The sequence below is a fragment of the Marinococcus sp. LNHM5E3-2.1 genome (assembly GCF_056034365.1).
In genome coordinates this window covers 1-56,405 of sequence record NZ_JBQLIB010000015.1, presented here as the reverse complement: position 1 = coordinate 56,405, position 56,405 = coordinate 1, and the positions used below count along the sequence as shown (strand labels likewise).

The following is a 56,405-nucleotide window of genomic DNA, read 5'->3' as shown; positions in this document are numbered from 1 at the left end:
TATAGAGATATAAAAAAGGAGGCCCAAGACTCTCTCTTTTTGCTGTTTTATAGATTTTATTAGTGCTTATTATCCTAACAATGTGTAGTAACACCTATTAAACATAATTGCTCTTATCAGAAGTCTAGTTCTAAACAAACGTAAAACAACTTTGGAAATCGCCGCTTATTTGGCACAGTCTTTTCGCTTAACATAATAACGACTATCTGTCATTTTCCATCTAAAAAGCTTCCTGGCTTTATTGATACAACAGATACAGAGCGATTCCGATCAGTCCGACCGCGATCAGCCGGGACGTATCTATGGGAATCTCCGGAGTCCCAAAAGCACCGAAATGATCAAGAAACAGTCCTAAAAGGAGTTGACCAGCAATACCGGCGGTTATGGCTGCCGAAGCGCCAATCCTTGGTACTGCCAGAATGATACAAACAATATAAAAAGCGCCCAGTCCTCCCACCATCCATTTCCATAAGGGCAGCGACGGAAACGCTGGCGGAAAGCCCTGAACCAATGTGCTCGCCAACAAAAACACTGTACCAACAGCATAGGCGACCAATGCGGCTGGCAAACTTCCCATTTTGGCTCCGATTTCTCCATTGACGCCCGCTTGAAAAGCCAGAGCAGCCCCTCCCGCAAAGCTTAAAATCATAAAAAACCACGCCATCCCTGAGTCATCTCCTTTAATATGTTAATGTCTGTTCTTCATTCATCTACGCTTGTCGAAACGTGGACTACATTCTATACTAAAGAACAACACCAACCATGAAAAATGAATGCTTATGAGATCTGCCCATCATTTTTACTAATAGGAGAAGGTAGCATGGAACTACGTGATTTGAAGATTTTTCTCTCCGTGGCTCAAAGCCGCAGCCTTTCCCGGGCGGCTCAAACGCTTGGATACGTTCAGTCCAACGTCAGTGCCCGCATTGGCCGCTTAGAGGAAGAATTGCAGACAACATTGCTGTATCGGCATGCCAAAGGGGTTCATCTCACCCCAGACGGAGACAAGCTGTGGACCTATGCCCGCCAATTTGTGCAGTTGGAGCAGGACATGCTGGAAGAGATGGCTGCACGGCCAACTATGGAAGGAAAATTACGTCTTGGGTCCATTGAATCAACTGCCTCCACACACATGCCTGCCGCTCTACAGCAGCTTATGACCGAGCACCCCCGTCTCCAAGTCTCACTAACCATTAGTGAAACCAAGAACCTGGCCCAACAGGTGTTAGCATATGACCTCGATGGCGCTTTTGTAGTGGGAAGCATCGATCACCCGGACGTGTCCAGCGTGCCGGTGCTTCAGGAATCATTAGTACTGATCACAACGCTGGGGCTTTCGGTGCCCATGATCCAAAAACCCGGGCACGCCCCGACGCTGTTAGTATTAAAAGAAGGATGCATCTATCGACAAACGCTGCTCGAATGGATGCACAACCACCAGTTCTCTGCTCCGAAAATCATGGAGTGTGCCAGCTTAGATACCATTATCGAACTCACGAAAGCTGGCATCGGTGTCTCCCTTCTTTCCCAATCGTACCTTCAACGCCGGAATCGAACCCAGGGCATCGCCACGCACACCCTCGAATCACCGTATCAGGCAGCAACGACATGGTTTATCTACCGAAACGATAATCTACAGCAACGTTCGCTCCGTGCCTTTCTTGACACCTTTGCCAGGCAACCCTAATCCAGTTTTTACTGGCAGACAGATAACCGTGACAGGAAGATCTCCATTTATATCTACGCCTTTTTCTTTTAAAGGATGTGTGAATAAAAAATGCCTGAAGACATATATCTCTTCAGGCATTCATGATTTTCTTAGCTTTCCATTATTGCGCTTATCTTTTTGTAGTCTAAATGCCGCCCAATTACTATTCACGCAGGCCTGTCACGACCCTTACCGATTAATCTTAACAAACGTTTAATATTCGCTGGCTGATGGAAGGATCTTCATAGCAGAAACAACCAGATACGGTTGTTCCCGCTTCTATACTGTACGGCATCCATTCCGTGGGCAGTTTTCTTAGGAAATGTTTGGCATCAGAAGCGCGGGCGGTTCCGTCTCCGAAACGCAAGCAGCACCTGGGCAACTCCTGCCAGGATCGGCAGCTCGATCAACGGACCAATCACCAGAGCCAGGGCTACCAGCGGCTGCTCAGGAAAAGCGGTGACTGCAATCGCCAGGGCCACCGGAGAATTCCGTGCCACTGTGGTTAATGTCAGGCTGACCGTTTCTTCGTAAGAAAACCGCAGGGCCCGGCCGGTCATTTGGGCGACCGTCACATTGATGCCAAAAAACAGGAGAATCGGCAGCACGAGAATGGTAATAACGCTCAAGTTATTTAAGAGCGCCGAACCCTGAGAGGCAAACATCGCGGCTACCGCCAGGGCCAGAAAGAAAATCTGGGCCCGTGAAAAGAATGGAAGCAGCCTGTGTGCCAGAAATTCGGGCTGCCGGCGCCAAAGGTACTTGGTTCCCTGAGCTAGCAGAAACGGCAGCAACAGCACGAGCAGGACACTTTCGATGATCGTCGGCAGCGCCACCGTTTCGATCGTTCCGGCGAACAAGAAGAGATATAACGGCAGCAGCAGGAACTGCAGGACAAGGTTCAGGGGAAGAATCGACGTCGATAATGCGAGATTGCCTTTAGCTATAGATGTAAAGACAAGATACCAATCAGTACAGGGCGTTACCATCAACATAATAAATCCGAGCCATAAGGCCGGATGATCAGTCAGAAACAAGGCGCCAAGACCCCAGGCAAGCAGCGGGGTCCAGATAAAATTGATCCCCAGGCTCACACCGAGAAAGACCCGATGCGTAAAGGCCCTATGCAGATCCTTTAACGGAATAGATAAAAACAAGCCATACAGCATCAGCAGCAAAAAAGGAACAATCAGTACCTCCGCGTGGGCACCGATCACTCTCACCTGGCCCAGAGCCAGGCCTGTGCCTACCGCCATGATAATTAGGAGCGTTTGATATTTTTCGATAATATTCACGGCTTCCTCCTTTCCATGGATGCCGGTAAGCCTGATAAGTTTCGTCCCTCTATCATACCAAACAGGCACCTCCCAGTCGTTGTCAGAATCCTGAATGTTCTTCTCATAAAAATTTTTCTTCGAAATATCAATTCAAATAACCGTATTTAGAAGAGACGGTAGATATTTTAATCGGTAACATGTGCTCTAAAAAAAGCCCCGCATCCCTTGTTAAAGAGATACGAGGCTGCTTCTTGCTTCCGCTTTTTTGTTGTTTAATTAGAACATAGGACCCGTAAAATAAATTGGGAGACGCGCATTTTTTCTGCTATTTAAAATCAGCTGCATACTCTTCGTATTCAGTGCCTTCCAGTTCATCGGCCGCAATAAAATCCATGGCTGCGGAATTCATGCAGTATCTAAGGCCTGTAGGCTCAGGTCCGTCCTGAAACACATGCCCTAAATGGGAGTCTGCATGCTTGCTGCGCACTTCCACACTCGTGCCTAGAATGCCACCGTCTTCTTCATACGTAATATTACCCAGCTCCAGAGGCTTCGTGAAGCTCGGCCAGCCTGTACCGGAGTCATACTGATCGCGCGTGCTGAATAGCGGCTCCCCGGAGACGATATCAACGTATATTCCCTCTTTCTCGTTATCATGGTAGGCATTATCGTAAGCAGGCTCTGTTCCGTCTTCCTGCGTCACCTCATACTGCATGCTGTTCAGTTCAGACACGGCCGCTTCTTTATCCTCTACGACAAACGGGGAATCTGTGCTTACTTCGTACTCTTTATCCTCTCCCCATACCTCATCTAAATAGGCATCACGCCCGGAGTTGCTGCGGTAATATTCGTACCTTCCCGGGTTTTTCTTATAATAATCCTGATGGTAGGCCTCTGCTTCGTAAAACGTATCGTATTCTTCAATGGACGTCACGATCTCTCCACCAAACCGTCCGGAGTTCTCCATCTCTATTAATGATGCTTCCGCTGCCTGCCGCTGGGCCTCGTCATGATAAAATACAGCCGACAAATACGGCTCTCCTTTATCCACGAACTGTCCTTCATCATCCGTCGGATCAATTTGGCGCCAGAAAATCTGCAGAAGGTCTTCGTAGCTGATTTTTTCAGGATCATACGTAATTTGAACCGCTTCCTGATGACCCGTTTCTTTGTTCGACACTTCATCATACGTAGGATTTTCTTCCTCGCCGCCCGTATAGCCGGAAATCACGCTGACGATGCCGGGCTGGGATTCAAACGGCGGCTCCATGCACCAGAAGCACCCCCCGGCAAATGTAGCCTGCTCCATTCCTTCTAAATCCCCCTGCAGCTCCGTTTGTTCCGTCGCGACCACTTCTTCATATTCCGAGGCCGTAAACGCCTGATACAAATACCAGCCGCCGGCCAGAAGAAGAACTGCCGTTATACTAAAAAACCACCGTTTTTTATTCATATAGCTCCCCTTTAGTTTCTTTCCTTTCATTATAAGGAAAAGAGAGCAGATTTAACATCATTACAACTTATCCGTATTCAGCAATACTTTAGAGCCTCTGGGTATAAACAAAATTTTAAAGGCCCGGACTTTTGAAAAAGACCGGGCCTTTAAATAGATGGTAAAATTAGGTATTAACAGCAAGGACATCATTAACACAAGCATAAGGGGGCGACAGATCATGACATTTATAGCGCAGTATGGATTCTTTTTTGCGATATTGATCGTTATTGGCGCCATCATATTTTTCAGCTATCTATTGTCGAAGACAGAGAGATTTGTGCATATTTTGACTGCTTTATTGGTATTTGGAGGAATAGGAATTATTATTTATAGTTTTCTCAGGCCAGATGATCCTTTTACAGGCATTGCTTATGCAGTTTTAACATTTTTTATCTGGTTAGGTACGGGGCTGGGATGGATAGGAATCGCTATTTATGAAATGATAAAGGAATGAAAGAAGGGATATTTTATTAATTAACGGCAATCCTTTAACTCTTATTTTCATTCGTTTTTTTGCCCCAGTCATAGAGAAATATTGCGGAAGCTATACTGCCCAGGACGTAAAAAATAGCCATATATGCTTCTCCTTTTTATCAACAAAATTGTCATTCAAGTCATAAGGATTTCCTTCTTAATTTACCAGCGAGAGTAATACCACTCCTACAATCATACCAAAAAGAAAATATACCAGAAATCGAACATACTTATTTTTCATGTTTAACTGCCTCCTCGAAAATGTCTAATACAGCCACACTATAAAAATGTCTCACGACTCAATGGTCGCTTTTTTTCTTTTTTTCTGGTCTATCCAAATAATAATTGTCGATATAAGTAATACAGCTACCAGTCCATTAAAAAGCCAGAAGGGTATAGTAATAACATCTATAAAATCCAATCCCACTAATACAAGAACTACAATGCAAAATATCTGATGGCATATTGTCATAATCTTCATTTCGTATCTCCTTTTTGCTGATATGAAATTTCTCATTTCATTTATCCGATTTTCAAGCTTATGTATTTTACATTCGATTGATACTTTTCGACGGCGATAATAAATAAAAGAATTGCTATTGTAATTGTATTCATGCTATCTCTTCGTATAGTCTCCTTTTTCCGTCTTATTTCATATTATAGATTAATGAAACATCACTGCACAGAAATCTCAACCTTCTTCTCCGATTTTTATCATCACACTACCTTTAGTGTATTGAAAAAATATAATTGTTTTTACTCCTGAAAAATGAGATTGGCGTTGCCGTCTATCTTTTTATTTATAATGGCTTGCCTATTATATTTTCACATCAAAGCTGGTCATAAACACTGCATGGCCGGAAATACTCACATCACTCTTATCCTGATGTTTTACGACCTGCACGTGAACCCTTCCATCTTTATTCATTTCCTGTCCCTGCTCTACGGTAAGCTGTAGAGGCGATTGAAAGTGCTCATCAATAAACGCCGCCCAATAAGCTCCCATAACTCCGGAGGCTGTTCCTGTGACAGGGTCTTCCACGGTTCCCGAGTACGGGGAGGAAAAGTGCCTAGCATGCATATCCGCCGCTTTATCATAAGTGTCCAGGCAAAACGGATGAATGGATGCTTTCGGCATTTCTGTGAGAACCGATGGAAATGCTGAATTATCAGGTCTCATTTTTTCAAAGCTTTTTAAATTAGCGATCGGCACCAGCAGCGTCCAAGTTCCGGTATTTCCATAGACGATAGGCATATCAGCTTGAATATCATTTTCCTGTAATCCTATCGAAGCGGCCAGAGAAGCCCGGGAACTATGAAACATTTCCAACTTTGGCGGCGCCTGGGTCATCGTCATTGTGCGCTGTTGATGGGCAGACGTTTGTGTTATGACGGTTACAATTCCAGCATTCGTCTCCACCGTGATACGTTCTTTATTACCAATCTGCCCTTTGCTTTTTAATGCATAAACCGAAGCCATCGTAGCGTGGCCGCACAAATTCATTTCGTGGCCCGGGGTAAAAAAACGCAGACGAATATCTGCTGATTTGGAAGATAATACAAAGGCCGTTTCGTTAAACCCAACCTGATACGCCACCGCCTGCATTTCTTTTTCTGTCACGTTATCTCCGTCAAAAACAACGCCTGCTGGATTCCCTTTATGCGGAATTTCACTGAAAGCTTCATAATGATACACACGGATGTTCTGCATTGTTCTCCACTCCCCCGATTAACTTTTCCAAGACTTCATGTATATTCCTCCCCGGGGAAAGATGTTTTCAGATGTTCATTTTACTTTATCTTCTCTCTATGATACTTTTTTACAATAAATAGGAAAAGAGAGAAAAACTTTTTCCTATTTTTCTTCAGATAAAAGGAGGATCTCAGATGAACGGGCACATTCATCATATTGAGCTTTATGTATCTGACCTCGAACAATCGAAGGCCTTTTGGCAATGGCTGCTGGAAGACCTTGGCTATCACGTCTTTCAGCAATGGCCGGATGGGATCAGTTTTAAATTGGATTTCTCCTACATCGTATTTGTTCAGACGGAAGATCGTTTTCTGGACATTTCTTATCACCGGCGCCGGACAGGATTGAACCATATTGCTTTCCATGCCCGGTCGAAATCGCATGTGGATCAAATGACCAGGCAGCTGCGAGCAGCGGATATCCCAATTCTTTATGAAGACCTGCATCCCTTTGCCGGGGGAAACGATCTCTACGCCCTCTATTTTGAAGACCCGGACCGTATTAAAGTAGAACTCGTGGCTCCAGCAGAAAGCTGAATCTCACCGACAATAAAGGATTTCGGACTTCACCTGTAAAATAGCTTCCCATAAAAAAAGAACTCCCAATTTTATCAGGAGTTCTCCAAACCAGTTCAGGAAGCTTTATCCGGTTTATCAGCATTTTTACTTTTACCCTTTGTTTCAATATCTTTTTCCTCCCGGAGTGCTTTAAACAGCGAGTACACCATCAGTATCATTACGAGAGAAAACGGGAGCGCCGATATAATCATGACGTTCTGCAGCGCATCGATCCCTCCGGAATACAGCAGAACGGCCGCTGTAGCAGAAAGCATGAGTCCCCAGATGAACTTCACTACAGCCGAAGGATTCATTGCTCCGTTGGAGGTCTGCATACCAAGCACAAAGGTGGCAGAATCTGCTGAAGTAATAAAGAATGAAACAATTAGCAGTAGTGCAATGACGGACATGACTGTGCTGAGCGGGTATTGATCAAACACGCCAAAAATCGCTTCTTCAGGAGCCAGCGAAGCAATGTCTGCCATGCCGGTGCTTTGTACGTTCAATGTGGCTCCGCCAAACAGCGAGAACCAGATAAAGCTGACAATTGACGGCACCAGAATGACGCCGATAGTGAATTCCTTCAGAGTGCGTCCTCTCGACACACGGGCAATAAATATTCCTATAAAAGGCGTCCATGAGATCCACCAGGCCCAGTAGAAGATGGTCCACGCATTAATCCACTCTCTTGTACTTTCAGATGTCGGCGCGATCCGAAAACTCATTTGCGGAAGCGTCTGTATATACGTACCAAGTGTATTCGTGAACAAATTCATGGAAAATAACGTTGGCCCGATAAAAAGCATTAAAATAAACAGAATGATTGTTAAATAGATGTTTGCATTACTTAAGGATTTAATTCCTTTATTTAAGCCGGTATACGCCGATACTAAAAACATTACAGTAATAACGACAATAACAATCAGTTGCATCGTGTAATTATTCGGTGTGCCAAACAAGTAGGACATACCGCCGGAAACCTGGGTCACGCCAAGCCCGAGGACGGTAGCAATCCCCGATACTGTAGTAATCAGGGCAATAATATCCACCACTTTTCCACCGATGCCTTTTTCGTTCATAATCGGGCTGAGCATGGCGCTTACCATGCCCGGTGCCCCCCGACGAAATGTAAAGTAGGCAAAACAGATGCCGGTAACACCGTAGATAGCCCACGGGTGTATTCCCCAGTGCAGGAACATGTAGCGCATAGAATCGACAAGGGCCTGGTCCGTTCCGACCTCTGCTTCCGGGGCGTTCGTTGCGTAGTGGGATACTGTCTCCGCCCCGCTCCAAAACACTAGTCCTACTCCCATCCCCGAGCTGAACAGCATCGCAAACCAGGTCGGATAGCTGTATTCCGGCCGGTCCTCCGGCCTCCCAAGACGAATGTTTCCATACCTGCTGAAAATAAAGTAAACACATAATAGTACAAATGCTGACACAAGTAAAAGATAATACCATCCAAAATGAGTCGATACAAATGATCTCACTGCAGAGCTTGCGTTAAAAAACGATTGTGGAATTGCGACTCCGACAACCGCCATAATAAGCAGTATTACCAGGGCTCCGTAAAATACAAAGCCTACTCTTGGTTTTTGATTATCCACGGCGGGGCTCCTTCCTTTTTAAACAGCGGCTGAGATCCGGAACTGATCGCTCCGGACACCTATCGTTTAAAGCTAAATAAGTGATACCCTCCGCAATTGCTGTGTAAACCCGCCTTATATCTGCAGATCTAATCGACAAATCAAAAACCTCTGAAAATTAGCAACTCTGGATACTTTCTATTTTTGTATTTTTTTCCTTAATTCCCATTTATGAAAATGGGCTTCCGTATTTTTCAGTGTATTCGTAATAGCCGTAGCGGTACATATACATTGTCTTTTCAATTTCCTCCGCCGCAGCAAAATTAATCATGTGCAAAACCAGTTCAGTGAACTCTATGGGGGCTGTGCCATTCGCAGTTACCAGGTTTTTATCTTTAACAGCCTGCTCTTCCATAAACTCTGCATCCGGCTGATAGTTTTCGTAGTCCTGCCAGAAGTAAGCCGAATTGCCGGTATGGCTGAAATGATTTAAAAATCCATTCCTTGCTAAATAATCTACCGCTCCGCATATGGCACCGACCGGAGTATTTTTAGTGATCGCTTCTTCCACTAAATTAAAAATATTATCGCTTTCAACGTCCCATTTGTTGCCGCCTATTAATACGAGCAAATCGAAATCCGGATGGTGGTTGATTTTATAATCCACCGCTGTTTTGAAGCCTCCGATAGATGTAACCTGGTCATGCAGAGAAATTGTACTAACCGCCCACTCCTTACCCTCATTCAATGTAGCCGACAGGTAAGCGGCTTCCCAGTCAGCATACTCATCTAAAAGCAGAAACAATGCTCGTTTCACAGCAAATTCCTCCAAGCTGATTTTTGTTATAACTTTACATAGACCGGCTGCAGCCTAACTGAACAATGCTCACTCTGCCTCAACCCGTGCCGGGTTCCATACAATTTCCCACAGATGGCCATCCGGGTCCTGGAAATGTCCGGAGTACCCTCCCCAGAATGCATCATGTGCTGGGTCTGTGATAAAGGCACCTGCACGTTCCGCTTTCCCCATAATCGCGTCCACCTCCGCTTTACTATTCACGTTGTGACCGAGAGTGAATTCCGCAGGATTTGGCTGGTTGGCCTTTATACCAGCTTCATGCGCAATATTTTTACGATTCCAAATGGCAAGCTTCAGCCCTGCCTGCAGATCAAAAAAGGCTACTGCTCCGTGATCGAACTCCTCCCCTACAATCCCTTCAGTAGGAAACCCCAGTCCATCACGATAAAAGCGCAGCGATTTTTGTAAGTCCTGCACTCCAATAGTAATTACAGACACATTTGGCTTCATAAAATCATCTCCTTGTAAAAATAAAATCATCTAATTGCCGGAAAGATTCATTGGTCCAAACGCCTAATAAGACGTGCCGGGTTTCCGCCCACAAGCGTACGGGCAGAAACGTCTTTAGTAACAACTGCTCCTGAAGCGATAACTGCGCCGTCTTCAATGCGAACGCCGGGATTGATGATGGCTCCTCCCCCGATCCACACATTATGTCCGATCGTCACAGGCGTTCCGTATTCCTGGAGTGTCGCGCGGGAGGCTTCCTCCATCGGATGATTTACGGTATATATGTGCACGCCCGGCCCCAGCATCACTCCGTCACCGAATGTAATTGGCGCCTCATCGAGCATAACGCAGTTGAAATTGGCGAAAAAACGGGCGCCAAGATGAATATTATAGCCATAGTCACACCAGAATGGCGCACTAATCCGGGCTTCTTCCCCCATTGTGCCTACGATTTCCTGTAGCAGCTGATTGCTTCTTTCTTTCTCCCGGACACTGGTGGAGTTATACTCTTCAAGCAGCAGCTTCGCCTCCAGCCGCTCCGCTGCAAGTTCAGGGTCGTGCGGTAAAAACAGCTCTCCATTCATCATTTTTTGCTTTTCACTTTTCATTCGGACACCTCTTTTATTTTCGCTTCTTAAGCCTTGAACACTTCTATACGCCCACTATACCACTGTTCGTTTAATCTGGGATATTTGTTTTACGGAATGTTCCAGAAATTTCTTTTCTTTTTAATACACATGTATTAAAAAGATGGTATACTTACATTACTTTCTAAATACCGGGGTGTACTATGCCAAAACTCATTGACCACGAAAAGAAAAAAGAGCAGATTATTGAATATGCATGGCAGTCCATTGTGAACAGCGGGGCGAAAGGCGCGACGGTAAGAAATATCGCAAAGCTCGCTGACATGACGCCGGGGCAGATCCGCTACTACTACCCTACCCATAGCTCGCTGCTCGATGCAGTCATGAAAAAAGTAAATCATAAAGTTGCCCAAAGAATTCAAGAGATTTTCGGGCAGGAAAATGTCACCGAAAAGGAACGGGTCATTCAGGCGATACTCGCAGTCCTCCCTTTGGATGATGACCGCTACGCGGATATGGAGGTATGGATGGCGTTTCAGTACGAAATCCATGCATCAGGAACGAATTTCATGGGAGATGAGATACGAATGCTCATTCAAAAAACCTTACAGTACTTAAACGAAAAACAAATGCTGCAGGAGGAGCTGCCTGTCGAGCTCACTACCATGCGTGCTCACGCCCTCGTTGACGGCCTGGCCCTGCATAAATGGTTAACCCCTGACCGCATAGATAATAAAAATATTATTAAACTGATTCGTGACGAAGTCCATTCCTGGCTTAAGGAGGAGCATAGATGAATTTCATACTGCTGCTGATTATTGGGATCGAAATAGCCTTCTGGTTGGTTATTGCCGCCGGGTTAATTATTCGTTACGTGTTTCAAATGCCCAGACTCGGGTTATTCTTTCTCGCCTTAACTCCCGTCCTGGACCTGGTGCTGCTGGTTGCGGCCTCCGTGGATCTTATGGGCGGGGCAACAGCTACCACGGCTCATGCCATTGCTGCCATTTATATTGCGGTATCCATCGTTTTTGGAAAGCAGATGATCCGCTGGGCCGACGAACGGTTCAGGTATTATATTATGAGGCAGGGCAACAAGCCGTCCAGGCTCTACGGCTATGCCTACTCCCGGAAATACTTTAAGGACTGGGTCAAACACGTATTGGCCTATGCGCTGGGAACAGGGATGCTGTGGGCAGTTATTTTTGTCGTTAATAACGCAGACAGAACTGAAGCATTGAGCGGCACGATTAAATTATGGTCTCTCATCTTAGTGATCGATTTAGTTATCTCCATTACGTACTTTATATGGCCGCGCGAGGCGAAATATAAAGAAGAAATTCAATAGTAACACGCCCGGGAACATCTTTAGTGCGATTGATATTTGAATATGATCGTCGCATAACCTACTACAGAAGCGGCGAGAAACAGTGTATGATAACCAAACGCACCAGCGACGATTCCGGAAAAAATGGATCCTGCCGCCTGCCCCAGGGCAAGCATTAAAAACGGCAGCCCCAGCCCAATGGAGGGATTCGTCCGGAATACTGAAACGCCCCACACAATTAGGACCCCGGTAATGAAAACATACGAACTTCCAAACAGAAACGGGGACAAAAAACCAACCACGGGACTGCCGGGCCAGCTGCCGAGAAGCAGGGACGCGGTGGATAGCGTTACTACTGAAAGCCTGAAGGCGTTCCCAATGCCAAACCGGTTAATAAAGATGCCGGCGGTACCGCCCAATAAACCTGACAAACCGATGATTACCCAGAGCCAGTCTCCGAGGTAGCCAGGGACGCCCTCCAAATTTACGATAAAATCTCTCGAAAAGGTCCAGTATGCCGCAGAAGAAATGCCCAGAAGCAGCGAGGCCACGACCAGCTGGACAGACTGCTTCCACTCCTGCTTCACAAAGCCAGCCGATCTCTTTTTTTCAATTGCCGGCTCGTGAGGCAGTACTTTGTAGTTGGCAGCCAGCACGATTACGGCGATAACCATAAAGATCACATACGTCTCCCTCCAGCTGTCCACCATCATAATCGCGATGGCACCGGTGAATGCCGTTCCGATGCTTGTACCGGAATTGATCCAGGCATTCGCCTGGTTCTGCTCCCTGGCTTCTACCGTCGTATTTACAATACTGGCATATGGCGGGGACGATAAGCCCGTACTCATCCCTGCTAAAAATATCCCCGCCCCAAGCCCGATCGGAGTCAAAGAAACGGAGATAACGCCAAGGCCAATAATCGACAACAGTCCCGCTGCCACCAGCATCAGCCTCGAAGTCACCTTCCCGGAAAACATCATCGCTGCTACTATCGCTATACAGTACGCCACATAGGACATAGAAGAAATGATTCCACTCGTGGATTGGGTCATATTGATTGCTTCATTAATATAGGGAAGCATCAGTCCGTAGCTGAAACGGGACAGCCCGTAGGTCACCGCAATCATCGGCAGTCCCGCAAGGATTAATTTATTCGCATTCATAGTTATTCGCCCCTTCTTATTTATTGATCGTTCATTCAATAAACGGTGAAAAAATAAGAGCCGTCAAATAACGATGCTCTTTTATCATGTTTATTCGTGGGCCATGTTTTCCGCCAAATCGAATGCCGATTTTTCTATTTCTTCCATCTCCAGAATTTGAGCCATGGACGTAATTCCTTCCAGTATCATGAACAGCTTCATTCCTAGCGTTTTGGAATTATTAAAAGGTTTGATGTCACGCTCAATTTTATTTAATAGGTTGGTTTTATGGTCCTTACTCATAGCAGTAATCTCTTCGTTGACTCCCTCATATTCCTGTTTTGCTCTTAAAAACAAACATCCATTAAAGCCGTCCGTTTTCATCCAGTCCACATGGGCTTGAATCAGTGATTCTGCGTATATGGTGAAACTATTTGCTCCCTCCGTTTTTTCTTTTATAAAGTCGAAATAACGCATTTCCCTGCGCTTTAATATTTCTATAATCAACACTTCTTTAGACTTAAAATGATAATACATCGTCATCGGCGCCACTCCGACTTCATTTAATATACTTTTGACCCCGACAGCATGAAACCCGTTCTGATAAAAAAGATCTTCTGCGGTGTTCAATATAACCTCTTTTTTCGATGCCGCTTTCATAAATCGCCCCCCCTTTTTTATTTATTGAACGTTCATTATAATAAATCATAACATATTCTATCGCGAAATGTTACTTTATTGTTTTTTCTTTCTAATTTTTTCTGCCGTCTCATTTAAGAATTCATCTATATTATATTCTTTGTAATCATCCCGAATTTCAGCAATGACTATGCTTCTCGCTTCCTGTTCTGTTTTTCCTTCCTTCATTAAACCCAGCAGTTTAACATTATACGCAGCTTTGTAGTCTTCTTCACCTTCGGAAATATTTTCCGCATCCCCGCCCCAGATAATACCGACAATTTCTTCTAAAAACTCCCGATATTCCATATCGCTACCCCTTTTCGGATAATATTTTATAATTCAATTATACTTTACCCTTTCAAATGCAAGTTGAAGAAAATTCTAGAAAGTAAAAACTAAAAACTTTCTTCATGTTCGTCTTTTGATGAGAGTTTTATAAGGGAATAGCGGTATTACCACTAAGAAGAACGGAATGTCAGTATACTTTTGATATAGCCATACACACAGGAAATGAGTCCTGTAATCTGGAGGTGCAGCTGATGAAAGTTCTTTCTTTTATTATGTTTTTCATTATTATATTAATTCTCGAAAAATGGCGTTTTCACTATTTTACAAATAAAGAAATCGCTTCTCTTTCCGCTACTAGCGAAAATGACCCAGCTATGCCGATAACACAGCAAAGAATCGAAACTCTTCCTCTCCCTGTAGCGAGATGGCTCATGAATATTGGACTGGCGGGCAAACGTGAAATAAAGTCGGTACGATTAAAACAAACGGGAGTAATGAAATTGAAGCCTTCACAGAAAAAGTGGTATCAATCAAATGCGGAACAATATATAACAGTCAATGAACCAGCGTTTCTCTGGAAGACAGAAATAAAAATGCTCCCCTTCATCAACGTAGTCGGAAAAGATCTTTTTACGCAGGGCCGGGGACAAATGAAAATCAAAATAGCTTCGATTATTCCCATCGTAAACATAGCTGATAATGAAAAATTAAATCAGTCCACCCTGCAAAGGTATTTGCTTGAGCTGCCCTGGTACCCTTCCGCTGCGCTCAGCTCTTATATTCAATGGAGGCAGATCGATGAGTTTTCCGCCGAAGCCATTATGAATTATAACGACGTTTCGGGGTCCGCCACATATCAGTTTAGTGCTGAAGGAAATATAGAAAAAATTAGCGCTTTGCGATATAAGGATAGTGGTAAAAATGCAAAACTTCTGGAATGCGTCGGGGAGGTTGTAGAGAATTCCACTATTGATGGGATAGATATTCCTACAACATTAACTGTTTCTTGGATGTTAGAAGAAGGAAAATTCACGTGGTATAAAGTAGAGGTGAAAGACATAAAATTTAATGAATAACCATAAACAAAGCAAAAGACTGTCTCTTTATACGCCTGGAGACAGTCTTTTCATATTCACGATTTAAAAACATACTTTACCATAAGCACCCAAAAGGGGATAACAATGATGAGAAGTAAAACAATAGCGACCGCTGATAATAGATTGGAAATGAAAGAGTCTTGAACAATCATCAAATAGATATTAAAAAAAATTACAGCCGTGAGAAAAATTCCTCCAATGACTGACCCGGTATTTATCGTTTGTTTCAATTAAACACCCCCAGCTATAGAAAACAACGAACCCTTGCCAGGTTCGTTGCATTCGTTATGAAAAATTCCAGAAAACCAAGCAACAGAAGAGCGATGTTATATTCTATTCTTACTCATTATAGCACCTGGCTCTCTTTTGATTAAGAAAAAACCATTGAGAACAACGACCGTCCGCAGTGAAATACGATTAACTATTTTCTGTTCCGGCGTTTTCCTGCTTCCACCAGCGTATGAGTAACGTAAAATAATCCAATACCAACAAAAATAATAATGAAGACATTTACAATAATACTCCATAAACCATGGACGGGAAGGTATGAAAACAGCCAGGCCATCGGGAGCAAAAAGATAAGATCATATGTATTAATTTGAGCAAAAGTGTATTCAAGAGTTTCCTGTTCCTTATCTCTCATATTTGCCCACCTCCTGTTTTAGCCAAATTCTTTTTAACTATAAAATATGACTGCTTACTCTGGATAACTCTGTACATATAAATACAAATCACTCACGAATACATTTTTAATATCATTCATTGATTTGCTCACCGCGGATAGGATTGCAGCCGTTCTCAAACCTCATACGGATAGATTTCCCCTGAAGAAAATCCGCCCGGGTCGACAGCTGCATGTGCAGATGGGCCTCTGATGAATTGCCTGAGTTACCGCATTTTCCTATCAGCTTTCCTATTGAAACGCGTTCGCCCTCCTCTACCAGAATCGAACCGGGCTGCAGGTGAGCCAGAACGCTGTACTCCTCGAAAGCATGATGAATAACCACCACATTACCCGCCAGCTTCTCTTCATTCATGACTCCCGGCTCGTTGTCCGGAATTCCATTCACAATCGCAGCTACAGTACCCTCTGCCGGCGCATAAATTGGTTCTCCATAGGCCGCATAGTGCTCATTTCTTGCCGGCGATTTTTCATAGGTTTTTCCGTTAGTTTGAATTACCAGATCATACGCATAGCGTTGGTTGGATAGATGGTGATGAGCGTTAGCCAGAGGATGATTTCCACCCCAAGCGATTGTCCATCCTACCCCCGGCTCTACCGGCCAGCGATACTGTTGCCTGGATTCCTCCTTTTCGCCAATGGGATCAATAGCTACGGGAATCATAGCCAAGCCGTGTATGATGCATTGATCATCCATGTAGACATCAAGCGCCCGCTCATTCCGGTCGTCGTTCCAAACGTACTGCACTAAATGTTCATCTATTTGATATGAAAACAGAAGACTATATGCTGTTACCCCTTTATTGAAGCCGGCGGCCATTTTCTGAAATTCTTCGCTGGCAGCAAGCCGCTTAAAATCGTTGGTAGTTTGCTCGTAAATGCGAACAAAATCTCCGCGCAGAAACGAATTTCCAAACTCCTGGGGCGGTATTGGATTATCCGGAAATGTAGACGTCATGATGCCTTCCTCCTGAAAAGTCATTTTGCGTTTCGTATTACTAACTATCCGGCTACTTTTTTGGGGTACTTATCCAGGAAGTGCCCCAGGCAGCCGTCAGAATAAAGATTACTATCAGCCCAGCGGATATAATTGGCTTTCCTAATTCATAGCCGAGCCCCAGACATCCAGCGATAATTGCCGCCAATAGCAAGGAAGCCGGCGTTATTATTTGTTTTCCCTTCATTTTTGGTTCCTCCAATTAGCAACAGCTTCTACTCTTTATTCCTTCATCATATCAGGAGTCAATAATGGAAGGAATATTATGGATAATATTTGTTTCGAATTAAAAAAGGGTCCTTAGACATTTATCCAAGAACCCTTTTGGCCACTTCAATTTATTTTTTTATACGCAGTCTTACCATATTCCAGGACATGCGCGGCAGCTCTGCCTGCAGCTGCTTTTCTTCCAGAACAGCATTGCCGCCGTTGTGCGGTGCTACCTCTTCCTTATCTTTCGTGTTCACCGCTTTCGGATCATCATGCTCGAGCACGACATGCTCCACTACCTCCGCCTGTTCAAACGAACGCAGATCATAAGAGATGGATAATGATTCTTCTAGATGCCTGTTGGTCATAAAAAGCACCAGCTCATTTCGTTCTTCATTCAATACTACCGCACTATCTAAGTATGGAACGTCTGTAAATTCCCTGGAATCGTATTTATCCGATTGAATAATTGGGTGCAGTGCTTTTCCACGTCCGTAGACCGACAAATAATAATATGGGTAATAAATGGTCTGCTTCCAAGCTTTCCCCTGATTTTCCGTCATAATCGGTGCGATCACGTTTACCAGCTGAGCCATGCAGGCCATCTTTACGCGATCAGCATGGTTAATCAGCGTATGAACCATATTAGCTACGAGCAAAGCGTCTTCAAAATTATAAACATCCTCCAGCTGCGGCGGCGCGATCTGCCACGACTCCAGCTGTTTATCCGCTTCGGTCGAATGAAACCATACATTCCATTCATCAAAGCTGAGATTGATCGTTTTGTTGCTTCGTTTTTTAGCCTTAATGTAATCACATGTAGAGATGACCGTACGAATGAATTGATCCATATCCAATGATTTTGCTAAAAAATTAGCCGTATCGTTATCATGGTTTCCATAATATTGGTGCAGTGAAATATAGTCGGCAAATTCGTAGGTGTGTGAAAGCGTCGTCGCTTCCCACTCCGGGAAGGTCGGCATAGCGGAATTCGAACTACCACAGCTCACCAGTTCAATCGATGGATCCACGGTTTTCATCGCCTTCGCTGTTTCATAAGCGAGACGTCCGTATTCGTCAGCCGTTTTGCCGCCGATCTGCCAGGGTCCGTCCATTTCATTGCCAAGGCACCACGTTTTAATATTGTGCGGCTGCTCGTAGCCGTGGGCTTTCCGCAGATCACTATAGTACGTGCCTCCGGGATGATTGCAGTACTCCAGCAGGTTTCTTGCAGCATCGATGCCTCTCGTCCCCAGATTTACAGCCATCATAACCTCGGTACCGGCTTTTGCTGCCCAGTCGGCAAATTCATTTGTACCCACTTCGTTTGTCTCTATGGTGCTCCAGGCAAGCTCGAGCCGTCTCGGCCGTTCATTTTTTGGCCCAACGCCGTCTTCCCAATTATACGCAGAAACCATGTTCCCCCCTGGATAACGAACGATGGGAACCTGCAGGTCCCTGACTAATTGCAGCACGTCCTGGCGAAAGCCCTGTTCATCTGCATTTTCATGTCCCGGCTCATAAATGCCGCCATATACAGCCCGTCCCAATTGCTCGATGAAAGAACCGTAAATTCGCTCATCCACGTCGGAAATTACAAAATCTTTATCTACAATAACTGAAGCTTTAGGTTGTTTTTTCGCCATATTTTGTACTCTCCTTGGTTATGCTGTAATTCTTAGATTCCTGTTCTCGTGCACTTTTCTCTTCCAGTCGCTGGTACAGGTTTTTCGTAATAAATACAGTTGCTAATGAGGAAAGACTGCCGTAGAAAAAGAGGAAAAATGCCGGGATCGTTAACGCCCCGTAGATTAAAGCAAAATGAACTGCTATTAATGCAACAGTGATGTGCATTTTTGTGATTCCAATAATCAAAGCGTTTTTAAAGTAAGTTAATAAATTCGTTTGAAAGCTTGAATGTAAAGCAAACAGATGCACTGTCAGTGAACTGTAAACGACTAAAATAACAATGTAGAAAAATATTGTTACTGCGTTTGCGGAAAAACCGTTATTCAGCGCCGCATAGTTAACAAGAATAAGCACGGCGCCTCCCAGCCAAAGGAAGCCAAGCATGTTTGCCTGCATAAAATCCCGCTTGTAAAACTGAATAAATTTTTTCCCTACCTTTATCTCCCTGCTGTTCAAAAGCTCTTTTGAAACACCAAGTGCTGCAGTCGAAGCTGGAAAAATACCAAATGCTATCAGGCCGCCAAGCATCCCTAAAATCCAGCATACGTTTAATATAAATAGTTTATTGATCCATGCGAAAATCATATTCAATTTTTCTAATGGGAGCTTTTTCATACCTTTTCCTCCCCCTGGAGTAATCAGCCTTTAACACCGCCGACAGTAAGGCCGGAGATGAAGAATTTCTGAAAGAACAGAAACAGAATGACAATAGGAACAATGGTAAGAACGGATCCGGAAAACAGGAGCTCATAGTTATTACCGTAAGGAGTAAGCAATGTGGCCAAGCCTACCGGAAGCGTGAACATTTCATTTGATCTTAATACAAGCAGCGGCCACAAAAAGTTATTCCAGCTGGTAAGACCCTGAAGAATAGCCATTGCCGCAAACGAAGGACCCATGAGTGGCGCCATTATTTTGAAAAAGATGCCGTATTCTGTGCATCCGTCAATTCTGGCCGACTCCATCAGTTCCTTCGGTAGCCCCAGACAATACTGTCTAAAGAAAAACACTGCCACCGGGGCAACAATTAAGGGAAGCATGACCGCAAAATAGGTGTCCACCAGGTTTAAACCGGTCATCATCTGGTAAAGGGGAAGCATTAAAATTTCAAACGGCACCATCAGTACAAACAATACGAGCATAAAGATAACTCTTACTCCTTTGAAATTGTACATCGCTAGCGCGTAACCCACCATAGAGGAAAAGAATAGTGATAATACAATCAAGCCTCCGCTAACAATGAGACTGTTCATATACCACTGCCAATAGCTGGCCCCTTCCTCAGAAAATACAGCCAGGTAATTACCAAGGTCCAGACTGGCCGGATCGAAGAAAAACGAAAGGCCCTGCCTCATCAATTCTGATGAGGGCCGCATAGAAGCTACAATTAATGATACTACCGGGGTGAGAGCAATTACAGTTATTACTGCAAACAATGCAGTCAATAGAATTGACACCCATTTTTTATTATTTTTGCCCATCACTCTCTAATCCTCCTTTTTGAAGGCGCCAAAGAATTTCAGCTGAATCATGCTTACAACAAATATGATCAGCATTAGCACGACTCCGATAGCTGCGCCGAAGCCCATGTCGTTTTGCTGAATGCCTTCTTTGTAAATATATCCTACAATGGTTAAGCCAATATTGCCGGGAGAACTGTTTTCCCAGAATACAAAGCTTTCTTCAAACATCCGGAAGCCGTTAATGATCGTAATGGTGGCTACGAAAATAATAACAGGCTTTAAAGCAGGCATCGTAACGAATAAAAATTTCTGCCATGCGCTCGCTCCGTCGATATCAGCCGCTTCATATAACTCCTCCGAAACGTTCTGCAGACCAGCAAGAAAGTATAGTATGTTCACGCCAATCCAGCGCCATGAAGCCAGCAGCACCATTAAAAACATTCCTGTGCCTGCTCCGTACCTCCACTGCACCGGATCCATACCAACAAGGCCAAGCAATTCGTTTACAAAGGAGTTTTCCGACTCCCCGAACATCATCCGGAAAATAATACCGGCGACGATAACCGAAGTAAGAGCCGGTATAAAAAGTGAAGCCCTGAAGAAATTTTTAAAATACAGGGATTTACTGTTTAAAAATACTGAAAGTATAATTGGAATCATTACTAATATAATGACCGTAAAAAACACATAGGTTGCTGTATTGCCCAGCGCCTGGAAAAAAGTTGGGTTCAAAATCCGCTGGTAATTATGAGTTCCTATAAAAGTCGTCTGACCGGGAAGAACCTGCTGAAAACTCATAATGATCGCCTGAATCATTGGGTATAAGTACAGTGCCAGAAAAGATACAATGAAAGGCGATACAAACACATAAGGAGCAACCTTTTTTGAATTCAGAAAATGCAGGATACCTTTACGAGAAAAAGACTTTTTATTGGACATTGTTTCTGAACGTTCCATTTTCTGCTCCTTTCCATTCAATAATAATAGAAGGAGGGCCATAGCCCCCCGTCCTATTCTTCTGTCTGTCCGCTTCTTACTGCGTCTTCAGCTTGCTTCAATGCTTCTTCCGGATCCTGGCTCTGCTGTCTGATAGTGCTGTTCAATACATTCGTGTGAATTTCAGACTGCACATCCGGCAGATCCGGTGTAATATTCAACGCTTCGATTTCTCCATTTAAGTCCAGAAGAGTGTCAAAGATTTCATCGTCAAAGTAGTCGTAGTAAGGATTAGGTTCATCCATGGCTTCATCATCCCACACGGTATACATTGGTGGATCAAATCCTAATTCCTGCCAGAGTGCAATATTTCCTTCTTCAGACAATTTCGCATAGGCTAAAAATTCTTTAGCCAGTTCCGGCTCTTCTGTCTGATTCGTCACTACTGTACCTGTACCGCCCATTCCAGCTGTGCGGTTTCCGCCTTCTTCCCATACCGGCAGTGGACGAATTTCCATTTTCCCTTCGAGATCAGGCATATAATCAATAAACCTGCCCATGTACCAGGTTGGCATCATTAACGAAGCGGCTCCTCCGTCATTCATGTATCCATAGTATTCTTCAGAGTGATGAAATCCGCCTGGTGTTACTTCTGCTACTTCATGTTCATTCACCATGTCATCTAAAAATTGTAAAGTATCAACGTTAGTATCATTCGCCAGGGTTAGATCACCTTCATCATTGAAGTAATCAGATTCTCTTTGACTGATTAAAGGCCAGAAGCTGAAATGCTCATCCACTTCTACTGTAGTCATCATAGAGTCTGTATTTTCTACCACCTGTTCTCCTGCTTCTACATAGTCATCCCAGGTAACAATTTCATCTATATCCACGCCGGCCTCTTCCATAATGTCCGTATTATAGTACATTACCGTAGCACCAACATGATAAGGCATGCCGTAATAATTATCATCCTTGGAATATATATCAAACCGTTCTTCCACCATATCATCGAGCACTGGCTCTACGTATTCGTTCATTGATTCCAGCTGAACATCGCCTTCCAGGAAGTTGGCAAAATAACTTATTTCTATGTCCGCCATGTCAGGAGCTCCAGATCCTGACTGAAGAGAGAGAAGCAAATTGTTATTCATCTGATCAATAGGGTAGACCTCAGCCTGTAATTTAATCGGCCGGTCTGCATGCTCCTCATTCCATCTGTTTACTGCATCTTCATAAATACCAATATGTTGTTCGTTGAATGTCCAAAAAGTTAATTCGGTAGCGTCCTCACTATCTTCACCAATAACTTCTACTTCCTCTGCTTCCCCTTCTCCTCCTTCTCCGCCTCCTTCACCATCACTTCCGTCACCACTCCCGCCGCCACAACCTGCTAAGTAAACAAAAGACAGCATCGCACCACCAAAAATCGACCAACGTTTCATAATTGTCCCCCTTATCTATTTTCCTAACTTATACGTACAAGTTATTTTTTATTTAACCATACAGGTACATTTATTGCAAGCGCTTTCTATATATTTATTTCAATATTTAGATATCAAATGACGACAAATACTGACAAAACAATTTTTCTTCAGTTGTACGCATGTGTATGATACGATAAAAAGAAAAAAGAGGTGCATGATGGTCTCAAAATATAAACAATTAAAGCAGCACATCCAATCCAAAATTTTGGACGGCAGCTTCCGTCCCCACCAAAAAATTCTATCTGAATACGAATACGTAAAGAACTTTGAAGTAAGCAGACATACGGTACGCCAGGCTATCGGCGAGCTTGTGAGCGAGGGATGGCTGTACCGGGAGCACGGCGTCGGCACATTTTGTGCAGACCGCTCTAAATTTTCTTCCCCCTCCACCCGTAAAAATGTAGCCATTATCACTACGTACATTTCAGATTATATTTTCCCCTATATTATACGCGGAGCTGAAAGGTATTTAAGTGATAAAGGCTACAACGTTATTCTTATGAGCACCAATAACGATTTTGAGAAAGAAAAACAGGCGCTCGAAAATATTCTTACCCAGCAGGTCGATGGACTGATTATTGAGCCAACGCGCAGCGCGCAGGCTAATCCCAATCTAAATTACTACCTGAATCTCGAAAATGCCGGTATCCCTTATGTCATGATGAACGCGTATTATGAAGAGCTTGAACCGCTGAGTTTAACCTTAAACGATCAGGAAGCCGGATTCCGGAACGCGGAGCATTTAATCCAGCTGGGCCACCGGCGGATAATTGGTTTATTTAAAACTGATGACATGCAGGGCGTGCAGCGGATGAAAGGTTTCCTTAAAGCTCATCGGCACTACGGCTGTCCGGTGGATCCATCCCTGCTGCTCACGTATTCCACTGACGAAAAGTATTCCAAGGCCGCCCAGTCTGTTGAGCAGATTTTAAGGGACCAGACTGATGGGCCTACCGGCCTTGTGACCTATAACGATGAACTCCTGCTGCAGCTTCTCGATGTGCTCCGCGATAAAAATCTGCAGGTTCCTGAGGACATTTCTGTCGTAAGCTTTGACGATTCCCATTTCACCCAAATCTCCGAAGTGAAATTTTCTTCCATCGTACATCCTAAAGAACGTATGGGAGAGGACGCAGCCAAATATGTAACGACTCTCATTGAACAGCCGGATGCCGCCCTTTCCTCTATTGTATACGAGCCTCATTTTATTGACCGCCATTCGACACGGAGTCTCCAATTCACACCAGCGCTGGAAACAGAATAAATATTAAATACGGACCGGCAGACAGCTGGACCGTACTCAAAAAAGGAAGCTGCCTCTTTTATTACGGGCAGCTTCCTTTTTCGTCTGGTTACAATTCGTAATTCCTGTAAATATTATTTTAAAGCACAGTAATTCCGGGCTCCTCCGGGCCTTAGAACTGTTTATTTTTCAAAGCGATAGGCTTTCTTGGAAGGCTCCCATATTGTTTCTATTTCTTCTAAAGACTTATTTTTCGTTTCAGGTACTATGGTCATCACAAAAACAAAACAAATAACGTTAATAACCGCAAACATCCAGAATGTAAAAGCACCTCCGGCGTTATTGATGAGTACAGGCGTGAACTGCCCTATCGCCCAGTTAGCTCCCCATAAAAACATGGTGGCAATTCCGACTGCTTTTGCACGCATATGATTTGGAAAAATTTCCGGAATCATAATCCATGGAATTGGGCCCATTGAGATACAAAATGCTGCAGTAAAGCCCATGATTAAAAGCAGCGCCCAGATTCCATTACCTACATCAAAGTAGAAAACGCTTCCAATAAGAACCATAAATATTGCCATCAAACTCGATCCTACGCCCATCAATCGTTTTCTTCCTGCTTTGTCGATTAATAAAATAGCAACTACTGTAAATATTACCTGTACGGTTCCTATTAAGCTGGTGGCCAGAAATTCAGTATTATTTTCAAACCCAACCAGCCGGAAAATCGTTGGTCCGTAATAAGTTACAGCGTTCATTCCGATAACCTGATTAAATAGAGCCAGGAAAATACCGACTGCCATTGCTTTTCGAAGACCCGGCTTCAACAGCTCTCTAATTGATGTGCTTGATTCACTTCGAAGAGAGGTTTGAATAGCCTCAAGTTCCAGTTCAGCTGTACGGGTATTATTGATTTTTTCCAATGTCCGAAATGCTTCTGTATGCTTTTGCTTTTTCACTAAATATCTGGGACTTTCAGGAATAAAGATGAGCATGATAAAAAAGAGAACTCCCGGCACTACTCCGTATCCGAGCATCCACCTCCAGCCTGTTTCAACTCCCCATCCATAGCTGCCCGAGTTTGCCACAGCAAGGTTAATATAAAATGTAGCTGAGATACCAATAATAGTGAACAACTGATACATAGAAGCCAACCGGCCGCGTATAGCAGGCGGGGCACACTCAGCAATATACGTAACTGACAACGCAGAGGCAAAGCCAATTCCGAGACCGCCCAGAACTCTTGCGAGAATGAGAGAAGTAACACTCATAGCGAGCGCAGACCATAAGGCGGAAACAGCAAAGAGAATCCCCGACAGCATTAAAATCTTTTTTCTGCCAAAGCGGTCACTTAAATATCCGGACAGCCCGACCCCGGCCACTCCTCCTACCATAACACTTGAAATAATAAATCCTTCCATAGCTGGACTTAAATTATAAAGCTCCTGCAAAAAGCCGATGGCGCCTGAAATTACTGCGGTATCAAAACCATACAAAAACCCTGCCATTCCTGCTGCGGAAGCTATCAACAATACATACCAGACTGACTGCTTCTCTTTCATGATGTTCAATGTCCCCTTTCAATAATTGGAAATGATAACGTTCACAAGAAAACTATCATATGTTCGTACAAGTTTCAATAATTTGGGTTATTTTTACATTAGTTGCATACAAGTATTTTTTAAAATTAAACTAATGACAATTTCTCACTCCTTCTTTTCTAATTATGTTGTTTAAAAAGGATAGAAAGCGGTTGCAAGAAGCTTCGTTTCGTGGTTAAATGAACATAACTTATACGTACAAGTTACGTTTTATCCATTGATTTCATTAACGCAATGAAACAGAAATGAGAGATTCATTCGAGTTACTAAAAATGCTTTTTAAAGGAATGATTCAAAATGAAGCAGTCAGAAATGAAACAAGCCATTACTCAAGGCCATACTTCACTCGGAATTGAATTTGGCTCCACGCGTATTAAAGCAGTACTGATGAACAACAGCTTTGAAACAATCGCCACGGGCAGCTATGAATGGGAAAACCAGATGAAAAACGGTCTTTGGACATACCATCAGAAAGATATTATTGCTGGTTTGCAGAAAGCTTATGGTGACATGAAATCCGAAGTGGAAAGCGCGTACGGGATTACACTCCGAACTATTGGTTCGATAGGTATTTCAGCTATGATGCACGGCTATATGCCATTTGATCACACCGGAGAACTGCTCGTCCCCTTTCGGACGTGGCGTAATAATACCACCGGAGCTGCGGCCAGCGAATTAACAGATCTATTTCAGTACAATATCCCGGAACGATGGAGTATTGCCCACCTTTATCAGGCTATACTCGATGATGAAAAACATTTGCCGCGTATTCAGTTGATTACGACTTTAAGCGGATACATCCACTGGCTGCTGACCGGAAAACAGGTCATTGGAGCCGGGGATGCATCGGGGATGTTTCCAATCGACGAAACTACTCAGGACTACAACGATTTCATGCTTGAACAGTTCGACACCCTCATTACAGCAAGAAATTATTCATGGAAAATTAAAGACATTCTTCCTGAAGTTCTTACAGCCGGCGAACAGGCAGGCACCTTAACCAATGACGGCATCAAAATTCTGGATAAATCACAAAATCTACAGCCCGGGATTCCGTTTTGTCCTCCGGAAGGTGATGCCGGAACCGGAATGGTGGCTACGAACAGTGTGAAAAAACGTATCGGAAACGTTTCTGTAGGAACCTCTGTTTTTGCAATGATTGTACTGGATCAACAAATTTCTAACACGCATCCAGAAATTGATTTAGTTACTACACCAAATGGAAATTCTGTCGCCATGGTGCATGCGAATAACTGTTCAAGTGATTTGAACGCATGGCTTGGATTGTTCCGGGAGTTTTCAGAAGCAACTGGCCAAAAGCTTGATTCCGACGAATTATTTGAAGTAATGCTGCAGAAAGCTCTCGAAGCGGATCCTGATGGCGGCGGCCTGCTCAGCTATGGTTATTTCTCCGGTGAAAATATTACAGGCCTTGAAAGCGGACGGCCACTGTTTGTCCGCTCTACGGAAAGTAATTTTAATTTAGCTAACTTCATGCGAACACACCTCTTCTCTGCTTTCGGTGCCCTAAAAATCGGCATGGATCTTTTAACAGATAAAGAGCAGGTGGCGATTGATAATGTCTTCGCTCATGGCGGCTTATTCAAAACTCCAGTGGTTGGACAGCGGATAGTTGCTGCTGCAATGAATACGCCTGTTTCTGTTATGGATACGGCCGGAGAAGGCGGAGCCTGGGGTATTGCTGTACTGGCCTCCTATATGAAGAACAAAGGCCAGGACGAGGCCTTGGAAGAATTTTTGGACAATAAGGTTTTTAACGACATCGAAACCACGGAAATCCACCCGGACCTTTCTGACGTGGAAGGCTTTGAAATTTTTATGGAACGTTATAAAAAAGGTCTCGTCATCGAACAGGCGGCGGTAGAGCATTTAACACCGGCCGAAGCAGTCAGCGAACAAGTCAAAGTAAATTAAACTATCAATAAGAAAAGAGGATACTTATGCCCGCTATCGATAAAAAAGAATTCTGGTTCATCGTCGGTGCACAGGAGCTTTACGGAGAAGAAGCGTTAAAGGAAGTAAAGGCTCATGCCCAGCATATAGCTGATGCATTAAATAAGAGCGGTGTTTTACCTTACCCGCTTATTTTAAAAGACTTAGCAATCAATACAGATGAAATTACACGCACCATGAAAGAAGTAAACTATCGTGACGAAGTCGCGGGTGTTATCACTTGGATGCACACGTTCTCCCCTGCGAAGATGTGGATCCGCGGGACGAAAATCCTGCAAAAACCGCTGCTTCATCTAGCTACTCAATTTAATGAAAGTATCCCCTGGGAAACCATCGACATGGACTTCATGAACCTGAACCAATCGGCCCACGGGGACCGCGAATACGGCTTTATCAACGCTCGTTTAAACAAGCAGAACAAAGTGGTCGCCGGCCACTGGAAGCACGCTGATATTCAACAGGAGATTGCCCATTGGATGAACACAGCTGCAGCTTATAATGAGAGTTTCAACATTAAGGTTGCCCGTTTCGGTGACAACATGCGCAATGTGGGCGTTACAGAAGGCGATAAAATTGAAGCGCAGATTCAATTTGGATGGGTCGTCGATTACTACGGGATTGGAGACCTTGTCGAATACGTCAATCGTGTTACAGATAAAGAGGTTGATGCACTCCTTTCAGAATACAAGGACCTTTATGAATTTGATTACGGCAGCTATACAGAAGAAAAATGGAAAGACAGTGTTAAAGTACAGGCAAGCTACGAGATTGCCATTAAACGCTTCCTGGACGATGGAGGCTACAATGCTTTCACAACCAACTTTGAAGATTTACATGGAATGAAACAGCTTCCCGGCCTTGCGGTGCAGCGTCTAATGTCTCAAGGATACGGCTTTGCTGCTGAAGGAGACTGGAAAACGGCTGCGCTTGACCGTTTGATGAAGGTGATGAGCCATAACGAGGCAACAGGGTTTATGGAAGATTATATCTATGAATTAACAGCTGGGAAGGAAGCCATCCTTCAATCCCATATGCTTGAAGTAGATCCCACGCTGGCAAACCATAAACCAAAAATCGTGGTATCGCCCTTAGGCATTGGAAACGGCGAAGACCCAGCACGCTTAGTCTTTGATGGTAAATCCGGGGACGGGGTCGTGGTTTCGATGGCGGATTTTGGAACGCATTACAAGCTTCTTATTAATGAAGTTTCGGCATTTGAACCGCCTGCTCCTGCACCGAATCTCCCGGTAGCCCGTATACTTTGGAGCGTTAAACCAAACCTCCAGGATGGGATAAAAGCCTGGATTGAAAACGGTGGCGGTCACCACACTGTCGTTTCATTAAATGTAACGACAGAGCAGATTATTAATTATGCAAAGCTGGTTGGCCTGGAATACGTCGTTATTAATTAATATATTTCAGCTTAAACTATTAATATTTAAGGAGTGGGCTTTATGGAGAATCTGAAAAACCCTATTGTTTTACAAAGAGCCGATCCATTTGTTTATAAGCACCATGACGGGTTTTATTACTTTACCGGCTCGCACCCTTCCTACGACCGGATTATTTTGCGGCGCGCAGAACATCTGAATGACCTGTACGACGCAGAAGAACACATTATTTGGAGTAAACACAGCAGCGGCGCTCAGAGTCATTTAATCTGGGCCCCTGAAATTCACCGTGTGAATGGAAAATGGTATATCTATTATGCCGCTGCTCCTGACGACAACATTGATGATAATACGTTCAATCACCGAATGTTTGTGATTGAAAATGAATCAGACAACCCAATTGAAGGCGAATGGAAAGAAAAAGGTGAAATAAATACAGGGTGGAGTGCATTCGCTCTTGATGCAACCACCTTTGAACACAATGGTATCCAATATTATGTTTGGGCACAGCAGGATGTAAATATAAAGGGCCATTCAAATATTTACATTGCTGAGATGGAAAATCCATGGACTTTGGCGACTACCCCCGTTTTGCTGACTAAACCTGAATTGCCGTGGGAAGTTAAAGGCTTTTGGGTCAATGAAGGTCCTTCCGTTTTGATTAGAAACGAAAAGGTTTTTATTACGTATTCAGCAAGTGCCACTGGTATCGATTACTGCATGGGGCTGCTGACAAGTGATGCCGGGGCAGATTTATTGAATCCAAATTCCTGGACTAAAAGCCCAGAGCCAGTTTTTGAAAGCTATTCACCGAATAAACAATATGGTCCGGGACACAATTGCTTTACTGTATCTGAAGATGGCAGCAGCGACATTCTGGTTTATCATGCCCGTAATTATACTGAAATTGTCGGGGATCCCCTTTATGACCCGAATCGTCATGCGCGTGCGCAGGAAATTACATGGGATGAAAACGGTAACCCGGTATTTGGAATTCCTGTGTCGGATGACCGGTGGACTCCAGGCACGCCAACAATATTAACTAAAGAAAATTCCAATGAATAATTTATTGATCATACATGTACGTACATTTAAGGAGGTTTCCCATTGCTGGAACTATTGAAGCAGCAGGTGTGCAGCGCAAATCAGGGACTCGTTGATCATGATCTCGTTACTTTTACCTGGGGGAATGTCAGCGGATTTGACCCCGAGACAGAATTATTGGCCATCAAGCCTTCCGGGGTGCCTTATGAAGAGCTGTCTCCCGGGGATATTGTATTGGTGGATTTAAAAGGAAACGTTGTGGAAGGCGATTTAAAGCCCTCCTCTGATACTCCTACCCATATCGAGCTGTATAAAGCTTTTCCAGGTGTAAAGGGTATTGTTCATACGCATTCGGACTGGGGCACAGCCTGGGCCCAGGCTGGTAAAAGCATTCCCTGCTCCGGAACTACTCAGGCGGATTACTTTTACGGAGATATTCCCTGCACACGTCAACTAACAAAAGAAGAAGTCCGAAATGGTTATGAAAAAGAAACAGGGTCCGTCATTATAGAAGCAATGCAGGGAAAAAATCCTGTGGAAGTACCGGGAATAGTTGTTCACGGGCATGCTCCGTTTGCGTGGGGAAGCTCTCCGGAGGACGCCCTTCATAACGCTGTCGTGCTTGAAAAAGTCGCAAAAATGACCTTTCTTTCCTTCCAGCTCTCAGGTGAGCTTCCCCTTGATGACCATGTACTGCAAAAGCATTACGAAAGAAAGCATGGGGAAAACGCCTATTACGGGCAGTCTAAATAATTCCTGCTTTCAAGAGCAAGCCTGTTTAAACCATGGCTTGCTCTTTTTCACGTCTAAAAAGCTTAAAAAGGCTTACATACCTTTTGTATAATAATTAATCTATTTCGTATACCAGCTCAATGCATTCGAATACAGGATCTTATCAGTTGCTTTCTCATCAAATAAATTTTGAACCATTTCAATATCTTCATACTTGAACGGTCTCGGCGCTCTTGTAGATGGAAGGTCTGTGCCAAACATCAAAGCCTCTGGGTTTACGTTATAAATGGAAGTTAAAGCATTCGCCACGTTTAGGTCCACGCGCCCAAAGCCGGTAGCTTTCACCCGAAGGCCTTTGTCCACTAATTTCAGCAGATGAGGCAGCCCTTCCTCCGACAGCCCTAAATGATCGATGGATACAGCAGGCAGCTTTTCAATAGTTGCTGCGAGTTCAGGCAGCCCTTTGGCGTCCAAGTAAAGTTCAGAGTGCCAGCACGCTGTTTCATGCACTCTTCGTGCCATGTAATCGAGCCGGGAAATATCTTCAGATCCGCCCCGCCGGATATTAAACCGCAGCGCCCTCACCCCTTGGTCATGCAGCCTTAAAATTTCTTCATCACTCACACTGGACGGCAGCTGAGTTACTCCACAGAATTCGGGCCCCAGCTGTTTAAGAGCTTTTAATAAATATCCCTGATCAAACCCCTGAAACGAACCTGACACAACTGCTCCGCCCAGGACATTGAGTTCAGCCGTATCCCTCTGATAATCGGCTGCCATATATTCCGGAGGTATATAGCTTTGATTTTCAGTAATAGGAAAATCAAAATCAATAATGTGCAGGTGCGCATCAAACATTCTCATATTCTCCCTCCTCTTTTATCTCTCCTAAGAATATCCCGGTTCAAATTATTTGGTCAAAAAATCTCTAAATGTTCGCCCCGTCTCTCCTCACACATAGTATGCAACATAATAAAAATGTAATATATTTTTGACATTATGTTAAAAATATATTACCATGAATGTAAGGAGGCCATAGATGAATGAAAGAACAAGGTGAATTAACTAATCAGCTGTCGGTATTCCGGGCCAAAAAGGGCTATTCCCAGGCAGAGGTCGCAAAGAGAATCGGTGTGAGCCGCCAGACTATTGTTTCACTGGAAAAAAATAAATACAGTCCTTCACTCAAGTTAGCTTTTGAACTGGCACACTTATTTGAAACCGGCGTGGAAGATATTTTTCAATATAATTTGAAAGGAGAGGAATAACATGGAATGGTTCTTCTATCCGTATTTAGCCGTTGTTATTTTCTCCATCATCATTTGGTTTAGGTTTCAACACGGGGAAGAAGGAAAAGATGAACGCGGCCGTGAAATTATTAACCGATCGTATTCGATTATTTTTCCCATGTTTCTTATCGGCTGGGTCGTAGTCAGATTGATCGAGGACTTCATCATTCCACTTGACGGGGACGCCTGGCGGGACGCCATGTGGTATTTGATTACCGGGATTATGATTCTTCATTCCATCCTAATTTTTATCTTCAGGAAAATCTACTAATACTAAAACCATAAAACAGCAAACCAAAGAGAATAACATTAACAATTAATTATCTTAATTTTCGTATAATTTAATATAGTAAATGTCTTAATTGATTTTCCCGAAATGTTTCTATGCTTCATATTGTCTGCCACATTACCTGAAAAATGGTGATGTGGCTTTCGTTAACAGAAAAACTGTCCCCAATCACTAAAGGATTTAAATATTGGAGGAGCTTTACATCAACTTTTTTTGATTTATTCATTGTTTTTTCTATCGCACCAGCCTATACTTATATTACATCAAAAAAATTTGATATAAAAAGGAGATTTTTTCAATGAACTCTCCCTCTTCTTCTAAATTTGCTGCAGCTTCCCCATTCACTATCTATGAACAAAAATTCAAAGCCCTGGCCGACTATCAGCGGCTGGAAATTTTGCATCATATTACAGAAGCAGGCAGCGTGTGCGTCTGTGATTTGACTGAACGCATGCACCTGCCTCAGTCCAAGCTTTCGTATCATTTAAAAATTTTGCTCAATGCTTCACTCATCGATCGCGAAAAACACGGTACCTGGAATTACTATATGCTGAACGACAAGGCACTAAACCATCTATTGTCTGAGGAATTGTGCTGCCTTTTTCGCGAAAAATAAAAATTTATTTAAAATTAAGGGGGTTAAATCATGAAAATTCATATCGGATTAAACACCAGCAGTCTTTCCAAAGCCGTAGCGTTTTATACCAAGCTGTTTAACGAGCCCCCGGTCAAGCACAAGGAAGATTACGCCAAATTTCTTCCAGCCGGCATTCCAGTAAATTTCACTCTAAACGTTCATCCCAATGTGACCGGGAACCAGGTGGAGCATTTTGGCCTCCAGCTTCCTGATGCTGACACTCTCGTCTATCATAAACAGCGTATCCAGCAGGAAGGATTTTTCGCCCGAGAGCAAACAGACACCACTTGCTGCTATGCTCTTCAGGATAAGTTCTGGGTTACAGACCCTGATGGTAACGAATGGGAATTCTTCTATACTAAAGCAGACGTTGAGACTGCCGCCAAAGAACCCGGCTGCTGCTCATCCTAGCTTCATGCTTGTCGGATCTTAACTTTCTTTCCGCCAGAACGTGGAGCAGTCTGCTTTATCAGCGATATTAAATTCGATCATATTTTTAAGTAATTCATAGTCCACCGGCTGCTCCCACGGAATGCGCACGAGCTGTTTCGTATACTCATAGCCTGTCCTCGTAATCTCTTCTGAAAATTGATCAATAGCCGTTTTTTCCGGGGCAACCGCCAGATGGCGTTTAGCTGTGCTGAAAGCAATGATAAAAGTTCCGTGATCGGTAAACATCGGCTGATTCCATGCAATTTTCGGCTCCAGCTGTGAAAATTCCTTCGCTATCCAATCCAGAACCTCTTCTGTCCGCTCTCTGTGCTCCTGATTTTCTATATTCTTCAGATACTCTGAAAAATGTTCCATGCGTCTCCCTCCCCTTGAAAAATTCAGTAATTATATAGCATTTTAAAAGATCTTCTAATGCTACTTATATTTTAACAGTTCAAAAGGGTCTAATGCCGGCTTGCTTCATAGGTATTTTTGCTATGACACTTGGGCTCAAAAAATTAAAAGAATCTAAAATAAGATATATTTTATCTCCATTAAGTCATTCAGCTTTGAAGATGGAGCACTAATACACCGATAACAATCAACGTTAAAGATAATAGCTTTTTTCTCGTGAATGGCTCCCGGAAAAACAAGGATCCGATTGCAGCTGTAGCAGCGACCATTACGCCGGACCAGATCGCATATGCGATGCTGATATCAATATATTGGACACTCAATGTCAAAAAGTAGATACATCCTAAAAACAGAAAAAAGGAAGCAGCACTGGGCAGCTTTTTCCGGAACCCCCGGGATAATTTCACCGCCACGTTCGCTATTACAGCAAATACTAAGCTTATGATTAATAATAATGTTCCCATCACCAGGCCCCTTTATTACTTTTTTGGTTATCGGGCATATTTAGCCCAATCATGCCTGCTACAACAAATAAAACCCCCAGGGTTTTAATCGCGGATAGGTTTTCCTCAAAGAAAACGGATCCAATAAGAACTACCAGCACTGTTCCCCCTCCTGCCCATAAGGCATTTACAATTCCCAGTTCATAGTTCTCCGTAAGAATAATATAAAAACTAAGCGCTATACTATAACAAATGATGACCATGAGAGTTCCTCCCAAATTCGCAAATCCATTTGCTACCTTCATGTAGGAAGCACCCACAACTTCTAAAACAATAGCAAAACTCAGAAAAGTGTAGTATTTTAGCATAGAAGCTCCTTTTATTTTTAGAATGGATGTGTACAGATGAATATACGTATGCTGGATTATTTTCTGGCCGTCGCTCAGGAAAAAAATCTTTCCAGAGCTTCCAAAAAATTATTTATTTCTCAGCCGGCCTTAAGCAAACAAATCAAACAGTTGGAAAGCATACTTGGGTTTTCCCTTTTTGTGCGCTCCACCCATGGGATGATGCTAACCCATAAGGGAGAACAACTGTATGATGATATTGAACCTCTTGTAAATCAGCTGCACTCCCGTATGAAAAAACATACGGAAAGCAGAATTATTCATATAGGTGCCGACCCTTTACTGGCTTCGTATTATTTTCCGCAGCATATGGAGAGCTTCAGTCCTTTTCAGGTTCAGCTCACCCATATTAAGGATGATACGGTCGATTTATTGCCGCTCCTCCGTTCAGGAGATATCGACGCAGCTATTGTCCAGGATCAACCCTCGTACCACGGTCTGGCTTCTGCTTTTTTATTTCACGATGAATTTTTTGCGGCAGTCCCTGCCAATCATCCGTTAGCACAGTTCGAACGTCTTTCCATGACCCAATGCTTTCAGCATCCCCAAATATTGAGCCCCTCCACCCCTCTATACCAGCGGATCATAAGGCTTATAGATGCTTACAATGCTCCAGTTCCTTCTATTAAGGAAGTTCCTTATAATGCTATTGTGGGATTTGTTGCTCAAGGGTACGGCATTTCCTACCTTCCTTCGATGGTAGTTCAAAACGTGGACTATAGAGGAGTTGTGTTTATACCTCTTCAGGAGGCTCCCCTTCACCGCGACATGTATTTGTTTGCCACCGATCAAATCTATCTGGAAATGCTTCGGAACGGCTTCGACCTGTAATTACTATAAATGCATATGGCAGGTGCGCATAATACTTATTCTGGATGGAAATATAACCAAAAGTTATATCTTCACAAAAAAACACTTTCCCTGTTAAAAGAGAAAGTGTTCGGGCTAAAGGGAGTGCAATCCTCAGAACTACTAGCTGCTCCCTTTAATATTAATTTTTTAAACTTTATTCATCTGCCTCCTTTTCTTCCCCGTATTCCAATATATCTCCAGGCTGACAATCCAGTGCCCTGCATATTGCTTCTAGAGTGGAGAATCGTATAGCTTTCGCTTTTCCATTTTTTAATATTGAAAGATTTGCCATTGTAATGCCGACCTTTTCCGAAAGTTCGGTTACGCTCATTTTTCTTTTCGCAAGCATTACGTCAATATTGATGATTATCGCCACTAGCTTTCACCTCAGACCGTTAAATCATTTTCAGATTTTATATCTATCGCGTGCTGAAATAATTTTTGAAGAACAGCAGCAAAGACTGCCACTACTGCCGGAGCAAATACAAAGCCTGCTCCAATCAGGATGACTCCCGGGGCGTCATCTAATTCCGCAAAAATGTAAAACAGCGGCATTCCTGCTATATACAAACCGCTGATGGCGACTGCACAATACTTAATCACTTTTAAAGCTTTGAGAGCCAATGCTGAAAATGCTTTGTTTTTGTCAATGTAATTCAATAGCTTAAATGCCTGATACAAAGCAGCAAAAAAGGGAACTGCCGCTGCATACATTACAGCTAAAATTCCGTATATAACGTAGGCGAATCCCGTTTCACTGCCCGCAGCTTCTCTCGCAATCACAGGCAGCCCAAACAAACATAAAGCAAGCACCGGCAGTCCGATACAAATGACAGCTATCTTTAAAAAGAGCGTTGAGCCTCTTTTCATCAAAAGCACCTCCCTCTTGATGCTTTTATTCTACCATTAAATATATTGATAATCGATAAATTTTTATTCCTAAACAGGTGATAATATACATATCATTCAGGACATTCATGACTACTTTGCGGAATTGTCATTAAACAAAAAATCAGGCAAGACTGAATTAACTTTAGCCTTACCTGATTAAATCAATTATTCATTTCTTCTAAACTCTCTATTATAGATGCTCTTTAATTTTTTGAATAACCTGATTGGTAGCATCTTCCCCGTCTTCTGCCCGGATTGGGTCTACTTCGATGTAATTGCTGCGGTTGGTCAACTCTTCAGCCCAACCTATAAAAACATCCTCTTCATCGTCTTTGTCCACGATAGAAATTTCCCAGTGCACGCTTTTGTCCTGACGCTTCAATTCAAAGTAATACTTTGCAATTGGCATTAATTTCGCTTCGGCCTGCCCGTCGAACTGATCTTCTAAACTTTTCGGCTGATCAGCCATAAAAATACTCCTCTCGTTTAAACACTCGCGTGCAAAATAATTTGAAGCAGCAAAAACATAACTGCTTCTCTTCGTTTATTTCCGTTTAAATGCTTCATTAATCATTGAATGTGAGAGCCTGCACGTCAAAAGCTGATTGAAATAAATCAGTACTGTTTTTATATATTACCCGGTCGATTTAGTCCAAAGCAGATAAAGATATCCCAGCTGGGCCCGTTCATATTTTACAATTTCCAGATCAGAAGCATCGACTATTCCTTTGATATTCCGGTCATGATGACAGCCGAATGATTTTAAAAATATAGGATTCAGGTGATGCTGCAGCCACCGCACACCTTTATTATTTAGTAACCCATGCTCAAGCAGCAGGATCTCTCCCTCACTTTTGCACCATTTGTTCAAGAGAGTCAACACACGAATTGGATCCTTGTAGCAGCATAATGTGCCGGTAGAAAGAATCGTATCAAATGTGTTTTCCGGAAATGATAAATGTTCTACTTCGGATAAAATAAAATCAGCATTTACTTTGTATTCTTTCGCGCCGGCTTCTGCCGCCTCAAGCATTCCCGGGCTGAAATCAACACCGGTATATTCAGCGTCCAAAGGCAGAAAAGCATAATTCATCCCTGCTCCGACAGCGATTTCCAGTGTTTTCCCTCTCGCGGCACCGCATATCTTTCTTCTCCATTTATTATCTGCTTCATATTTTCTATGCCTCTCGTGCTTATAGGCCTGCTTGTTAAATTTCTGCACCAATTCTTCATTATTCATTATCAGTCCTCCTCTTTTTGCCGTGTATTGTGGTTCAAAGATGACTGTTATTAAAATAATGAGTCTGTTACATTGATTATACTCTTTTCTATTCTTTCCGGCCGTTAAATTACATTTATTATTTCTAAAGTTGATATGCTTTCTTCTGCTGAACTAAAAACAATCCGACCCCGAGCAGCACGATCATCCCGCCGATAATCTGTAGTGCGACGACTTCTTCTCCAAGAATGAAAAACGCCAGGATAGTAGCGCCAACCGGTTCGCCCAGAATCGTCATTGAAATAGTGGATGTGTTAATAAAGTTCAACAGATGATTGTAAATGACGTGGGCAATCGTTGGAAGAATCGCAAGCAGCATAAATATCTGCCACTCTTCGGCCCCGTACCCCGTTACTGGAATACCGGAGAATGCATTAAAAGCATGAAGCGATATCCCTGCCACAAAAAATACTATAAAGCTGTACAGCCAGTGTGATACCCGCTTCACTACACGCTGGCCGATTAATAAATAAACGACCACCGCTATCACGCTCAAAAAGGAAAGCAGGTTGCCGAGTAAGGCAGAGCTGCTGCTGCGCCCAAGGTCTCCCAAACCAATAATCACTACTCCTAAAATCGACAGGCTGATCGTAATCAGCTGCGGTATGCTGACTCGTTCTTTATAAATCAAAAAGCCGCCGGCCAGCGCTACTACCGGCTGCAGGGCCAGAATAATGGTGGAGCTTGCCACCGTTGTCAGCTTTAATGAACCAAACCAGAGTGCAAAATGCATGCCAAGGAAAACCCCTGAAAAGATGAAAAGCACCCATTCCTGTTTTTTGATATTTTTAAAGTCTCGTCTTTTTAACCAGACAAAAGGGAGTAAAAACAAACTGGCAATATACATGCGGTACATGCTGAGAATCGTGGCCGGTGCTTCGGACCATTTTACAAATATCGCCGCAAAAGAAATCGCGATAATAGATATTATCAGTAAAAATGCTGTTGATTTATTCATCCTTTCTTCTCTCCATCCTTTATTATCATCTCTTTTTGTATTGACATAAAGAATCGTATCAAACGAGCGTTTAAAAATCCGGTATATAATTTCCTATTTTAAGCTACTTTTTTCCGGTGCATAAATACCTACAAATGCTTTAATAATATTTACATAATCAACCATTTTATATATTATGGTGGCATACTTAAAAGATTAGGAAGCAATGACACTTCATATAATACTGAAGGGAGAGCCTGCTATGAAGAAATCATTACCCGGCTTGATAACGCTAATCGGTATTATCGCCGTTAACTGGCTTATAGCCTTTCTTTTATCTGCAGCTTTCATTGAATTTTCGTTTTTAACCGGCCTGGCTGCCACAATTGTGATCGGCTGGCTTACTTCGTCCGGCGGCTTTTCCTCCGATGCCGTTCGTATGCAGACGCAGGGGGATACAGGTATTAGAATGGAAACAGAATCCCGCAGCGTTCTCCGTTTCTCAATGCCTTTCTTCGTCGCCCTTACATATACCTTACTTACTTTAATAATAACGATCTACTATTACCGGGATTATTTTTTATAAGTACATGATACTATCATCTCGGCCAATAATTACTCGGGCTCACATCAAAAAAGCCTCTTTTCAGCTGTTTAAACTGAAAAGAGGCTTTTAAAATAATTAAAATTATATTTACGTCATTTGCGGCTGTTTTTGATTTTTCAATCCAAGCACCTGCTCGGTAGACTTATGGATTTCCTCAATCATCTCTGGATTTTCTGACAGATTCATACCGTATGAAGGGATCATTTCTTTTATTTTCGGCTCCCATGCTTCAAGTTGCTCTGGGAAGCATTTCTCCATGATTTCGAGCATCACAGATACGGCAGTCGACGCACCCGGAGATGCTCCGAGGAGTGCAGCTATAGAGCCGTCCTCCGCGCTGATCACTTCTGTGCCGAACTGAAGGGTACCTTTACCTTCTTCGGTATCTTTAATAACCTGAACCCGCTGGCCGGCTACGAGCAGCTCCCAGTCCTCTGTTTTTGCGCTTGGGACAAATTCCCGGAGCTCTTCCATGCGCTGTTCCTTTGACTGCATTACCTGCGTGATCAGGTATTTCGTTAATGGCATGTTCTTAGCTCCCGCTGCCATCATTGTAATCAGGTTATCCGGCTTGACGGATTTCAATAAATCCATCAGGGACCCCGTTTTCAAAAACTTTGGAGAGAAGCCGGCATACGGTCCAAATAAAAGTGTTTCCTGATTATTAATATACCTCGTGTCCAGATGCGGAACAGACATTGGAGGTGCTCCGACGGGCGCTTTGCCGTACACTTTGCCGAAATGCCCGTTGACGACATCCGGATTCTGGCAGACCATAAACTGGCCGCTTACCGGAAAACCACCGATGCCCTTTCCTTCTGGAATACCGGATTTTTGCAGCAGGTGCAGGCTTCCGCCGCCTCCACCAATAAACACAAAATCCGCCTCGTGCAGCTCAAGCGTTTCTTTTTGATGATTGCGCACCTTCACTTCCCAGGTGCCGTCTTCGTTACGCGTAATATCATCCACGTCATGGTTATATTTCATTTCTACGTTATTCTTTTCAAGATGGTTAAACAGCTGACTCGTCAACGAGCCAAAATTCACATCGGTGCCGTCTGCAATTTTAGAAGCCGCTATCGGTTCTTCAATCTGTCGGTCCTTCATCATTAACGGCATCCATTTTTCAAGCACTTCCGGGTCCTCTGAAAATTCCATCCCTGAAAATAATGGATGCGCAGACATTTTTTCGTAACGCGTCCGTAAAAAGGAGACGTTATGATCGCCGCGCACATAGCTGATGTGGGGTAGAGGCATAATAAAGCCGCGTGGATTATGGATCAAATCGCTTTTCACCAGATAGGCCCAAAACTGTTTGGATACCTGAAATTTTTCATTGATGCTGATGGCCTTACTGATATCAACGGAGCCATCCGGCTGCTCGTTTGTATAATTTAATTCACATAGAGCCGCATGTCCGGTTCCTGCATTGTTCCATTCATTCGAGCTTTCTTCTCCCGGCTTTTCCAGCTTTTCAAACACTTTGATATTCCAGTCCGGGGACAGCTCTTTCAGCAGTGCACCTAATGTTGCACTCATAATGCCGGCCCCGATTAAAATGATTTCTTTTTCACCCTGTTGTTTATTCATTTCTTTCCTACTCCCTACATAATAGAAAAAGACGTCTCCTTTTGGCGGAAATCTTCCGGCCATATTTTGTTCACGTCAGGGAGGCATCTTTTCCAATAATTTTACACCAAATATAGACTATCATTATTAGACGAAGATTAAAATCATTATTATTAATATAATAACCGTTTATGAACCTAGAAAAACAATTAATATAATTCAAGACCCTTTAAAGCCTTTTTCAAGCTAAAAAAACCGAAACCGGAGAATTTCCTCCGGTTTCGGTCCGTTTATTATGATGATTAGTCGACTACTGTTACTTCAACGTCCTTACGGCCGAAGGAAAGTGCTTCGGAGTTGGTTGGTACGTGAACGTCGATGCGATTGCCGTTAATAGCGCCGCCAGTGTCTTCTGCTTTATAAGTGCCCATGCCTTCCACTTTTACAGTGGAGCCGAGTGGGATAACGTCCGGATCAACAGCGATGACGTTAGCGTCACGATCGTTGTTAAGGTTAACGCCTGTTGCCGTGATGCCGCTGCAGCCTGCACACTCAGCAGTGTATGCTGTTGCTTCCACTGTCATGGTTTCGCCGCCGCTTGTGCTGTTCGAGGACTCGGAAGTCGAAGCTCCTGCTACTTCTTCGCTGGATTCACTGGAGGACTCAGAAGATCCGCCGAGAGCTGCCTGCGTTTCTGGGCCGGCTACGCCGAAGTAGTTGCCCGCAGAAGAAGAAATACCGTTTGCTGCCTGAAAGTCTTTTACGGCGCTGAGCGTTCTTGGGCCGAATGTAGAACCAGTATTTCCGTGGAAGTAGCCTTTTTCCTTCAGCGTGTCCTGAAGCTCTGCAACAGAGGAGTTAACGTCGCCGTAAGTCATAGAACCATGGTCACCGATGGATGCGTCTGCTGCCTGTGGTGCTCCGAATACGACGCCTGCTGTAATTGCTGTACCGAATAGTGTCTTTTTCATCATAAATAATTCATCCTTTTTAATTATAATATTTGTTATTCGTCCTAATGACGAAATCCATTGAAAAGTTTACCTATATGTTTACTTGCCTTTACGTCGTCACTGCATTGATTATCATGTTGTTTTACTGCTTTTGTTTTTTGTGCCGTCTCTCAAACACAACGCTACCGATTATGCCTTGAAAAAGCACAAATGGCAATAACATTAATTTAGTTGTAATCTAACCTTAATAGTTTTTCATATTATGTAAAATTAACAGGTATTCCTGCACATATTCCACTAAAAACTGCCGTATTTTTACTCATTACTACTGAAAATATATTTAAAATATTACGCTATTATTACAATAAGCCCGTGTTCGCGTAACATTATTAGAAATAAAGAAAGAAAATACTTTTGAATTTTGCTTGTACGTGGTAAATCTATTAGTTTTTAAGCTTTTCCAGGGCATATCATCAACTAAAAAACCCATACAGCACTTCTTTTTGAGAAGTCTGCATGGGGCCAAGCTTAATAGTAGAATTTATTTCACCTGCTTATATGAAGTGATCTCCAGGTCTTCGTCTACGGTGGCTTCGTACGTTTCCACTTTCGTTTTTCTGCCATCGTTGTTCAGCACATCGATTTTTACGTGCCACACGCCGTCCTTTTCTTCTGTAGAAGTAATACGCTTTGGTTCAGCTACATAGTTTTCGAAAAATGCATTGACGCTATCCATTACTTCGGTAAGCCGGGGGCCATTCTGTTTGGATTTTTTCTTTTTAGAAGGCGCCGGTTTTCCTTTGGAAGCAGAGCCGGCTGCGTTCCCTGCATTTTTTAATTGCGGCCTGCCTTCATTTTTAGAAACCATTCTTGCTTTTTTAGGCGTCTGTTCTTCATTTTTATTCTCTGAAGATGATCCTGACATGCCGGGAATTTTCGCTTTCGATTTTTCTGCGGTCTGCTTTACGCTGTCTTTGGCTTCCCCGGCTTTTTTTAGAGGCTTCTTCAACAAGGAAGCTGCTCCCCCGCTTTCATTTTCTTCCTCCGAAGCATTGGTTTCTTCCTTCGAATCTTCAGAAGACTCCTCCTCCCCGTCTTTCTTTTTAATCCCCTTTGTGATCATCGGGATAGCTCCTCCGATCAAACTTCCGGCTGCCATCAGCCCGTAGGTAACTTTATCTTTTTTATCAGTCATTATGTTTTCTCCTTTCTTTACTGCTCAACTCTGAATGACCCTGCCGAACCTTTATTTGTCGGCAAGGGCCTTGATAGACGAAGTACTTTTTCTGCTGTCGCTGCTTTTTGTGGCTTCTCGCCTCATTTCTTTTATCAAATCGTCCCATGAATTCTCCATAAAGTCATTTTTCACCTGCTGCTTGAGCTCTTCTTTGAGCTTTTTATGCATGTCGTTCTTCCATTCTGAAGCCAGGGTACGTGTAACTCCACGGACGAGGCTTTCATGTGCAGCTTTCGATAGGAAAGAAGAAGTTGCGGCACCTGATTCGTCTGCGTTGCTCTTACCTTCTTCATTTTCAGACTCGTTTTCGTTATTATTCTCATCAGACGTTTCTTGTGTCCCCTGATACGCTTCATTAACCTGTTTCATGATTTCCTTAATCATACCGTTTTTATCTTCTTTCGTTACCTGCAGTCCGCTGTCTGCCGCCAATTTTTTAACAGCCTGCTTATCCATCGAATACAGGTTAACCTCTTCTTCATTACCATCTTTATTCGAAATAATGACTCCGGCGTAATTTTCTTCATTTTTTTGACTTGTAGACGAGCCTTCTGCATTTTCTGCTTCCTCATGTTGAATCGTCAGCTTAAAGCCATCTGACTGATTTATAATTTCATCAATCATATCCTGTTTTCTGGTTGATTTAATTTTTAAGCCGCTGTCCTTTGCCAATGCTTTTATAGCTTTATTACTCAAAACGCGAAGATTTACTCTTTCTTCCACTCCTTCATTATCGACGATGACTACTGCCGATTGTTGGTATTCATCGGAAGCTGATTCCCGTACAGCCATCGGTTCTCCCTCATTTCCCGCCCGTTTCCGGATATTTTCCAAAAATTTCTTCATTTTTAAACTACTTTACCTTATATACCCCTTAATCAAACTAATAAGTACAAAACTTTCTTTTATCCATATTTTTTGAAAACCTCCGCCAAATAAAACAGCGGGCTTTCTCCCGAAGAGAAAAGACAGCTGTCATTAAAAACGGATTTCAACTGCCGGAATAAGTGGGGACTGATGTTATTCCTCCTGTTCGTTTTGCTGATCACGTCGGCTCGTTTTTCTTTTGTTTGTACTCACTTTGGCCACAGAGACATAAAAATAAGCCCTTCAAGTTTAAAAAAACTCAAAGGACTTATTCAATTTAGTTTATGATTTTAAGAACAGCATTTATAAATAGACGTGTAATCCAGCAAAAACTTCTTCTGTTTCATTATACAGCTATCCGATAGTAATTAAGGTTTTCGCCATAAAGCTTCCTTTTTTCTATAAACCCTAATCGTTGTAATTTTCTAACTTTTTTACGTAAATAGCGTTCTGACATCTCTGTTTGCGCTGCAAGTTCAGCCTCCTGGCAGTGAAACCATCCGTTCTCCAAAAATCCAAAATAAGCCGTTTGCTCTTTAAATTCGTTTATGAGCGCACTGTATATTAACGCTTCTGCGTATCCAACCTCTCTTACAATTGCTGGATTAACACCCTCATGTAATGATTGTTGATATTCTCTATTTTCCAGCAAGAGCCACCCCTCTATTATTACCAGGTTATTTGATGAGACTGCTGCTTACGATTTTTCAGGATTAATTCCACTGGCTATGTTTTTCTCTAACGATTCTTTTTTCCTATCCTAGCGTATAAAAAAAACTTTGAAAACCATTACATTACAAAAATGTAACAGGAAATCTGCTTTTGTTTAAAATTGACTGGAGCCTTTGAATGTAGCTTTTTAAACCAGGCAAAGTCCTGTGCTTCAGCACGCCCTGCCTTATGATATAGTTATTTCATTACAGTCAGTACTGTTATCAAAAGGAGGGATCTCATTTGGAAAGATGTTCGTGGTCACAAAAAAATGAACGTATGCAGGAGTATCATGATAATGAATGGGGACGTCCGAATACAGATGACAGCTATTTATTTGAAATGCTAACGCTGGAAGGCGCTCAATCCGGACTCTCCTGGAACACGGTGCTTGCTAAACGGCACCATTACCAGGAAGCTTTTCAGCAATTTGATATTCAGAAGTGCGCCTCCATGGCAGCCGAAGACCTGGAGTATATTCGGCATCATTACGGCGTGATTAAACATTCTGCCAAATTAGCTTCTGTGCGAAGCAACGCTGCAAAAGTCCTGACAATCCAGGAAGAATACGGCAGCCTGTCTTCCTTCTTTTGGCGGTATGTTGATTTTAACCCAATTATTCATGAGCGGAAAGAAGAAACAGAGGTTCCATCTTATACAGAGCTGTCCTCTCAAATAAGCAGGGAATTGAAAAAACGGAAATTCAAATTTGTCGGACCGGTAACGGTGTATTCATTTATGCAGGCCATTGGTATGGTGGATGACCATGTTCGTACCTGTCCCTGCCACTCTAAAAATACTAATGCTTGATTTGGCAGTGTTTAAAGCCTCTGTCTTTCTTTGAAACAGACCTTTTGCACAATTAAAGTTCTCGTCCGGTTGTTAATACTTTTATTTTTACTTTTCACCGGGAACATGAAGTTTAGATTTCATTCGACAAATTATAAATTAATGTTCCAGAAAGAAGGTCAATTATTATGGAAGAAACAAAATACCGGGCAGTAATGCTTCAGGAGGACGGTACGGTAGTGGAACGGCATTATACCCGAAGACAGTTGTTTGAAGGAGGACAAAACGTAAACCTCCTTAACAGCCATTATCATGTGCTCCCTGACGTTTGGGCTGTGGGGTTTTATGAATTGCCGGAAGAAATTGAAGAGGTCTGGGCTGAAACAAAAGAAGCCTCTTTCCCTCTCCCAGCTATCTTTTTCAGCTATAACCCGCACACCCAGGCCATGGCTAATATGAGTGATAAACTGATCGAACAAACGAAAGCCGAAATACAGAAAGCCGAGTTCCGCAAAAGTAAATAGCGTTACAAAAGCAATGCCTTTCCTGTTAATGGAGGGACATTGCTTTTTATTGGACACAATTTGAGATCTTAAAACAGCTTAGACACCTCATTGAACTGGTTCCTGCAGGCTTATATTATTTTCAGCTGTAGTTCGCCTTACTTTTATTTCCGGAGCCAAAATAATCGTTCTGCTTGACTGTTTTTTTCCTTTAATCTGATCTACGAGCGTCTGGGTAACAACTTCCCCCATTTCCACGATTGGCTGGGAGATCGTGGTCAGCGGCGGGTGGCTGAGAACAGCAATGAACGTGTCATCAAATCCTACTACCGAGAAGTCATCGGGCACACTTTTTCCAATTCCTCTCGCGCCCTGTATGCTTCCTATAGCCAAAAAGTCTGTCAGGGCAAACGCCGCACTGATATTAATGTCTTTTTTCAGCCTATCCATTACAGCCTGCTCAGCCTGCTGGGTAGTCATCAGCTCTTCTATAATTTTTACATTCTTTTTAGGAAGCCCCGCCTCTTCAAAAGCTGCGTAAAACCCTCTCAAACGGTTCTGTTCACTTGAATTGTCCAAATCCCCAACCAGCAGCAGTACTTCCCGGTGGTTTAATGCCAGCAAGTGCTGGGCGGCCAGGTAACCTCCCCGAAAATCGTCCACCAGTACAGTGCTGACAGCAATAGTGGGGATATCCCGGGACACCAGCACCACGGGAATATTTTGATTCATAAATTCTCTGAGTGATTCCATATTATGCATACCGGTGCCCAGCACGACTCCATCCACTTTTTTTTGATTCAGCCACCACAAATACTGGACTTCTTTTTCGGGATCATTGTCAGTATTGCATATAACCACACTGTATCCATTTGCGTGTCCTGTATCTTCTACACTTCTCGCGAGCTCTGCAAAGAATGGGTTTGCAATATCGGGAATCACCAGTCCAATGGTATGCGTATGCTTCCCCGTAAGCGCGGAGGCTACCATGCTTGGATGATATCCTACTTCTTCTATTATCTTCAGTATTCTTTTTTTCGTTTTTTGTCCGACATCGGCTTTGTCATTGATTACTTTTGAGACCGTAGCAATCGAAACTCCCGCCCGTTCTGCCACATCGTAAATGGTTGGTTTCATTTTTCTCCTCTTTCTCCTTCTTATTAACTTCCCTCTTTCCTTCAACGTTTATACTTTTGACGGTTTATTATAAACAAATACGTATTGGATATTCAATCACTTCACTTTTTTAGCAAATTTACGAAAGCTTGTATACGAATTGTTTAATTTGAGGATATTTCATTAAGAGCCTTTTCTACATAATAATAGGCAGTGTTCGCGCACTCCTGTTTTTCCATCTCCCAATATTCTTCACGAAAAAGCTCCAGACTGGCTGCCCCGTTGTATCCAATCTGCTTCAGGGTGTTTCCGATATCCTGCAGTGGAATAATTCCCAGAGTCGGAAATACCCGGTTCGCTTCAGTCCGCTCTTCTTCCGCCACATCTTCGGCATCATCAATATGAAAAATAAATAATTTATCTTTATCCAGTTGTTCAAGATCCTGGAGCTGCGAGCCTCCAATAAAGAAGTGGTAGGCGTCAAAAACCAGGCCGACATTGGGTCGATCCGTACGCGATACAATGTAATCAGCCATTTTTAGCTCATTTACGGAAAAACTTTTATAGCCGATGAATTCAAAGGCTATACTCACATTGTGCTTTGAAGCAATACTCCCCATACGTTCAAGCATTCGGGACGTGTTTTCGATAATGTCCTCATTAGGTATTCCCTCCGGTAATTCACTAGGCACGGCGATTACGTATGGGCATCCTATTTTTGAAGCGATCCGGCACCAGCGCTCTGTTTCCTGCAGCATTTTCTGCTGCTCAAGCTCCGGTTTCATATTAAAAAACTCGATAGAATTGATGGCGCAGGGACGAACTGCGGACTTTCGAAAGCGCTCTGCCAGCTCCGTAATTGAATGATCTTCCAAATAAGAGTCGAGCTTATAGGTGCGGAGCTCTAATGTCTCAAACCCTGCCTTTTCTGCTACTTCAATGTCTTCAAGTAAGTCGCATTGATTTGTAGTCGATCCGTTCAGTCCTATTTTCACTGTAAAACCTACTTTCAGTTACAAAAGCCGGGAATCTTCTAAAGGTTCCTCGGCTTTTTGTCTTAAATTTTTATCACCATTATCCTAGGATAGTTTAGACTGTCTATCTGCTTTTGCCTGATCATTTTTCGATTTTTGATCGAGCCAGATTTGCTCAATTTCTTCGAGCGATTTATTTTTCGTTTCAGGCACGAATTTCCAAATAAAGAAGAACGCGAACGTGCTTACCGAGCCGTAGATCAAAAATGACCCGACACCAAAGGCTTCATTCAGCGGTGGAAACGTCGTGGAAGCTAATAAATTAGCACCCCAGACAAGCGTTACAGCAAGCGACATTGCCTGGCCTCTGATTTTATTCGGAAACATTTCTGAAAGCATTACCCAGGCGACTGGCCCCCATGTCATTTGGAAAAACGCTACAAATCCTAAAATAAATACAAGAGTGGCGACACCGTAAATACCTGCAAAGAACAGCATAGCTACAGTCACTAAACATATAGCACACCCTGCTGAGCCTAATAACAGCAAAAATTTCCTCCCGTTTCTGTCGATGAGACGAATCGCAATCAAGGAAACAACAACGCCTATAGCACCTACAAGCACAGTTTGAAGCATCGAAGCGGACTGACCGGCGCCGAGGCTTTCAAATATTCGCGGAGCATAGTAGAGAATAATATTTATCCCGATGAACTGCTGCAGGACAGCAATAGTGAAACCAACGATCAAAACCAGCTTACCGTAATAAAATAAGTTGACTTTCTGCACTTTGGTATTTAGTGATTCCTGGATACTCGAAAGCGTACGACTGGCAGCTTCCTTGGATCCGTGCAGCTTTTCCAGTACATTGTATGCCTGCGTATCTGCATTTTTAAGAGCCAGATACCTCGGCGTCTCCGGAATAAATAGAAGCAAAAAGAAAAACAATGCAGCCGGCACGAGCTCGGAAGCGAACATAAGTCTCCAGCCGGTTTCGTCGATCCAGGCGCTTGACTGCCCCCGTGAGATTCCCCAGTTTACGATGTATACGACTGTCTGACCGAACACAACGGCCATGTTATACAGCACCACAAGCTTCCCGCGGATATGCTGGGGACTCATTTCGCTGATGTAAACCGGCGCAATCGCGGAGGCAAGACCTACACCAATACCACCGAGAATACGGTACAGGTTAAATGTAATCAGCAAAGATAATGTTGGCTCACCCCGGGTGAAAAAGAAAAGCTCCGGATAAGCAGATCCCAGGGCAGATAAAGCAAACAAAGTCGCAGCAATAATCAGCGTATTCCGCCGGCCAATACTATTCGCAATGAAGCCGGATATTAAGGCCCCGATAATACAACCGGCAAGGGCGCTTGAAACGGTCAATCCATGAATAAGCGAACCTAATCCTAAACTATCCACGAGATACAGCTGCACCGATTGTTCTGCTCCGGCAATAACGGCCGTGTCATAGCCAAAGAGCAGCCCTCCCAGTGAAGCAACCAGTGCAACTGATACTATATAAAAACTTTGATTGTTTTTCATTTGAATTTAAGAAGGGAAAGGTCCTCCCTTCCTTCCTCCTTTCTTTCCTTAAGGGAAATAGGCTCAATATGAGTTTTTCGTGGTTTCGGGAAAGAAGTTTATCAACCAGCAGCCGTCAGATGAACATTGAACTTTTATTTGTATGAATTATCTGACCTTTATATAAACATTTTATCCAATGCCTCTTTTACATGCCGGTAAGACTGCTCTCCTAAGTGGTATTTTTCCATTTCCCAGTAGTCGGGCCGGAACAACTCCAAACCGACCATACGTATATGTCCCGTTCTCTGCACTCTGTTCCCGATCTCTTGTAAAGGAATTACTCCGAGACCCGGAAAAATTCGGTCTTTGTCTTCAAGCTCTTCTATTCGTGCATGTTCTGCATCGTTAATATGAAATACAAATATTTTTTCAGATGGCGTTTGTTCAATCGCATCCAGAGAAGAGCCTCCGGTGTAAAAATGAAAAACGTCCAAAACGAGCCCGACATTTTCACGATGTACTTTCTCCATAACTTCTCTGGCAGCTTCGAGGGTCTTTATCGAAAACTCCTGAATACCTATAAATTCAAGTGCAATGTTCACCTGGTATTTGCCTGCAATATCGCTCATTTCCTGAAGCATTTGCACGCTGTCTTTTACGATTTCTTCATCTGAAATATCCGGAGGCCTCGGGCTCGGAACAGCAATGACGTAGGATGACCCGGCAGCGCTTGCGATTTGACACCATTTTTCTGTGTCTTTTAACACCTGCTCCCTCTCCTCCCCCTGCTTCAGGTTAAAGAATTCGATGGCATTGATGGCATCCGCCTTCACGGATGTCCGTGCGAACAGCTCAGTCAGATCATCGAGTGTATGATCCTTTAAAAAGCTCTCGAGCTTGTACGTCCTAAGCTCTACTACGTCATAGCCTGCATGCTCTGCAACAAGGATATCTTCTTCCAACGTACACTGATCCGTTGTAGAGCCGTTTAATCCATACAGCATCTCTTCCTCCCCTTCCTTTTTACAGTACGTACACTTTGTCCTAGTACAGTTCCTGCATATTGATACGCTCTCCATTATTCATATAGGAACGGGTTGCTGCGAGCGCTACCTGCATATTGATTTTGGAATCCACTGAAGTAACCCGCGGACTTTCTTCTCCTTTGACACATTTAATAAATTGTTCGAGCTCCTGCACGTATGCTTCGCGGAATCTCATCTGAAAGTTAGGTACAATCTCGTGGTTGCTTCCTGTGCTGCTCTGAACAGTGACATCGCTGTTACGCAGGGAACCGACAAAGATGGCGCCCTCTGTTCCGATAATTTCGGCCCGGATATCGTGTCCATACGGCGAATTCCGGCTTGCTTCCACATCGCCCGCTCCGCCGTTTTCAAACTCGAGGTACGTAATGGCCTGGTCGACGTCGTTATATTCTTCCATGAATGGATTCATTAAAATCCGTCCATGACCGGAAACCGAGGAAATTTCGGAGCTCATTAAATACCGTGCGATGTCGTAATCGTGAATGGAGCAATCCAGAAAGATACCGCCGCTGTTTTTAATGAAGGAGGCCGGCGGTGACCCGCTGTCGCGTGTGAAGCCTTTAAAATAAATCGGTTTTCCGATCTCTCCGGCATCAATCCGCTGCTTGGCATCAAAGTATCCCGGATCGTACCTTCGCATAAAGCCTACCTGGCAGATGACGTCCGCTTTCTTTACCACTTCAATGACTTCATCCGCTTCTTCGATGGTGGAGGTGAGCGGTTTTTCCACAAATATCTGCTTCCCGTATGATGCCGCCTTTTTAATCATCTCTGCATGCGTGCTCGTTGGTGTAACGATCACTACCGCATCAATATCTGGATTCTGGAAAACCTCCTCCGGGTCCGCTGTCCATGCCGGTACCCCAAGCTGCTCTGCAGCCCTTTCCGCATGCTCAGCGATCGGGTCGCAAATCAAAACAAGCTCCGCTCCTTTTACTTTGTTCATCATATTGCTTGCGTGAAACATCCCCAGTCTTCCAAGACCTAAAACCGCTACCCGTATATCCTGCTGTGCCATTGCACACCCTCCTTTAATTGATTTCAACACTGTCTGGTTTATAAATTTCGGAAATGGCCGTCCATCCCCGTTTGTTTACGGAGCGTTCGACAGCCTCCAGGATCGCCTGGTTCCTCACTCCGTCTTCAAAGTTCGGCGCTGCGCTCGTTTGATTCCCAATATTGTCCATCAGAGAAGCAATCAAATTGACGAAGGTGTGCTCGTACCCGAGAATATGGGCAGCCGGCCAATAATTCCCGGCAAAGGGATGCTCTGCTTCCGTGCAGTTAATCGTTTTGAATCCCTGCAGTCCCGGTTCGTCTTCTTCAAAGTAAACCTCCAGGTTATTCATGTTTTCCATATCCCAGCGGATGGATCCTTTTTCCCCGTTAATTTCAAAACGATTGCCCGCACGGTTGCCGCGGCTGAACCGGGAGGCCTCAAATGTGCCCATCGCCCCGTTCTGGAAAGTAGCCAGAAAGGCAGAAGCGTCATCGACCGTCACTTCGCCCCACTCGCCTTCCCGGATCTCCGTCTGGAGATTGTGCACGGTATCACCAAGCGGGCGCTCTTTAACAAAGGTCTTCATCATTCCCGCTACTTCGTCAAATTCGCCTACGAGAAATCTGGCAAGGTCAATGATATGAGCGCCAAGATCGCCAAGCGTACCCGAGCCCGAAATATTTTTCTGCATGCGCCAGGTGAGCGGGTAGTTGGGATCCATCAGCCAGTCCTGTAGAAATGTTGCCCGTATATGATAAATACGCCCCAGTTTTCCACTGTCAATCAGCTGTTTGGCAAACTGAACCGCTGGAGCAAACCGGTAATTGTGGCAGAGCATGTGAGTTACATTATTTTTTTCCACAGCATCGCGCATCCGGACCGCTTCTTCCACGGATAATGCCAACGGCTTTTCACACAGCACATGCTTGCCGGCTTCCGCTGCTGCAATGGCAATCTCACTGTGAGTATCATTGGGAGTCACTATATCAACCAAATCAATATCTCTACGATTAATCAGGGAACGCCAGTCTGTGGTGTGACGGGACCAGCCCATCTTTTCAGCAGCCGGCCCCACCCGAGAAGAATCCCTTCCAACAATCGTATCAAGTCTCGGCGTTACCGGACTATCAAAATAGAAGGGAACGTCGCGGTACGCATGGCTGTGGGCTCTCCCCATCATCTTGTAGCCCACCATTCCGACATTAATTGTTTTCTTTTCTTCTTCCATTGTTTCTCCACCTCCATATATTCTCTCTGTGCAGGGAGCAGCATATTTTCAATGCAAAAGCTTCCTGCAAATTTACTTAAGCGCTTAAGTAAATTTTAAAAAATAAATGCGTTTTTAGCCGAATAACCGTTTCATTTTCGGCAGCGACTGAGCGGCGTCCTGATACAGTTTTTCTTTCGGTTCCTCTCCTTTGTCGGGATTAAATGGATCTTTCCCCGGCGCCAGGCATTCTAAGGTAATCGTGCCATTGTAGCCGGTTTTTTTGACGATTTCAGCTAACTCCCCCCAGTCAAGGCGGCCTTCTCCGATTCCCTGTCTATTGCTGTCTGCCACGTGTAAGTCCGCCAGGGCCTCTCCTACATCACGAAAAGCTGCCTCGAAGCTGGTTTCTTCAATATTCATATGGAACGTATCAAGCATCGTTTTCACTGAAGAATGATTTACTTCTTCTACAAACGTACGGGCCTGGGCCCCGTTGTTTATAATACAGCTTTCATACCGGTTAAGCGGCTCCTGGACTAAAATAACATTTTGACTTTCCGCGTAAGGAGCTAGCTCCTGCAGGGATTTCACAGCTGCCTCCCAGTTTTGCTTCTCACCGTTTTCAGGAGCTGATTTGCCGGGCGCGCATGGGGACATCACAAAATATTCTGCACCAGCTCTGGCCACCCGGTCGATCTGTTCATGAAAATATTCTACGGCTTTTTTTCGCATCGCCCGATCTGTCTGGGACAGATCTGTCGCTTTATCAGGCCATCCGGCATTTGCTGTTAAACCGCGAATCGTTAACTGTAATTCGTTTGCCAGTGTGTTTAGCTCGTCCCAGTCATAGTCATGAGCATGAATTTCAATTTCGTCATACCCCATCTCTGCCACATCCTGCATCGTCTGCTCAATCGGCTGATCGCCAAATACCCAGCTGCATATTGAAAACTTCATTTTTTCCTCCTTCTGCAACCTGCCTCTATACTTTCTTTAGTGCCTTTACTCTACTTGCAAAGTCTATTTCCTCACCCGATCTGGCGCTTTCATAAATGGCATTGATAAGCATCGTTAATTGATACGCATCATCCACATCCACTGGCGGTGCTGTGTCATTTACCAGAGCATCAATAAACAGCCGGTCTTCTTCGATATATCCGCCCTTCTCGTAAAATGGCACTTGTGTATAATCTTCGGCTATCATCTGTTTTTCCAATCCGGGAGACAAGCGAACCGTTTCAAGCTCAGCTGTTGTAGCTGTAGAGTATTTCCCGTAGATTTCAATAGCTTCAAAAGGAAAACTCCAGCCTGAATGAGCGGAAGAAACAAGCGTCGCAATACCTCCGTTTTCAAATGTAACCAGCACCGCAAAATCGTCAAATTCATTATCGGAAATATTTTGTCTTGCTTCGCACCGAACAGTTTTTACCGGACCGAAAAAGTACGGCAGAAGATCAATTTGGTGTATCGTCGTTTCGTACAAAAAGCCGCCTGTTTTACTTGAATCAGCTGTCCATGCCGGTTTAAGTAATTCCCCGCGGTTAAGTTTAAACTGGCCAAGATGCGGATCGAGGTCTCCGCCTTCAATCCATTCTTTTACCTTCTTATGGGTATTTGCGTACCGCCGGTTCATTCCCAGATTGTAGACACCCTTTGATCCTTTTGCTGCTGCCCTGATTCTTTCAGCGCCCTCCTCGGTCACAGCCATCGGTTTTTCACTAAATACATTCAGGTCTGCTTCCAGGCATTTGATGACAGGCTCCACATGAGTCGTATTTGGGGTGGTCACGTATACTGTATCGACCCCTAAAGCAATTAATTCATCCAGCGTCTCCACAGCCTGCACCTTTCCCTCAAGAGTGTCTGCTAATTTTCTTGCATTATCCAGGACAATGTCTGCAACTCCTGTGATTTCCACGCGTTCGTCCTCCTGCAGAATAGAGCCGTGTACCGAAGCAATAAAGCCTGATCCTAAAAAACCCACTTTAACTTTTTTCATATGTGAACCTCCTAAATTAGGGTAAGCGCTTTCGTAATATAAACTCATTGTAATTAATTCCACTCTGTATGTAAACCCTTTCAATTATATTTTCCATTTTTCCGTGATTCTGTGTAGATTTAATGTTACTTCTCAATCGTAATATTTAGTGTATTGAAATTTTAATTTCTAAGTATACAGTCATTTACCGAAAAAACAGTACACAATTTTACATAAAATGGTTGGTGGATTTATTGATTTCCTTGTCTTAACGCTCTTTCTTCCAGTATTTTTTATTTACATCTGGCCCTGAATCTTTTTCTAAATAATGTATCAATAATGCTATTTTTTACACAGTTTTAATTGAAACTTTAGATATGAGTAAAATATCATTAAACGGGTAAATAATTTTAATAATACAGAATTTTATATTTTCAAAAATTACTTTTAAAACAACGGGGCCTGTGCCTTTCCAACATTCTTCCAGCCCGTTCGAATCGTTTATATTAAAATAACGCTTATCTATTATTAAATGCTGCAGGCCCGGAGAAAGGAGCAGCATTCATGAAATACGAAATGAAACATGCTGTGTATGAAGAAATGATGAATCACATTGAACAGGAAGAGCCTTCAAGCGTTGAGGAATTTGTCCAGCAGGCAGCAGATAATTTTGAGATGGCGCTGCTGCTTCCTTTTTATATGTATTATTATCACCCTCACGAATGGCAGAATTATTCTTTGTTTGCCAATGATCCTCTGCCAAAAACGTTAAACTATGCCGCCTATATTGCACTCGATGCTCCCGCTCTTCACGTGAATCCGAGGCTTAAACGTTTTTTTTACGGCACCTACTGTATTACTTCTTCACCGCCGGACGACAAGACGATGCTTTCCATTGAAGAATGGACAATGCATTTATTCCGGAAATATTGGCAGCTTCATCAGAAAACCTTATTTTTCGGAAACTATGTAGAAGTATTAGATACTCACACGTCAAAATGGTTTTTAAAAACAGTACAACGGTGATGACAAGGACAATTGAATAACGATTTAAAGTATTACTTTCCAAGCCATCCCTGCTTCAAATTAAGACATGGCTTCTGGTTTTCACGTAGGGAGGGAGCACTTTATGACACCGCTGGTTATCGGTTATGCCATTCAGGGGACGGAAATCATTGTAGGTACGCCTGAGAGCCTATCCTGGTATGCAGACGAATCCTGGGTTGCACTGCACGAAGATATAGAAGTACTGTTTCGTGCCCTGCATCCATTTGCTGTAAAAGGTGTTGCCATTCATTTTCTTCCAGATGTCCAACCATTGAAAAAGGCCTGGGAGGTTTATGATGTCAGTATTTCTCCTTATCGTCCCTCCTATCATTAATGGTATTTTACAAACGAATATAAACAAAACAGACTCCATCCAAAGGAGTCTGTTTTTTAATGTATAAAAGCGAAGAATTTTCTCCTGCCTTCTCCCCTGCCTATACTGGATTTCCTTTCCTGCTGCAGACTCTCCCCTCCCTTTACAAAATCTTAACAATTCCTTTATTTACACTACAGCTTATCATCCTTTAAAACTGTAGAGGGTATTGCAGTAATCTGTGTTAGATAGACATCAAGAGGAGGAATCATTGTTTTGGATATTCAAACGCTGATATTTACGTTTCTCGGCGGCCTGGGGATTTTCCTGTTCGGGATCAAATACATGGGCG

The 56,405-nt window shown here is 43.4% G+C and carries 62 protein-coding genes; 21 read left to right on the top strand and 41 right to left on the bottom strand.

Translation table 11 applies throughout. From position 1 onward, the window contains the following. Positions 1–238: 238 nt before the first annotated feature. Positions 239–664, bottom strand: coding sequence for a DMT family transporter (locus tag ACTRXH_RS14145; RefSeq protein ID WP_474262234.1), 426 nt, complete (start codon positions 662–664; stop codon positions 239–241). Between the two features lie 156 nt (positions 665–820). Between ACTRXH_RS14145 and ACTRXH_RS14140 the strand changes: the two genes are divergently transcribed. After that, a complete protein-coding gene (locus ACTRXH_RS14140; protein ID WP_474279476.1) occupies positions 821–1,687 on the top strand; it encodes a LysR family transcriptional regulator in 867 nt (288 codons plus the stop codon). Between the two features lie 353 nt (positions 1,688–2,040). On the opposite strand, the gene ACTRXH_RS14135 is transcribed toward ACTRXH_RS14140, so the two are convergent. Continuing rightward, positions 2,041–3,003 (bottom strand): arsenic resistance protein, encoded by a 963-nt coding sequence (locus ACTRXH_RS14135; protein ID WP_474262236.1) that lies wholly within the window; start codon positions 3,001–3,003, stop codon positions 2,041–2,043. A gap of 307 nt (positions 3,004–3,310) precedes the next feature. Beyond that, positions 3,311–4,438, bottom strand: a complete 1,128-nt coding sequence (msrA, locus tag ACTRXH_RS14130; RefSeq protein ID WP_474282691.1) for a peptide-methionine (S)-S-oxide reductase MsrA — start codon at positions 4,436–4,438, stop codon at positions 3,311–3,313. A 220-nt stretch (positions 4,439–4,658) separates the two neighbouring features. Here msrA and ACTRXH_RS14125 point away from each other — a divergent pair, with 220 nt between their 5' ends. After that, complete coding sequence (locus tag ACTRXH_RS14125) at positions 4,659–4,934, top strand: hypothetical protein (RefSeq protein WP_474282689.1); 276 nt, start codon at positions 4,659–4,661, stop codon at positions 4,932–4,934. A gap of 837 nt (positions 4,935–5,771) precedes the next feature. Here the strand turns inward: ACTRXH_RS14125 and ACTRXH_RS14120 are convergent. Beyond that, positions 5,772–6,665, bottom strand: coding sequence for a PhzF family phenazine biosynthesis protein (locus ACTRXH_RS14120; protein WP_474282686.1), 894 nt, complete (start codon positions 6,663–6,665; stop codon positions 5,772–5,774). Positions 6,666–6,841: 176 nt separating this feature from the next. Between ACTRXH_RS14120 and ACTRXH_RS14115 the strand changes: the two genes are divergently transcribed. Continuing rightward, positions 6,842–7,243 (top strand): VOC family protein, encoded by a 402-nt coding sequence (locus tag ACTRXH_RS14115; protein WP_474282684.1) that lies wholly within the window; start codon positions 6,842–6,844, stop codon positions 7,241–7,243. Positions 7,244–7,338: 95 nt separating this feature from the next. On the opposite strand, the gene ACTRXH_RS14110 is transcribed toward ACTRXH_RS14115, so the two are convergent. The 4 genes from ACTRXH_RS14110 to ACTRXH_RS14095 form a co-directional block, all read right to left on the bottom strand. Continuing rightward, on the bottom strand, positions 7,339–8,871 hold the full coding sequence (locus ACTRXH_RS14110; RefSeq protein WP_474282682.1) for a BCCT family transporter: 1,533 nt from the start codon (positions 8,869–8,871) through the stop codon (positions 7,339–7,341). A 208-nt stretch (positions 8,872–9,079) separates the two neighbouring features. Next, positions 9,080–9,667 (bottom strand): type 1 glutamine amidotransferase family protein, encoded by a 588-nt coding sequence (locus ACTRXH_RS14105; protein ID WP_474282680.1) that lies wholly within the window; start codon positions 9,665–9,667, stop codon positions 9,080–9,082. 69 nt (positions 9,668–9,736) lie between these two features. Further along, positions 9,737–10,159 carry a VOC family protein gene (locus ACTRXH_RS14100; protein WP_474282678.1) on the bottom strand — a complete coding sequence of 141 codons (423 nt, stop codon included), beginning with the start codon at positions 10,157–10,159 and terminating at the stop codon, positions 9,737–9,739. Between the two features lie 47 nt (positions 10,160–10,206). Continuing rightward, on the bottom strand, positions 10,207–10,767 hold the full coding sequence (locus tag ACTRXH_RS14095) for a sugar O-acetyltransferase (RefSeq protein WP_474282676.1): 561 nt from the start codon (positions 10,765–10,767) through the stop codon (positions 10,207–10,209). A 182-nt stretch (positions 10,768–10,949) separates the two neighbouring features. Here ACTRXH_RS14095 and ACTRXH_RS14090 point away from each other — a divergent pair, with 182 nt between their 5' ends. Both ACTRXH_RS14090 and ACTRXH_RS14085 read left to right on the top strand, forming a co-directional pair. After that, a complete protein-coding gene (locus tag ACTRXH_RS14090) occupies positions 10,950–11,543 on the top strand; it encodes a TetR/AcrR family transcriptional regulator (protein WP_474282674.1) in 594 nt (197 codons plus the stop codon). Further along, positions 11,540–12,094: a hypothetical protein gene (locus tag ACTRXH_RS14085; RefSeq protein ID WP_474282672.1), complete on the top strand. Its 555-nt coding sequence runs from the start codon at positions 11,540–11,542 to the stop codon at positions 12,092–12,094. The genes ACTRXH_RS14090 and ACTRXH_RS14085 overlap by 4 nt, the downstream gene beginning before the upstream one ends. Before the next feature lie 20 nt (positions 12,095–12,114). Here ACTRXH_RS14085 and ACTRXH_RS14080 read toward each other — a convergent pair whose 3' ends face one another. The 3 genes from ACTRXH_RS14080 to ACTRXH_RS14070 form a co-directional block, all read right to left on the bottom strand. Next, positions 12,115–13,239, bottom strand: a complete 1,125-nt coding sequence (locus tag ACTRXH_RS14080; RefSeq protein WP_474282670.1) for an MFS transporter — start codon at positions 13,237–13,239, stop codon at positions 12,115–12,117. A 90-nt stretch (positions 13,240–13,329) separates the two neighbouring features. Further along, positions 13,330–13,878: a TetR/AcrR family transcriptional regulator gene (locus ACTRXH_RS14075; RefSeq protein WP_474282668.1), complete on the bottom strand. Its 549-nt coding sequence runs from the start codon at positions 13,876–13,878 to the stop codon at positions 13,330–13,332. A gap of 75 nt (positions 13,879–13,953) precedes the next feature. Beyond that, positions 13,954–14,205 (bottom strand): hypothetical protein, encoded by a 252-nt coding sequence (locus ACTRXH_RS14070; RefSeq protein WP_474282666.1) that lies wholly within the window; start codon positions 14,203–14,205, stop codon positions 13,954–13,956. 233 nt (positions 14,206–14,438) lie between these two features. Between ACTRXH_RS14070 and ACTRXH_RS14065 the strand changes: the two genes are divergently transcribed. Beyond that, on the top strand, positions 14,439–15,263 hold the full coding sequence (locus ACTRXH_RS14065) for a DUF6920 family protein (RefSeq protein WP_474282664.1): 825 nt from the start codon (positions 14,439–14,441) through the stop codon (positions 15,261–15,263). A 442-nt stretch (positions 15,264–15,705) separates the two neighbouring features. On the opposite strand, the gene ACTRXH_RS14060 is transcribed toward ACTRXH_RS14065, so the two are convergent. The 7 genes from ACTRXH_RS14060 to ACTRXH_RS14030 all read right to left on the bottom strand — a co-directional run bounded on the left by ACTRXH_RS14060 (position 15,706) and on the right by ACTRXH_RS14030 (position 22,706). Next, entirely contained in the window at positions 15,706–15,927 is a 222-nt protein-coding gene (locus tag ACTRXH_RS14060; protein WP_474282662.1) for a DUF6007 family protein, read from the bottom strand. Between the two features lie 112 nt (positions 15,928–16,039). Continuing rightward, positions 16,040–16,924 (bottom strand): M23 family metallopeptidase, encoded by an 885-nt coding sequence (locus ACTRXH_RS14055; RefSeq protein ID WP_474282660.1) that lies wholly within the window; start codon positions 16,922–16,924, stop codon positions 16,040–16,042. 377 nt (positions 16,925–17,301) lie between these two features. Then, positions 17,302–18,819 (bottom strand): arabinosylfuranosidase ArfA, encoded by a 1,518-nt coding sequence (gene arfA, locus ACTRXH_RS14050; protein ID WP_474282658.1) that lies wholly within the window; start codon positions 18,817–18,819, stop codon positions 17,302–17,304. Continuing rightward, positions 18,800–19,477 carry a YesL family protein gene (locus ACTRXH_RS14045; RefSeq protein WP_474282656.1) on the bottom strand — a complete coding sequence of 226 codons (678 nt, stop codon included), beginning with the start codon at positions 19,475–19,477 and terminating at the stop codon, positions 18,800–18,802. Before ACTRXH_RS14045 ends, arfA begins: the two co-directional genes overlap by 20 nt. Positions 19,478–19,500: 23 nt before the next feature. After that, a complete protein-coding gene (locus ACTRXH_RS14040) occupies positions 19,501–20,343 on the bottom strand; it encodes a carbohydrate ABC transporter permease (protein WP_474262282.1) in 843 nt (280 codons plus the stop codon). A gap of 6 nt (positions 20,344–20,349) precedes the next feature. Next, the gene (locus ACTRXH_RS14035) at positions 20,350–21,282 is read right to left on the bottom strand and encodes a carbohydrate ABC transporter permease (RefSeq protein ID WP_474282654.1); all 933 of its coding nucleotides are present in this window, start codon (positions 21,280–21,282) and stop codon (positions 20,350–20,352) included. A 53-nt stretch (positions 21,283–21,335) separates the two neighbouring features. Continuing rightward, positions 21,336–22,706, bottom strand: a complete 1,371-nt coding sequence (locus ACTRXH_RS14030) for an ABC transporter substrate-binding protein (protein WP_474282652.1) — start codon at positions 22,704–22,706, stop codon at positions 21,336–21,338. A gap of 199 nt (positions 22,707–22,905) precedes the next feature. Here ACTRXH_RS14030 and ACTRXH_RS14025 point away from each other — a divergent pair, with 199 nt between their 5' ends. Further along, the gene (locus tag ACTRXH_RS14025) at positions 22,906–24,012 is read left to right on the top strand and encodes a substrate-binding domain-containing protein (RefSeq protein WP_474282650.1); all 1,107 of its coding nucleotides are present in this window, start codon (positions 22,906–22,908) and stop codon (positions 24,010–24,012) included. A 161-nt stretch (positions 24,013–24,173) separates the two neighbouring features. Here the strand turns inward: ACTRXH_RS14025 and ACTRXH_RS14020 are convergent, their stop codons facing one another. After that, positions 24,174–25,556, bottom strand: a complete 1,383-nt coding sequence (locus ACTRXH_RS14020) for a sugar porter family MFS transporter (RefSeq protein WP_474282648.1) — start codon at positions 25,554–25,556, stop codon at positions 24,174–24,176. 336 nt (positions 25,557–25,892) lie between these two features. Here ACTRXH_RS14020 and ACTRXH_RS14015 point away from each other — a divergent pair, with 336 nt between their 5' ends. Genes ACTRXH_RS14015 through araD form a run of 4 tightly spaced genes read left to right on the top strand, consistent with a single transcriptional unit; the run spans position 25,893 to position 30,757 of the window. Beyond that, a complete protein-coding gene (locus ACTRXH_RS14015; protein WP_474282646.1) occupies positions 25,893–27,530 on the top strand; it encodes a xylulokinase in 1,638 nt (545 codons plus the stop codon). A gap of 26 nt (positions 27,531–27,556) precedes the next feature. Further along, positions 27,557–28,981, top strand: coding sequence for an L-arabinose isomerase (gene araA / locus ACTRXH_RS14010; protein ID WP_474282644.1), 1,425 nt, complete (start codon positions 27,557–27,559; stop codon positions 28,979–28,981). Between the two features lie 42 nt (positions 28,982–29,023). Beyond that, on the top strand, positions 29,024–30,025 hold the full coding sequence (locus tag ACTRXH_RS14005; RefSeq protein ID WP_474279434.1) for a glycoside hydrolase family 43 protein: 1,002 nt from the start codon (positions 29,024–29,026) through the stop codon (positions 30,023–30,025). Between the two features lie 42 nt (positions 30,026–30,067). Continuing rightward, a complete protein-coding gene (gene araD, locus ACTRXH_RS14000) occupies positions 30,068–30,757 on the top strand; it encodes an L-ribulose-5-phosphate 4-epimerase AraD (protein ID WP_474262266.1) in 690 nt (229 codons plus the stop codon). Between the two features lie 99 nt (positions 30,758–30,856). Here araD and ACTRXH_RS13995 read toward each other — a convergent pair whose 3' ends face one another. Then, positions 30,857–31,600: an amidohydrolase family protein gene (locus ACTRXH_RS13995; protein ID WP_474282642.1), complete on the bottom strand. Its 744-nt coding sequence runs from the start codon at positions 31,598–31,600 to the stop codon at positions 30,857–30,859. Positions 31,601–31,779: 179 nt separating this feature from the next. On the opposite strand from ACTRXH_RS13995, the gene ACTRXH_RS13990 reads away from it, so the two are divergent. The 4 genes from ACTRXH_RS13990 (at position 31,780) to ACTRXH_RS13975 (ending at position 33,362) form a co-directional block, all read left to right on the top strand. Beyond that, a complete protein-coding gene (locus tag ACTRXH_RS13990; protein WP_474279430.1) occupies positions 31,780–32,004 on the top strand; it encodes a helix-turn-helix transcriptional regulator in 225 nt (74 codons plus the stop codon). A 1-nt stretch (position 32,005) separates the two neighbouring features. Further along, positions 32,006–32,296, top strand: coding sequence for a hypothetical protein (locus ACTRXH_RS13985; RefSeq protein ID WP_474282640.1), 291 nt, complete (start codon positions 32,006–32,008; stop codon positions 32,294–32,296). Between the two features lie 316 nt (positions 32,297–32,612). After that, a complete protein-coding gene (locus ACTRXH_RS13980) occupies positions 32,613–32,930 on the top strand; it encodes an ArsR/SmtB family transcription factor (RefSeq protein ID WP_474282638.1) in 318 nt (105 codons plus the stop codon). Between the two features lie 27 nt (positions 32,931–32,957). Next, entirely contained in the window at positions 32,958–33,362 is a 405-nt protein-coding gene (locus ACTRXH_RS13975) for an ArsI/CadI family heavy metal resistance metalloenzyme (RefSeq protein ID WP_474279497.1), read from the top strand. An 18-nt stretch (positions 33,363–33,380) separates the two neighbouring features. On the opposite strand, the gene ACTRXH_RS13970 is transcribed toward ACTRXH_RS13975, so the two are convergent. From ACTRXH_RS13970 to ACTRXH_RS13960, 3 genes are all read right to left on the bottom strand, one after another. Beyond that, on the bottom strand, positions 33,381–33,758 hold the full coding sequence (locus ACTRXH_RS13970; protein WP_474282636.1) for an iron chaperone: 378 nt from the start codon (positions 33,756–33,758) through the stop codon (positions 33,381–33,383). Positions 33,759–33,946: 188 nt separating this feature from the next. After that, positions 33,947–34,261 carry a DMT family transporter gene (locus ACTRXH_RS13965; RefSeq protein ID WP_474279422.1) on the bottom strand — a complete coding sequence of 105 codons (315 nt, stop codon included), beginning with the start codon at positions 34,259–34,261 and terminating at the stop codon, positions 33,947–33,949. Further along, positions 34,261–34,608: a DMT family transporter gene (locus tag ACTRXH_RS13960; RefSeq protein ID WP_474279420.1), complete on the bottom strand. Its 348-nt coding sequence runs from the start codon at positions 34,606–34,608 to the stop codon at positions 34,261–34,263. The genes ACTRXH_RS13965 and ACTRXH_RS13960 overlap by 1 nt, the downstream gene beginning before the upstream one ends. Before the next feature lie 36 nt (positions 34,609–34,644). Here ACTRXH_RS13960 and ACTRXH_RS13955 point away from each other — a divergent pair, with 36 nt between their 5' ends. After that, positions 34,645–35,478 carry a LysR family transcriptional regulator gene (locus ACTRXH_RS13955; RefSeq protein WP_474279418.1) on the top strand — a complete coding sequence of 278 codons (834 nt, stop codon included), beginning with the start codon at positions 34,645–34,647 and terminating at the stop codon, positions 35,476–35,478. 175 nt (positions 35,479–35,653) lie between these two features. Here ACTRXH_RS13955 and ACTRXH_RS13950 read toward each other — a convergent pair whose 3' ends face one another. The 5 genes from ACTRXH_RS13950 to ACTRXH_RS13930 form a co-directional block, all read right to left on the bottom strand. After that, positions 35,654–35,875: a helix-turn-helix domain-containing protein gene (locus ACTRXH_RS13950; protein WP_474282634.1), complete on the bottom strand. Its 222-nt coding sequence runs from the start codon at positions 35,873–35,875 to the stop codon at positions 35,654–35,656. A gap of 11 nt (positions 35,876–35,886) precedes the next feature. After that, complete coding sequence (locus ACTRXH_RS13945; RefSeq protein ID WP_474264196.1) at positions 35,887–36,369, bottom strand: DUF2975 domain-containing protein; 483 nt, start codon at positions 36,367–36,369, stop codon at positions 35,887–35,889. 211 nt (positions 36,370–36,580) lie between these two features. Beyond that, entirely contained in the window at positions 36,581–36,859 is a 279-nt protein-coding gene (locus ACTRXH_RS13940) for a hypothetical protein (protein WP_474279414.1), read from the bottom strand. A 165-nt stretch (positions 36,860–37,024) separates the two neighbouring features. Continuing rightward, positions 37,025–37,630, bottom strand: coding sequence for a class I SAM-dependent methyltransferase (locus ACTRXH_RS13935; RefSeq protein ID WP_474279412.1), 606 nt, complete (start codon positions 37,628–37,630; stop codon positions 37,025–37,027). A 124-nt stretch (positions 37,631–37,754) separates the two neighbouring features. Continuing rightward, positions 37,755–38,627: a DMT family transporter gene (locus ACTRXH_RS13930; protein ID WP_474279410.1), complete on the bottom strand. Its 873-nt coding sequence runs from the start codon at positions 38,625–38,627 to the stop codon at positions 37,755–37,757. Positions 38,628–38,868: 241 nt separating this feature from the next. Here ACTRXH_RS13930 and ACTRXH_RS13925 point away from each other — a divergent pair, with 241 nt between their 5' ends. Continuing rightward, positions 38,869–39,192, top strand: coding sequence for a hypothetical protein (locus ACTRXH_RS13925; RefSeq protein ID WP_474279408.1), 324 nt, complete (start codon positions 38,869–38,871; stop codon positions 39,190–39,192). Positions 39,193–39,300: 108 nt separating this feature from the next. Here ACTRXH_RS13925 and ACTRXH_RS13920 read toward each other — a convergent pair whose 3' ends face one another. The 5 genes from ACTRXH_RS13920 to ACTRXH_RS13900 form a co-directional block, all read right to left on the bottom strand. After that, entirely contained in the window at positions 39,301–40,866 is a 1,566-nt protein-coding gene (locus ACTRXH_RS13920) for a malate:quinone oxidoreductase (protein ID WP_474279406.1), read from the bottom strand. Positions 40,867–41,084: 218 nt separating this feature from the next. Continuing rightward, complete coding sequence (locus ACTRXH_RS13915; protein WP_474264184.1) at positions 41,085–41,756, bottom strand: 3D domain-containing protein; 672 nt, start codon at positions 41,754–41,756, stop codon at positions 41,085–41,087. 520 nt (positions 41,757–42,276) lie between these two features. Beyond that, positions 42,277–42,930, bottom strand: a complete 654-nt coding sequence (locus tag ACTRXH_RS13910) for a hypothetical protein (RefSeq protein ID WP_474279404.1) — start codon at positions 42,928–42,930, stop codon at positions 42,277–42,279. Between the two features lie 51 nt (positions 42,931–42,981). Further along, positions 42,982–43,818 carry a hypothetical protein gene (locus tag ACTRXH_RS13905; RefSeq protein ID WP_474279402.1) on the bottom strand — a complete coding sequence of 279 codons (837 nt, stop codon included), beginning with the start codon at positions 43,816–43,818 and terminating at the stop codon, positions 42,982–42,984. A gap of 367 nt (positions 43,819–44,185) precedes the next feature. Beyond that, entirely contained in the window at positions 44,186–44,491 is a 306-nt protein-coding gene (locus ACTRXH_RS13900; RefSeq protein WP_474279399.1) for a hypothetical protein, read from the bottom strand. 302 nt (positions 44,492–44,793) lie between these two features. Here ACTRXH_RS13900 and ACTRXH_RS13895 point away from each other — a divergent pair, with 302 nt between their 5' ends. Beyond that, positions 44,794–45,360 (top strand): DNA-3-methyladenine glycosylase I, encoded by a 567-nt coding sequence (locus ACTRXH_RS13895; RefSeq protein WP_474279397.1) that lies wholly within the window; start codon positions 44,794–44,796, stop codon positions 45,358–45,360. Between the two features lie 167 nt (positions 45,361–45,527). Then, positions 45,528–45,863, top strand: coding sequence for a hypothetical protein (locus tag ACTRXH_RS13890; RefSeq protein WP_474282632.1), 336 nt, complete (start codon positions 45,528–45,530; stop codon positions 45,861–45,863). An 87-nt stretch (positions 45,864–45,950) separates the two neighbouring features. On the opposite strand, the gene ACTRXH_RS13885 is transcribed toward ACTRXH_RS13890, so the two are convergent. The 8 genes from ACTRXH_RS13885 to ACTRXH_RS13850 form a co-directional block, all read right to left on the bottom strand. Continuing rightward, complete coding sequence (locus tag ACTRXH_RS13885) at positions 45,951–46,979, bottom strand: LacI family DNA-binding transcriptional regulator (protein ID WP_474282630.1); 1,029 nt, start codon at positions 46,977–46,979, stop codon at positions 45,951–45,953. Between the two features lie 143 nt (positions 46,980–47,122). Beyond that, the gene (locus tag ACTRXH_RS13880; RefSeq protein WP_474282628.1) at positions 47,123–47,953 is read right to left on the bottom strand and encodes a sugar phosphate isomerase/epimerase family protein; all 831 of its coding nucleotides are present in this window, start codon (positions 47,951–47,953) and stop codon (positions 47,123–47,125) included. An 84-nt stretch (positions 47,954–48,037) separates the two neighbouring features. After that, positions 48,038–49,477, bottom strand: a complete 1,440-nt coding sequence (locus tag ACTRXH_RS13875) for a sugar porter family MFS transporter (RefSeq protein WP_474282626.1) — start codon at positions 49,475–49,477, stop codon at positions 48,038–48,040. A gap of 158 nt (positions 49,478–49,635) precedes the next feature. Then, positions 49,636–50,463, bottom strand: coding sequence for a sugar phosphate isomerase/epimerase family protein (locus ACTRXH_RS13870; protein ID WP_474282624.1), 828 nt, complete (start codon positions 50,461–50,463; stop codon positions 49,636–49,638). A 40-nt stretch (positions 50,464–50,503) separates the two neighbouring features. After that, a complete protein-coding gene (locus ACTRXH_RS13865) occupies positions 50,504–51,523 on the bottom strand; it encodes a Gfo/Idh/MocA family oxidoreductase (protein WP_474282622.1) in 1,020 nt (339 codons plus the stop codon). A 13-nt stretch (positions 51,524–51,536) separates the two neighbouring features. Next, the gene (locus tag ACTRXH_RS13860; RefSeq protein WP_474282620.1) at positions 51,537–52,733 is read right to left on the bottom strand and encodes a Gfo/Idh/MocA family protein; all 1,197 of its coding nucleotides are present in this window, start codon (positions 52,731–52,733) and stop codon (positions 51,537–51,539) included. Positions 52,734–52,847: 114 nt separating this feature from the next. After that, positions 52,848–53,672, bottom strand: a complete 825-nt coding sequence (locus ACTRXH_RS13855) for a sugar phosphate isomerase/epimerase family protein (RefSeq protein WP_474282617.1) — start codon at positions 53,670–53,672, stop codon at positions 52,848–52,850. 25 nt (positions 53,673–53,697) lie between these two features. Beyond that, positions 53,698–54,714: a Gfo/Idh/MocA family protein gene (locus tag ACTRXH_RS13850; protein WP_474282615.1), complete on the bottom strand. Its 1,017-nt coding sequence runs from the start codon at positions 54,712–54,714 to the stop codon at positions 53,698–53,700. 543 nt (positions 54,715–55,257) lie between these two features. On the opposite strand from ACTRXH_RS13850, the gene ACTRXH_RS13845 reads away from it, so the two are divergent. Together ACTRXH_RS13845 and ACTRXH_RS13840 are read left to right on the top strand one after the other, a co-directional pair. After that, the gene (locus tag ACTRXH_RS13845) at positions 55,258–55,719 is read left to right on the top strand and encodes a hypothetical protein (protein ID WP_474282613.1); all 462 of its coding nucleotides are present in this window, start codon (positions 55,258–55,260) and stop codon (positions 55,717–55,719) included. Between the two features lie 103 nt (positions 55,720–55,822). Beyond that, the gene (locus ACTRXH_RS13840) at positions 55,823–56,074 is read left to right on the top strand and encodes a hypothetical protein (protein ID WP_474264154.1); all 252 of its coding nucleotides are present in this window, start codon (positions 55,823–55,825) and stop codon (positions 56,072–56,074) included. The last annotated feature ends 331 nt before the right edge of the window (positions 56,075–56,405 follow it).

What these genes read in the sequence shown, in the direction of transcription:
- ACTRXH_RS14145 (WP_474262234.1), bottom strand. Translation starts at nt 664, where the DNA reads ATGGCGTGGTTTTTTATGATTTTAAGCTTTGCGGGAGGGGCTGCTCTG.
- ACTRXH_RS14140 (WP_474279476.1), top strand. Translation starts at nt 821, where the DNA reads ATGGAACTACGTGATTTGAAGATTTTTCTCTCCGTGGCTCAAAGCCGC.
- msrA (WP_474282691.1), bottom strand. Translation starts at nt 4,438, where the DNA reads ATGAATAAAAAACGGTGGTTTTTTAGTATAACGGCAGTTCTTCTTCTG.
- ACTRXH_RS14125 (WP_474282689.1), top strand. Translation starts at nt 4,659, where the DNA reads ATGACATTTATAGCGCAGTATGGATTCTTTTTTGCGATATTGATCGTT.
- ACTRXH_RS14120 (WP_474282686.1), bottom strand. Translation starts at nt 6,665, where the DNA reads ATGCAGAACATCCGTGTGTATCATTATGAAGCTTTCAGTGAAATTCCG.
- ACTRXH_RS14115 (WP_474282684.1), top strand. Translation starts at nt 6,842, where the DNA reads ATGAACGGGCACATTCATCATATTGAGCTTTATGTATCTGACCTCGAA.
- ACTRXH_RS14100 (WP_474282678.1), bottom strand. Translation starts at nt 10,159, where the DNA reads ATGAAGCCAAATGTGTCTGTAATTACTATTGGAGTGCAGGACTTACAA.
- ACTRXH_RS14095 (WP_474282676.1), bottom strand. Translation starts at nt 10,767, where the DNA reads ATGAAAAGTGAAAAGCAAAAAATGATGAATGGAGAGCTGTTTTTACCG.
- ACTRXH_RS14090 (WP_474282674.1), top strand. Translation starts at nt 10,950, where the DNA reads ATGCCAAAACTCATTGACCACGAAAAGAAAAAAGAGCAGATTATTGAA.
- ACTRXH_RS14085 (WP_474282672.1), top strand. Translation starts at nt 11,540, where the DNA reads ATGAATTTCATACTGCTGCTGATTATTGGGATCGAAATAGCCTTCTGG.
- ACTRXH_RS14080 (WP_474282670.1), bottom strand. Translation starts at nt 13,239, where the DNA reads ATGAATGCGAATAAATTAATCCTTGCGGGACTGCCGATGATTGCGGTG.
- ACTRXH_RS14075 (WP_474282668.1), bottom strand. Translation starts at nt 13,878, where the DNA reads ATGAAAGCGGCATCGAAAAAAGAGGTTATATTGAACACCGCAGAAGAT.
- ACTRXH_RS14070 (WP_474282666.1), bottom strand. Translation starts at nt 14,205, where the DNA reads ATGGAATATCGGGAGTTTTTAGAAGAAATTGTCGGTATTATCTGGGGC.
- ACTRXH_RS14065 (WP_474282664.1), top strand. Translation starts at nt 14,439, where the DNA reads ATGAAAGTTCTTTCTTTTATTATGTTTTTCATTATTATATTAATTCTC.
- ACTRXH_RS14060 (WP_474282662.1), bottom strand. Translation starts at nt 15,927, where the DNA reads ATGAGAGATAAGGAACAGGAAACTCTTGAATACACTTTTGCTCAAATT.
- ACTRXH_RS14055 (WP_474282660.1), bottom strand. Translation starts at nt 16,924, where the DNA reads ATGACGTCTACATTTCCGGATAATCCAATACCGCCCCAGGAGTTTGGA.
- arfA (WP_474282658.1), bottom strand. Translation starts at nt 18,819, where the DNA reads ATGGCGAAAAAACAACCTAAAGCTTCAGTTATTGTAGATAAAGATTTT.
- ACTRXH_RS14045 (WP_474282656.1), bottom strand. Translation starts at nt 19,477, where the DNA reads ATGAAAAAGCTCCCATTAGAAAAATTGAATATGATTTTCGCATGGATC.
- ACTRXH_RS14040 (WP_474262282.1), bottom strand. Translation starts at nt 20,343, where the DNA reads ATGGGCAAAAATAATAAAAAATGGGTGTCAATTCTATTGACTGCATTG.
- ACTRXH_RS14035 (WP_474282654.1), bottom strand. Translation starts at nt 21,282, where the DNA reads ATGGAACGTTCAGAAACAATGTCCAATAAAAAGTCTTTTTCTCGTAAA.
- ACTRXH_RS14030 (WP_474282652.1), bottom strand. Translation starts at nt 22,706, where the DNA reads ATGAAACGTTGGTCGATTTTTGGTGGTGCGATGCTGTCTTTTGTTTAC.
- ACTRXH_RS14025 (WP_474282650.1), top strand. Translation starts at nt 22,906, where the DNA reads ATGGTCTCAAAATATAAACAATTAAAGCAGCACATCCAATCCAAAATT.
- ACTRXH_RS14020 (WP_474282648.1), bottom strand. Translation starts at nt 25,556, where the DNA reads ATGAAAGAGAAGCAGTCAGTCTGGTATGTATTGTTGATAGCTTCCGCA.
- ACTRXH_RS14015 (WP_474282646.1), top strand. Translation starts at nt 25,893, where the DNA reads ATGAAGCAGTCAGAAATGAAACAAGCCATTACTCAAGGCCATACTTCA.
- araA (WP_474282644.1), top strand. Translation starts at nt 27,557, where the DNA reads ATGCCCGCTATCGATAAAAAAGAATTCTGGTTCATCGTCGGTGCACAG.
- ACTRXH_RS14005 (WP_474279434.1), top strand. Translation starts at nt 29,024, where the DNA reads ATGGAGAATCTGAAAAACCCTATTGTTTTACAAAGAGCCGATCCATTT.
- ACTRXH_RS13995 (WP_474282642.1), bottom strand. Translation starts at nt 31,600, where the DNA reads ATGAGAATGTTTGATGCGCACCTGCACATTATTGATTTTGATTTTCCT.
- ACTRXH_RS13990 (WP_474279430.1), top strand. Translation starts at nt 31,780, where the DNA reads ATGAAAGAACAAGGTGAATTAACTAATCAGCTGTCGGTATTCCGGGCC.
- ACTRXH_RS13985 (WP_474282640.1), top strand. Translation starts at nt 32,006, where the DNA reads ATGGAATGGTTCTTCTATCCGTATTTAGCCGTTGTTATTTTCTCCATC.
- ACTRXH_RS13980 (WP_474282638.1), top strand. Translation starts at nt 32,613, where the DNA reads ATGAACTCTCCCTCTTCTTCTAAATTTGCTGCAGCTTCCCCATTCACT.
- ACTRXH_RS13970 (WP_474282636.1), bottom strand. Translation starts at nt 33,758, where the DNA reads ATGGAACATTTTTCAGAGTATCTGAAGAATATAGAAAATCAGGAGCAC.
- ACTRXH_RS13965 (WP_474279422.1), bottom strand. Translation starts at nt 34,261, where the DNA reads ATGGGAACATTATTATTAATCATAAGCTTAGTATTTGCTGTAATAGCG.
- ACTRXH_RS13960 (WP_474279420.1), bottom strand. Translation starts at nt 34,608, where the DNA reads ATGCTAAAATACTACACTTTTCTGAGTTTTGCTATTGTTTTAGAAGTT.
- ACTRXH_RS13955 (WP_474279418.1), top strand. Translation starts at nt 34,645, where the DNA reads ATGAATATACGTATGCTGGATTATTTTCTGGCCGTCGCTCAGGAAAAA.
- ACTRXH_RS13945 (WP_474264196.1), bottom strand. Translation starts at nt 36,369, where the DNA reads ATGAAAAGAGGCTCAACGCTCTTTTTAAAGATAGCTGTCATTTGTATC.
- ACTRXH_RS13940 (WP_474279414.1), bottom strand. Translation starts at nt 36,859, where the DNA reads ATGGCTGATCAGCCGAAAAGTTTAGAAGATCAGTTCGACGGGCAGGCC.
- ACTRXH_RS13935 (WP_474279412.1), bottom strand. Translation starts at nt 37,630, where the DNA reads ATGAATAATGAAGAATTGGTGCAGAAATTTAACAAGCAGGCCTATAAG.
- ACTRXH_RS13930 (WP_474279410.1), bottom strand. Translation starts at nt 38,627, where the DNA reads ATGAATAAATCAACAGCATTTTTACTGATAATATCTATTATCGCGATT.
- ACTRXH_RS13925 (WP_474279408.1), top strand. Translation starts at nt 38,869, where the DNA reads ATGAAGAAATCATTACCCGGCTTGATAACGCTAATCGGTATTATCGCC.
- ACTRXH_RS13920 (WP_474279406.1), bottom strand. Translation starts at nt 40,866, where the DNA reads ATGGCCGGAAGATTTCCGCCAAAAGGAGACGTCTTTTTCTATTATGTA.
- ACTRXH_RS13915 (WP_474264184.1), bottom strand. Translation starts at nt 41,756, where the DNA reads ATGATGAAAAAGACACTATTCGGTACAGCAATTACAGCAGGCGTCGTA.
- ACTRXH_RS13910 (WP_474279404.1), bottom strand. Translation starts at nt 42,930, where the DNA reads ATGACTGATAAAAAAGATAAAGTTACCTACGGGCTGATGGCAGCCGGA.
- ACTRXH_RS13905 (WP_474279402.1), bottom strand. Translation starts at nt 43,818, where the DNA reads ATGAAGAAATTTTTGGAAAATATCCGGAAACGGGCGGGAAATGAGGGA.
- ACTRXH_RS13890 (WP_474282632.1), top strand. Translation starts at nt 45,528, where the DNA reads ATGGAAGAAACAAAATACCGGGCAGTAATGCTTCAGGAGGACGGTACG.
- ACTRXH_RS13885 (WP_474282630.1), bottom strand. Translation starts at nt 46,979, where the DNA reads ATGAAACCAACCATTTACGATGTGGCAGAACGGGCGGGAGTTTCGATT.
- ACTRXH_RS13875 (WP_474282626.1), bottom strand. Translation starts at nt 49,477, where the DNA reads ATGAAAAACAATCAAAGTTTTTATATAGTATCAGTTGCACTGGTTGCT.
- ACTRXH_RS13870 (WP_474282624.1), bottom strand. Translation starts at nt 50,463, where the DNA reads ATGCTGTATGGATTAAACGGCTCTACAACGGATCAGTGTACGTTGGAA.
- ACTRXH_RS13865 (WP_474282622.1), bottom strand. Translation starts at nt 51,523, where the DNA reads ATGGCACAGCAGGATATACGGGTAGCGGTTTTAGGTCTTGGAAGACTG.
- ACTRXH_RS13860 (WP_474282620.1), bottom strand. Translation starts at nt 52,733, where the DNA reads ATGGAAGAAGAAAAGAAAACAATTAATGTCGGAATGGTGGGCTACAAG.
- ACTRXH_RS13855 (WP_474282617.1), bottom strand. Translation starts at nt 53,672, where the DNA reads ATGAAGTTTTCAATATGCAGCTGGGTATTTGGCGATCAGCCGATTGAG.
- ACTRXH_RS13850 (WP_474282615.1), bottom strand. Translation starts at nt 54,714, where the DNA reads ATGAAAAAAGTTAAAGTGGGTTTTTTAGGATCAGGCTTTATTGCTTCG.
- ACTRXH_RS13845 (WP_474282613.1), top strand. Translation starts at nt 55,258, where the DNA reads ATGAAATACGAAATGAAACATGCTGTGTATGAAGAAATGATGAATCAC.
- ACTRXH_RS13840 (WP_474264154.1), top strand. Translation starts at nt 55,823, where the DNA reads ATGACACCGCTGGTTATCGGTTATGCCATTCAGGGGACGGAAATCATT.